The organism is Roseateles sp. 22389 (genome assembly GCF_052044995.1).
GTDB lineage: Bacteria > Pseudomonadota > Gammaproteobacteria > Burkholderiales > Burkholderiaceae_C > Roseateles.
In genome coordinates this window covers 113,622-171,292 of record NZ_JBQEOF010000006.1, presented here as the reverse complement: position 1 = coordinate 171,292, position 57,671 = coordinate 113,622, and the positions used below count along the sequence as shown (strand labels likewise).

Here is a 57,671-nt window from a genome sequence, read left to right as displayed (position 1 = left end):
ATCGAGCGCGGCGAGCGTGTTCTCGAAGGTCGGGGCCGCCGGCTGCGACGCGATCGCGTCGAGCTCGGCGCGGTGCGCGGCCAGCGCCGCGTCGAAAGCCGGTTCGAAATGCCCGGCCTCGATCGCCTCGAACGGCGGCAGCCCGTAGGGGCCGGTCCAGGCGGACAGCAGCGGGTTGGCAGCAGGGGCGGCGCTCATCGTGTCTCCAGGGGCCATCAACAGGGCGCCGATTGTAGGAACGGCGCCGGACCGCGATCGGTGCCGGCGCCGTTCCCGAGGCGTCGAAAGGGGAACGCCTTACTTCTTGTTCATTTCCTTCTTGATGGCGATCTCGTCGGCCTCGTCGTAGGACCGGTTGCCGCACTTGAGCTTCCACTCGTTGCGCTTGTCGTTCAGGTCCTCGACCGCCTCGTTGAAGTCGTCGGCGATCTTCTGGTGGGCATCGACGCGGGTGTTGAAGGCCTTGTTGACCTCGACGCGGTCATTGCGCGCCTTGTTGAAGGCATCGATCTTGGGCTGGAGGGCGTTGGCGCGGGCCTGGTACTCCTCCTGCTTGGCCTTGAGCTGGTCCTTCTCCATCTTGGAGGCACCGGCCTCGATCTCGGCGCCGAAGGCCTTGACCGACTCGATCTCGGCCTTCAGCGCGGCGCCCTGGGCCTGCATGTCCGACTCGAACTTGTCGGACTCGGCCTTGGCCGCCTTGAGCTCGTCGCGCTCCTTCAGGACAACGGCCTTCTTCTTGTCCAGCTCGGCCGCGGCGGCCTCGTTCTGCTGGTTGCTGGCCATGCAGGCGCGCAGCTCGTCGCGGGTCATCAGCTTGCCCTTGCCGCCCTTGGCGGCGGCCGGCGCGGCCGGCGTGGCGGGCTTGGTGCCGCTGGTCTGGGCGACGGCCAGACCGCAGGCCAGCAGCGCGGCGACGGCGAGGGAGGTGCGAAGAGTGTTCATGTCGTCTCTCAGGTCATTGCGCCGGGTGGGCGCTGTCTCGTCGGCACGGGCTCGCCGGTGGCACCGGCCGGCCCGCAGTCTCATGGGGCGGCCGGAGCAGGCCGCCATGCGGGTCGGCATGATGCCACGACCGGGATAATGCGCCGCTTCAGATCGTTTCCGCCCCGCGTGCAGCCCGCACGCCGGGGCATCCACCCCGCACCCCGGCCGCTTCGGGCGGCCCTTCGACCATGGCGCTCAAGGCCACCATCCACAAAGCCCAGCTGCAGCTCTCCGACATGGACCGCCATGTCTACGGCGAGCACTCCCTGACCGTCGCCCGCCACCCGTCGGAGACCGACGAGCGCATGATGCTGCGCATCCTGGCCTACGCGCTGCACGTGCCCGCCGACGACCTGCGCGGCCGGCTCGAGTTCAGCAAGGGCCTGTCCGACGTCGACGAGCCGCCGCTGTGGCAGCTGGACCTGACCGGCGAGGTGGTCCACTGGATCGAGCTGGGCCAGCCCGACGAGCGCCGGTTGCGCCAGGCCCACGGCCGCGCCGAGCGCGTCACCGTCATCAGCTACGCGTCCAGCACGCCGGTATGGTGGAGCGGCATCCAGAACAAGCTGCAGCGCACGCCCCGGCTGGCCGTGTGGCAGATCCCGGCGGACCAGGCGCAGGCGCTGGCCGCCCTGGCCGAACGCGGCATGCAGTGGCAGGTCAGCATCCAGGACGGGACGGCGTACGTCAGCACCGAGAAGGGCGCTGTGGAGATCACGCCGCAATTGCTGAAGGAAGCCGAGCAGTGACTTGTGGGGTAAGGTGACGAGCCGCCCGCGCCCTTGACCAGGAGACCGTTGTGCCGCATTCCGAGCCGTCCGCATCCGTCGACCCCGCCACCGCCGCGGACGATCCGTTCCTGTGGCTCGAGGCGCTGGAAGGCGCCGAGGGCGAGCGCGCGCTGGCCTGGGTGCGCGAGCGCAACGACGCGACGCTGGCCGCGCTGAAGGCCGAGCCCGAGTTCGAGCCGGTCCGGGAGGAGCTGCTGCAGATCCTGAACGCGCGCGACCGCATTCCGCATGTGGCCCGGCGCGGCGACTGGTTCTACAACCTCTGGCAGGACGAAGCCCATCCGCGCGGCCTGTGGCGACGCTGCACGCTGGAGGACTACCAGCTCGCCGAGCCGCCGTGGCGGCTGGTGCTGGACCTGGACGCGCTGGGCCGCGACGAAGGCCGAAGCTGGGTCTTCCACGGCGCGACCGCGCTCGCGCCCGATTACCGGCGCTGCCTGGTGTCGCTGTCCGACGGCGGCGCCGATGCCCACGAGCTGCGCGAGTTCGACCTCGAGGCGCTGCGCTTCATCCCGCCGGCCGAAGGCGGCTTCTTCGTGCCCGAGGCCAAGAGCGACGTCGAATGGCTGGACGCCGACACCTTGCTGGTCGGCAGCGATTTCGGCCCCGACTCGCTGACCGAGTCGGGGTATCCGCGCCAGATCCGGCGCTGGGCGCGCGGCACGCCGCTGGACGCCGCGCCGGTGATCTTCGAGGGCGAGAAGGACGACGTCTCGGTGTCGGTGTCGGTCGACCGCACGCCGGGCTTCGAGCGGGTCGTGTTCAGCCGCGCGCTGGACTTCTACAACGAGTCGCGCTTCCTCTGGAAGCAAGGCGAGTTCGTGCCCATCGACCTGCCCAGCGACATGAGCGTGCACCTGGAAGGCCCGTGGATGCTGCTGCGTCCGCGCACCGACTGGGCCATCCCGCACGGCCCGACCTACCCGGCCGGCTCGCTGCTGCTGATGGAGGAAGCCGCGTTCTGGAAGAACGAGCGCCACGACAGGCACCTGCGCGTGATGTTCTCGCCGACCGCGGGCCGCTCGCTGGAGGACTACACGCTGACGCGCCACCACCTGCTGCTCAACGTCAGCGAGCATGTGGCCAGCCGGCTCGAGGAATGGGACCTGTCGCACCGGCCACCGGTCCTGCGCCAGGTCAAGGCGCCCTTCCCCGGCACGCTCAGCGTGCAGAGCCTGCACGACCCGGAGCTGGCCGAGGACCGGCTCGGCGACCGCTACCTGCTGCACTACTGCGACTTCCTGACGCCCGACATCGTCTGCCTGGCGCAGGCCGGCACCGACGCGCGCGAGACGCTCAAGCAGCGCGGCGCGCAGTTCGACGCGCACGGCATGACGGTGGAGCAGCGCTTCGCCACCAGCGCCGACGGCGAGAGCGTGCCCTACTTCGTCATCGGCAAGGCCGGCCGCGGCGCCGACACGCCGACGCTGCTCTACGGCTACGGCGGCTTCGAGGTCTCGCTGCAGCCGTGGTACTCCGGCGGCAATGGCCGGGCGTGGCTCGCGCGCGGCGGGCGGCTGGTGGTGGCCAACATCCGCGGCGGCGGCGAGTACGGCCCGCGCTGGCACCAGGCCGCGACGCTCGCCCACAAGCAGCGCAGCTTCGACGATTTCATCGCCGTGGCCGAGGACCTGGTCGCGCACGGCCTGACGCGGCCGGCGCGGCTCGGGATCATGGGCGGCAGCAATGGCGGACTGCTGGTGGGCGCCTGCATGGTGCAGCGGCCGGAGCTCTTCGGCGCGGTGGTGTGCCAGGTGCCGCTGCTGGACATGAAGCGCTATCACCTGCTGCTGGCCGGCGCGTCGTGGATGGCCGAGTACGGCGATCCCGACGAGCCCGCGGAGTGGGCGCACATCGCCGCCTACAGCCCGTACCAGCAGCTCAAGGCGGGCGTGCAATATCCGCGGGCGCTGTTCGCCACCTCGACGCGCGACGACCGCGTGCATCCGGGCCATGCGAGGAAAATGGCGGCCCGCATGCTTGCGTTGGGGCAAGCCTGCTTCTATTACGAAAACATCGAGGGCGGCCATGGCGGCGCGGCGGACAACCAGCAGCGCGCGCTGTTGCAAGCCCTCGAGTTCGCCTACTTGTGGCGGCAACTCGGCAGGGAGCCCAGCAGTGGAGACGCAGCGTGAATTTCGTCATCCAGCATCATCCCGACGCGAGATGCTTTCTTGCCCAGCCGCAACCCGGACTGCAATGCCGGCTCGACTATGAGCGCCACGGCGAACAGCTGATCATCACCCACACCGGCGTGCCGGCGCAGTTGCGCGGGCAAGGCCTGGCCTCGCAGCTGGTGGAGACCGCGGCGCGCTGGCTGGCGGAGTTCCCATTGCAGCTGGTCCCCGGCTGCAGCTATGTGCGCCACTGGCTGCTGCGCCATCCGCGCTGGCAGCGGCTGCTGACGCCGGCATCGGCGCAGCGGGTGCTCAACGAATGGTTCGGCCCGCCCGGCTCGGCGCAGGACGGGCAGATCCAGATGAAGTGGTTCAAGAAGGACCCCGCCTTCGACGACACGCTGCGCGAGCGCTTCGGCGCGGTCGTCGCGCAGGCCCTCGACGGCGGCCTGCGCGAGTGGGACTCCACCGCCTGGGGCGCGCTCGCGCGCATCGTCGTGCTGGACCAGTTCACCCGCAACATCCATCGCGATACGCCGGCCACATTCGCCGGCGACGCCCTCGCCTTGGAGGCCGCGATCGCGCTTCGGGCCCGGTCGCAGGAACTCTGCACGCTCGAACGCTGGTTCGCCACCATGCCGATGGAACACGCCGAAGACCTCGCGATGCAGGAACTCAGCGTCACCACCTTCGAAGCCCTCACCCTCGAAGACCCGCGCCTCGCCGACGCGCTCGACTACGCGCGCAAACACCGCGATGTCATCGCGCGTTTCGGGCGCTTCCCGCATCGCAATGACATCCTCGGGCGGGACAGCACGCCGGAGGAGCTGGACTTCCTGAAGCAGCCAGGGTCACGGTTCTGACCTGCGCTCGGGCAGGACCGGGGCAGGCGACTCCCGTCGTGCCTCAGGCGCTCAACTCCCGCCGCTCGCCTGCGGCTCGCTTTGGTCAGACAGAACGCGCCCAGTCAGTCTGGACGGCACGACTTCGTCGCCTGCCCCGGCCCTGCCCTCGAAGAGAAGCACTGCAGCGCGTGCACCGCGAGGCGCCAGCTCAACTCGATTCCTGCTCCTGCAGCAGACGCCACATGACCTTGCCGGAACCCGACTTCGGCAAGACGTCCACGAACTGCACGATGCGCGGCGCCTTGTAGGCCGCCATGTGCTCGTGCGCCCAGTCGATGATGTCCCTGTCCGTGGTCTTGCCCTTGGCCTCCGCGCGCAGCACCACCACCGCCTTGACCGTCTCGCCACGGTACGCATCCTTGGCCGCGATGATGCAGGCCTCCTGCACCGCCGGGTGCCGGTACAGCAGCATCTCGACCTCCGAAGGCCACACCTTGTAGCCGCTCGCGTTGATCATCCGCTTGAGCCGGTCGGTGATGAAGAAGTAGCCCTCCTCGTCCATGCGACCAAGATCCCCCGTGCGGAAGAAACGCTTGCCGTCGAGCTCGACAAAGGCCGCCTCCGTCGCCTCCGGTTGGCGCCAGTAGCCCTGGAACACCATCGGGCCATGCGTGATGATCTCGCCCACCTCGCCGACCGGCAGCTCCTCCAGCGTCGTCGGATCGACGATGCGCGCGTCCACACCGAAGATCGGAATGCCCAGGCACTGCAGCTTGGCGCGCTCGGGCGGGTTGCCGTGACTGGGCGCCGCGGTCTCCGTCAGGCCATAGCCCTCGGCGAAGGTCAGGCCGAACTCCTCCTGCAGGCGCTCGGCCACCGCCTTGGGCATCGCCGCGCCGCCGCCGCTGAGATAACGCAGGCTGCGCAGGTCGAAGGACTTGTAGTTGGGGCTCGCGAAGAGGTCGATGATCATCGTCGGGATGCAGGTCCAGTGCGTGACCTGGTGGCGCGAGATCAGGCGCCCGCACAGCTCGCGGTCCCAGCGCGGCATGATCACCAGCGTCATCCCGGTGAAGACCGGGCCGAGCACGCCATACAAGGTGCCGGTGATGTGGAACATCGGCACCACCGCCAGGCCGACCGATTCGGCACTCGCGTAACCCCATTGGCAACCGCCGCAGCTGTTGGCCATCAAGGTCGCGTTGGTGTGCATGCAGCCCTTGGGCAGGCCGGTGGTGCCCGAGGTGTAGGGCAGCATCGCCAGGTCGTCGGGACCGGCGGTATGCGGCCCCGGCAGCTGGCCGGCGGCCAGCGCGTCGCGCCAGTCGGTCGCGCCGGGCGGCAGCTCATGGACGGCGGTCAGCCAGGCCCGCATCGTCTCGGGCGCGTCGCAGGCCGGATCGGGCCCGGCGGGCGGGAGCATCTGCCAGTACTGGGTCACCAGCACGGCGCGCGGGCGCTGCGCCGGCGGCAGCTTCTCGGCGGCCTTGGCGACGATGCCCGACAGCTCGCCGCTGCAGATGACGACGCGCGTCTCCGGATCGGTCAGGTAATGGCCGAACTCGTCCTCGCGGTTCATCGGGTTGACCGGCACCACCACCGCATCGGCGCGGTTGATCGCGTAGAAGGCGATCAGGTACTGCGGGCAGTTCTGCATGAAGAGCGCGACACGGTCGCCCTTGCCCACGCCCTGCGCGCGCAGCCAGCCGGCGAGCGCCTCGGCCTGCCGTCGCAGCTCGCGGTAGCTCAGCGTCGCGCCGAGGAACTGGGTGGCCGCCTTGTCCGGATACCGCGTCGCGGCGACCTCCAGGTTGAACCACAGCGAGGTCCGTGGGATCGCCAGCCGCCGGGGCAGTCGCGCCGGCCAGTGGCTGTGCTGCACGCCGGCGTTCTCGGGACGGGGGGTGACCACGCGCGTCATCGGGGCTGTCTCCTGTCTGTGTTGTGGCGTCGATCTTCAATCCACCGCCTCGCCGACCTTGTCTCGACAGCGACATCGGGCCCGGCGGTCCACTGTGGCGGAAACCCGACTGGCCCCTGTTATCGGGGTGGTCCCGGACATGCTCCTCCCCGTGCCCCCGCGTAGCATGCGGGCTTTCACCAATGCCCGCGCGGCATCCGCCCTCCCCTCGGGGCGTCGATGCGCGGCCGGGCCGTGCCTGCTCCCGTTCATGCTGATCGCGCGACGTACCGCCCTTCAGGGCCTGCTGACCTGTGCCCTGGCCGTGGGCGCCGCGGCCGCGCCGTCCGTGCGGGCGGCGCCGGCCGAGCCGCCGCTGGCGGCGCCCACCGGACCGGTGGTGCTCACCGTGGGCGGAGCGCTGCGCAATGCCAATCGCGACGGCCGCGCCGCCTTCGACATGGCGATGCTCGAGAAGCTGCCCCAGGTCAGCTTCAGCACGCAGACGCCCTGGTATCCGCAGCCACGCCGGTTCACCGGGCCGCTGCTGCGCGACGTGCTCGCCGCCGCCGGCGCGCAGGGACGCACGATCGAGGCCCGCGCGCTCAATGACTACCGCGTCCAGATCCCGCTGACCGACAGCCATCGCTACGACGTGATCGTCGCCCGGCTGCTCGACGACCGCCCGATGGCGGTGCGCGACAAGGGCCCGCTGTTCCTGATCTATCCCTTCGACCACGCGCCCGAGCTGCGCAACAGCGTCTTCTACGGGCGCTCGGCCTGGCAGCTGACCCACCTGGAGCTGCGCTGACCATGCCGCGCGACGCCTCCCGCACCGTCGCGGCCCGGCAGCGCCGCTGGCGCGTCGGCATCGCCGCGATGGGCCTGCTGCTGGTGCTGACGCTCGCCGGCGTGGGCTGGCTGCAGGCGCGGCAATACGAGGCGCTCAACGGCACGCGGCGCTACCAGGACGACTACCTCGTCTGGAGCCTGTTCCAGTTCGAGACCGAATACCTGAAGCTGCGCCTGGCCCTGGAGCAGGCGGCCGGACCGAGCGTGGGCGTCGACCCCGACCAGGTGGCGCAGCGCTACGAGATCTTCGTCAGCCGGCTTAACCTCGTGGAGAGCGAGCATGCCGCGCTGGTGCTGGCGCACCACCCCGACTACCAGCGCACGGTCGCGCGCGCGCAGGACTTCGTGCGCTGGGCCGATGCGCTGCCGCTCAACGGCGCCCTGATCCGCGAGCATCCGCAGCGCATCGCCGAGATCGTCGCCCGCCTGGAACCGCTGGCCGACCCGATCCGGGACCTGTCGCTGACCTCGACCCACCACGTCGCCCAGGACGTGACGCGCCGCAACGAGATCATCCGCAACCAGAGTCGCGTCAGCCTGGGGCTGACGGCGGCGCTGTCGGCGATGACGCTGCTGTTCGCGGCCGTGATCTACCGGCAGTTCCGCGGCCTGGAGCGTTATGGCGACAAGCAGAAGGCGCTGGCCGCGCGGCTCAACGAAGCGCAGCGCGAGGCCGACACCGCCAACCGCGCCAAGACGGTCTTCCTCGCCAACATGAGCCACGAGCTGCGCACGCCGCTGCAGGGGCTGCTGGGCATGCTGGGCCTGATCAAGGAGGCGCCGCTGACGCCCGCGCAGCAGGACCAGCTCAAGGCCGCCAACGACTGCGCGCGCCATCTGCTGGCGGTGCTGGGCGACATCCTGGACGTGACGCGCATGGAGGCCGGCGGGCTGTCGATCGCGCCGGAGCCGCTGCAGCTCGGCGCGCTGGTCAGGGAACTGGAGGCGCTAAGCCGGCCGCAGGCGGCGGCCAAGCGGCTCGCGCTGCACTTCGGCATCGACGACGACGTCCCCGGCTGGGTGCTGGCCGATCCGACGCGGCTGCGCCAGATCCTGCTGAACCTGCTGAGCAACGCGCTCAAGTTCTGCGACCGCGGCCAGGTGGGCTGCCAGCTGAGACGCGGCGTCGGGCCGCTGGGCGAGGACCTGCTGATGTTCGAGGTCAGCGACACCGGCCCGGGCATCGACGCGCAGACGCAGGCCAGACTCTTCCAGCGCTTCAGCCAGGGCGACGCGAGCACCTCGCGGCGCCACGGCGGCGCGGGCCTGGGGCTGGAGATCTCGCGCCGGCTGGCCCGCGCGATGGGCGGCGACATCCACGTGCAGAGCGCGCCCGGCCAGGGGGCGCGCTTCACGCTGGCGCTGCCGCTGCGCGCCGGCGCCGACCTGCCGCCCGGCCGCATGGTGCCGGCGGAGGCGGCAACCGCCCCCCCGACGCCGCTCAAGGGGCCTTCGGCGACCTCGGCGACCTCGGCGGCCTCGACGACTTCGGCGGCCTCGGCGGCCTCGGCGGAGGATGCGCCGGTCACCGGCCTGCGTGTCCTGGTCAGCGAGGACAACCCGACCAACCGCATCGTCATCGAGGCGATGCTCGAACGGCTGGGCCATCGGCCGACGCTGTGCGAGAACGGCCTGCAGGCGCTGCACGCGCTGCGGCAGCAGGCCTTCGACGTCGTGCTGATGGACCTGCACACGCCGCAGATGGACGGCTTCGAGGCCACGCGGCGGATGCGGGAGCTGCCGCCGCCGCGCGGGCGGCTGCCGATCATCGCGTTCTCGGCCGACGCGTTCGAGGAGTCTCGCCAGAAGGCCGACGACGCCGGCATCAGCGCCTTCCTGGCCAAGCCGGTGGAGCTCGAGACGCTGCGCGCCTGCCTGCAGTCGCTGGCGTCCTCGCCCGCCCGGCCCGAAGCGGCCTGAAGCGGCTTGAACCGGGCCGGCCGGCTGAGCCGGTTCGATCCCGCTCGCCTCAGCGGACCTCAAAGGCCATTAAAGTCCCTCTCCGCAACGGAGAGCCCCGTCCCATGTACCTGTCCCGCATCGCGCTGACCAATGTGCGCTCGATGGAGTCGCTGGCGATCGACTTCGGCATCAGCCCGGAGGCAGCCGCCGGCACGAACCGGCGCTGGACGCTGTTGCTCGGCGAGAACGGCTGCGGCAAGAGCACGGTGCTGCGCGCGATCGGCCTGCTGCTGGCGGGCAGCGACGCGCTGCCGGAGCTGCTCGGCGACGCCGATGCCTGGATCCGCAACGGCACGCGGCAATGCCGCATCGCCGGCACGCTGGTGACGGCCAAGGGCGAGCCGCGCGAGATCGCGCTGGAGCTGCACCGCGGCGACGGCCTGCGCGACATCTTCGAGCGCAACGCGCGGACGCTGGACGCGCTGGATGCGGCGATCCGGCATGCCGACCGCAACTACTTCGTGCTGGGATATGGCGTGTCGCGCCGGCCGCCCGAAGGCGGCAAGCGCCTGAGCGCGCCGCTGGACGACAGCGCCCGCTCGCCGCGCGCGCGGGCGCTGGCCTCGATGTTCTCGCCCGACGCCTCACTGGTCTCGCTGCAGCGCTGGGCGATGGACCTCGACTACCGGCGCGGCGCCGGCGCGCTGGCGCCGATCCGCGCGGCGCTCAACCAGCTGATGCGGGGCATGAACTTCTCGCGCATCGACAAGGCCTCGGGCCAGCTGATGTTCCACACCGTCGACGGCGAGGTGCCCCTGGGCCAGCTGTCCGACGGCTACCAGAACATGGCCGCCTGGTGCGGCGACCTGCTCTACCGCATCACCGAGGCCTTCCCCGATCGCAAGGACCCGCTCGCCACGCGCGGCGTGCTGCTGATCGACGAACTCGACCTGCATCTGCACCCGGTCTGGCGCCGGCAGCTGGTCGACTTCCTGTCGGCGCTGCTGCCGCATTTCCAGTTCATCGCGACGACGCATTCGGCGCTGACCGCGCAGCAGAGTGGCGAGGGCGAGCTCTTCGTCATCCGTCGCGAAGGGGCCAAGCAGCGGCCGACGCTGGTGCCCTTCGTCGGCGAGCCGCGCCTGATGGGCGTGCACCAGCTGCTGATGAGCCCGATGTTCGGCCTGGCGTCGATGGATTCGGTGGTGGTCGAGCAGGCGCGCGACACGGCCCGCAAGCTGCAGGCGAAGTCGACGGCCAAGGGCAAGGCCCTGACCGCGCGCGAGCGCACCCAATTGCAGCGCAGCACGGAGGTCCTGCGGGCCGCGCCGGAGTGGGACGCGGTGCCCGGCTACGCGCGCCAGCAGGCGGCGTTGCTGAGGGAACTCAAGGCAACCATCGCGAAGCAGGCGGCCCAGTCCGCGAAGCCCGCGGCGCCGGAGCCGGCCGCGAAGTCGCGGCCATCGACGGCGAAGGCGACAAAGGTCGCCAGGGCGACGAAGACGGCGGAAGCCTCGAAGGCCGCGGCGCCGGCGTCGAAGCCGTCGACCACGGCGGCAAAGCCCGCGTCCACGCCGACGCTGTCGCCGGGCAAGCTCAAGGCCGCGGTGAAGCGCGTGGAGCGGTCCAAGTGATCCGGCTGCGGCGGCGACGCGATGCCGCGAGCCTGGGCGCCTTCACCGGCGCGAAGCTGCAGCAGCGGCTGCTCCGGCTCGAAGGCTATTTCTACGACGACGGCCGCAGGGTCGACTTCAAGCCCAAGTCACGCCAGATCTGGTCGGCCGCGAAGGCGACGCTGCGGCGCGAGACCGCTGGCAAATGCGCCTACTGCGAGGCCGACACGGCGGTGGTCGCGCACGGCGACGTCGAGCACTTCCGTCCCAAGGACCCGTACTGGTGGCTGGCCTACTGCGTCGACAACTACACCTTCAGCTGTCAGGTCTGCAACCAAGTCCACAAGGGCAACCGCTTTCCGGTCACCGGCGCGCGGCTGAAGCCGCCACGCATGCCGGCCACGCGCCCGGCCGACGCGGCGAAGGCAGCGGCGCTTGCCGAGCGCTTCTGCCCCGATCCCGCGTCCACGACGGACGCCGCGCTGAAGCGCTTCTTCGCCGGCGAGCATGCGCACCTGCCCGACCCTTACCTCGACGATCCGGAGCGATTGTTTTCCTGGAACGCGATCGAGGCGACGCAGGAGGTATGGCTCATCGCCCGTGGCCGCTCCGCGAGGGCGAAGGCCGCGGTGAAGGCGGCCGAGGAAGTGCTGGGCCTCAATCGCAGCGAGCTGCTGCGCCTGCGCTATCAGCGCTACGAGTTCCTCTACACCGCGGCGCTGGCGTTCCAGGAGATGGATCACGACTCGCCGAGCGCGCCGAAGGTGCTCGCGCAGCTGCGCCGCCAGGCCGACGACAACCAGCCGTTCGCGGCGATGTCGCGGCACTTCCTGCGCAGCTGGGGGTTGCTGGAGACTTGACCGGCGCCCCCTGAAAGGGCGTTGCGCCGCCCCCCTTCGGAAGGCCGGCTTCCGACTCGCGGCTGCTGATCTTGCGGCGCAAACTCTGCAGGTCCCAGCAGATCCGTCGCGAGCCCTCTCATGCGCAGTTCATCATCGAGCAGGAAGAAGGGGCCAGGCCTTGCCCAGCTGCCGCCCATGGCCACCCCGCACAAGCACGCCCCTCATGTCGAGGTCATTGACCGCCATGGCGCCTCGGCCCAGCATTCGAACCTTCCAATCAAGGTGGCTGTACTGGAGACCAACGTGGACCGACTGCAGATCGAGATGAATGAACTCAAGACCGAGTTCAGGGAATTCCGGAAGGAGATGCGCGCCGAGATCATGGCCATCCGCACGCATGACTTCCGCCTTCTGTTCGGCGCCATCATCACGGTGGCCATCGGCGTGGCGGCGTTGATGGCGAAAGGATTCCACTGGATCTGACCGAGCCCGCGAGACCCTCGAGCGGGCCGGCTCAGACCACCACCGGCTCCGGCTCCAGCCGGATGCCGAAGCGGCCGTAGACGCTCTCCTGGATCGCCCGCGCCAGCGTGACGACCTCGGCGCCGCGGGCTTCGCCGCGATTCACCAGCACCAGCGCCTGCTTCTCGTAGACCGCCGCGCCGCCGACGCTCTTGCCCTTCCACCCGCAGGCGTCGATCAGCCAGCCGGCGGCCAGCTTGAAGCTGCCGTCGGGCATCGGGTAATGCACGATGTGCGGATCGCGCGTGATGATGTCGCGGCACTGCTCCGCGCTCACCACCGGGTTCTTGAAGAAGCTGCCCGCATTGCCGATGCGCGCCGGATCCGGCAGCTTGGCGCGGCGGATCTCGCAGATCCAGTCGAACACCTGCCGGGCATCGGGCACGGAGATGCCGGTCTCGGCCATCTTGCGTTCGATGTCCAGGTAGCCCAGCTGCGGCTGCCACGGCTTGGGACAGCGCAGCCGCACCTTGGTGATCACGCTCTTGCCGGCCAGGCCGCCGTAACCGGTCTGCTTGAACACGCTGTCCCGGTAGCCGAAGCGGCACACCTCGGCCGGCAGCGTGACCCGCCGGCCGGTGGTCAGGTCCACGACGTCCACGTTCTCGAGCCGATCCTTCAGCTCGACGCCATAGGCGCCGATGTTCTGGACCGGCGCGGCGCCGACGGTGCCGGGAATCAGCGCGAGGTTCTCCAGGCCCGGCACGCCCAGCGCCAGCGAGCCCGCGACCGCCTCATGCCAGGCCACGCCGGCGCCGGCCTCGACGATCCAGCAGTCGTCGCGTTCCTCGACGCGCAGGCCCGGGATCTCTATCTTCAGCACGACCGCGTCGACATCGCGCGTCAGCACCAGGTTGGAGCCACCGCCGAGCACGAACTTCGGCGCGCGGCCCAGTTCGGGGTGGTCGACGACGCGGCGCACATCCAGTTCCTCGCGAATGCGCACCAGCCGGCGCGCCGTCGCCGGCAGGCCGAAGGTGTTGTAGGGCTTGAGGTTGACGTCGGTCTCGATGACGACGCCCTCGCGTCGCTCGGTCGAGGGGGGGATGGCGGGAGACTGCATGGCTAGAATTCTCGCCCATATCCCCCGAAGGCCCGATCCGGGCCTTCGCTCCTTTGAAAGAGATGTACGCACATGCCCAGCTTTGACACCGTCCTCGAACCCGACATGGTGAAGGTCCGCAACAGCGTGGACGCCAGCGCCAAGGAGATCGCCACCCGCTTCGACTTCAAGGGCACCAGCGCCGCCATCGAGTGGAAGGACAAGGAGAAGGAAGTCCACGCCACCGGCGACGCCGAGTTCCAGCTCGAGCAGATCGAGGCGGTGCTGTATTCGAAGCTGACCAAGCAGGGCGTGGTGCTCGGTTTCGTCGACAAGCAGGACAAGATCGAGAAGCTCGGCGGCGACCGCGTCAAGCAGGTCTACAAGATCAAGAACGGCCTGGAAGCCGCCGAGGCCAAGAAGGTCGTGGCCGCGATCAAGGAGAGCAAGCTCAAGGTGCAGGCGCAGATCGAAGGCGACATCGTGCGCATCACCGGCAAGTCGCTCGACGACCTGCAGGCCGCGCAGGGCGCGCTGCGCAAGGCGCTGCCCGACCTGCCGCTGAGCTTCGACAACTACCGCAAATGAGCCGGGCCGGGTTCGACCCGGCCTGAGCCTCGCGCCGGAGCGCGACCAGGCACCCTGCCCGCTCCCGCGCACCGACGGCCCCAGGCCGCGGCCGCATGACCACACATCGGGGGGGACGAGATGAGCACTGTTGGCAGGTCTGGCAGGTCCGGCGGGCCCCGCTGGCGCGGCCCCGCGGCGGCAGCCTTGCTGGCGCTGTGCGCGGCATCGGCGCAGGCGGACAGCGTCAAGGCCGCGCGCTTCTACGAGGACGCGCTCAAGCGCTTCGAACGCCAGGACATCGACGGCGCCGTCATCCAGCTGAAGAACGCGCTGCAGCAGGACGCGCGCATGCTCAGCGTCCACGTGCTGCTGGGCAAGGCGCTGCTGATGCGCAGCGAGGCCGCGGCCGCCGAGGTCGAGTTCAACGAGGCCCTCTCGCTGGGCATCAACCGCGCCGAGGTCGCCGTGCCGCTGGCCCAGGCGCTGGTCGCCCAGGGCAAGCAGCCCGAGGTCTTCAAGCTGCCGGCGCTGGTGCCCGAGGGCCTGCCCGACGCCATCCGCAAGGCGCTGCTGCTGGTGCGCGCCGCGGCGGCCTCGGACCTCGGCGAGCCCTCGCGCGCGCAGGCGCAGATTGACCTGGCCCGCGCGATCCCGCCCGACAACGCCGACACCTGGCTGGCCGAGGTGCCCCTGCGCCTGCGCGCACGGCAGTTCGACCTGGCCAACGCCGCGGCGGAGCAGGCGCTGCGCCTGGCGCCGGGCAACGGGGAGGCGCTGTACCAGAAGGCCACCGTGCCGCACGTGCAGGGCCGTCTGGACGAGGCGCTCAAGGGCTACGAGCGCGCGATCGCCGCCGACCCCCGCCACCTGGAGGCGCAACTGGCCCGCGCCGGCCTGCTGATCGACCTGGGCCGCGACGCGGACGCGCTGGCGCAGGCGCAGTCCGCGCTGAAGCTGGCGCCGAGCGAGCCGCGCGCGCTCTACCTGACCGCCGTGCTGGCGGAGCGCCGCGGCGACGCCGCCAGCGCCCGCAGCGCGCTCAAGGCCGTCACCGCGGAACTGGACCCGGTGCCCATCGAATTCATCCGCTACCGCCCGCAGGCGCTGATGCTCAACGGGCTCGCGCACTTCGGCCTGGGCGAAATGGAAAAGGCCAAGCCCTACCTGGAATACGCCCAGCGCCAGACGCCCAACAGCCCGCTGTCCAAGCTGCTGGCGCAGGTCTACGTGGCGGAGCCCAACCTCGACCGCGCCGCGGAGGTGCTGGACGCCTACCTGCGCGCCTATCCCGGCGACGGCCAGGCGCTGGTGATGATGGCCACGCTGCAGATGGCGCAGGGCCGGCATGCCCGCGCCACCGCGCTGATGCAGGAGGCGCTCAAGGCCAAGGACGCGCCGGAGTTCCGCACCGCGCTGGGCCTGTCGCTGCTGCGCGGCGGCCAGTCCGGCGACGCGATCGGGGAGCTCGAGAAAGCCTTCCAGCGCGACCCGCGCCAGACCTACGCCGGCATGGCGCTGGTGTCGCTGTACCTGCGCGCCGGGCAGACGGCCAAGGCCGTCGCGATCGCGGACCGGCTGGTCAAGCAGGAGGCCGCCAACCCGACCGCCTGGGTGCAGCTCGGCGTGGCGCGCCGCTCGGCCGGCAACCTGCCGGGCGCGCGCGAGGCCTACCAGAAGGCCCTCCAGCTCGATCCGCAGCTGGCCGAGGCGCAACTGGGCCTGACGCGCATCGACATCGCCGAGCGCAAGTTCGATGCGGCCCAGGCGCGCCTGGCGGCGATGCTGAAGGCTGACGAGAAGAACGCCGACGCGCTCTACGAGATGGCGCTGCTCAGCGAGGCCCGGGGCCAGGCCGCCGAGGTGCAGCGCTGGCTGACCAAGGCGACCGACGTCAGCACCTCGCGCAACACGCGGGCGGACCAGGCGCTGATCGCCTGGCTGCTCAAGCAGGACCAGGCCGGCGCCGCGCTCGAGGCCGCCAAGCGGCTGCTCGGCAAGGCGCCGGACGATCCGCAGACGCTGATCGCCTACGCCCAGGCACAGCTCGCCAACCGCGACGCCAACGGCGCCCGCGCGACGCTGACCAGCGCGGCGCGGCGCTCCGGCTTCGGTGCCGATCCGCTGGCCCAGATCGCCGCGCTGCAACTGGATGCGCGCGATCCGGCGGGCGCCGCCTACAGCCTGGACAAGGCGCTGCAGACCGCGCCCCAGCATGTGGGCGCGCTGGCGCTGTCCTCGACGGTGGCCCTGCAGCAGGGCAACCCGACCCTGGCGGAGAAGCAGGCGCGGCAGGTGATCCAGCTGCGTCCGCAACTGGCGCTGGGCTACACGCTGCTGGCCGACGTCGCGCTGGCGCGGCGCCAGCCGGCCCAGGCGCTGGACGCGCTGCGCAAGGCCCACGAGCTGCAGCCCACCAGCGGCAGCCTGCTCGCCCTGATGCGGGCGCTGGGACGGCAGGACGGCAGCGGCAAGGCGGCGCAGGACCTGGCCGAGCGCTGGCTGAAGACCCACCCGTCCGACCTGGCGGCCTGGAAGGCGCTCGGCGACGCGCAGGCGCGCGCCGGGAGCTTCCCCGCCGCGCGCCGCAGCTACGAGACGGCGCTGAAGCTCCGGCCGAACGAGGTCGAGACGCTCAACAACCTGGCCAACGTGATGATCCGGCAAGGCGAGGCGGCCACGGCCGCAGCGACGGCCGAGAAGGCGCTGGGGCTCGATCCCCGCAACGTGGCGGTCATCGACACCGCGGGCTGGGCCTACCACCTGGCCGGCAACGGCGACCGCGCCCTTCAACTGCTGCGCGACGCGCGCCTGCGCGAACCCGACAGTCCGGAGATCCGCTACCACCTGGCCGCCGCCCTGGCCAAGGCCGGCCGGAAGGCGGAGGCGAAGGAGGAACTCGATGTCGCGCTGCGCAGCACCGCGTTCGAAAGTCACAAGGAAGCGCTGGCCTTGAGCCAGACGCTGCGTTGAGCCGCCGGGGCCCCGCTGGTGAGGGGTGCCGGCGCTTGTCAGAAAAACTTACAGTCCCGCTCCAAGGACCGACATCTTCACGCTCAAGTGCTTGTGTCGTAAGGGAAACATCACCTTGGCCCGGAGCTTGCTCATAGCAGCTCGAACGAATCAGACGCTCCGACCGGGTCGGGGAGACCGAGGGGAAACCATGCGAAAAGTTCAACAACGCCTGATGGGGCTGGCCGCGGCGGCGCTGGCGTCACTGCTGCCGCTCAGCGCGCATGCGCTCTCCACCTGGACGGCCGGCAGCTGCACGACCAACTGCAGCGAGACCGGTGATGCGGCGCCCAACGTCAGCTATTCGGCCTACTCGGCGTCGATCAACACCTCCGGCGGTGCGTACTCCAGCACCAACGGCTTCGCGCAGAGCACGCTGGCCTACTACAGCGGTAGCGGCTTCGGCGTCGTGGCCCCGAGCGGCGACAGCCAGTCGCCCAATCACTCGCTGGACAACTACGGCTACCAGGACCTGATCCTGCTGAAGTTCGATGCCGCGGTGAACCTGACCCAGGTGAAGCTGGGCTGGTGGCAGTACGACAGCGACATCACCGTGCTGGCCTACACCGGCCTGACGTCGGGCGTGAACGTCGGCAACACGATCGCGGGCAAGACGGCGGCGACGCTGAAGTCGGCCAACGGCTGGTCGCTGGTCAACAGCTACGCGGACGTCGGCAAGGCCGCCAACACGACTGTCAACCTCAACACCAACGTCAGCTCGAGCTGGTGGATCATCACCGCCTACAACTCGCAGCTGGGCGGCGCCCCCACTGGTGCCGACGGCTCCACCAGCGGCCTGACGCGCGGCACCGGCACGAGCTACTCCGGCTATGACTTCGTCAAGCTGTTCTCGGTCACCGGCAACAAGTCCGGCGGCGGTGGCGGCACCGGAGGCAACGTGCCTGAGCCGGCCTCGCTGGCACTGGCCTCGGTGGCCCTGCTCGGCCTCGTCGGCCTGCGCCGCCGCAAGCAATCCCAACGCTGAGCCTCCCTGCTCCGCCAAAGGCGACCCGATGGGTCGCCTTTTTTCATTGCTAGCCGACGACCAGATAGTCGCCATCCTTCTTCACCACGTAATGGCTGGATATGCCAACGACGGGCGTCGCGACACAAAGGACGCTGAGGCTCGCCCAGCTTGGGTCAGGCTCGTTCCTGTCCAGGAATTCTCCGATCATCCCCTTGGTCGCCAACTCGTCTGCAATCTCCAGGTTCTCCGAGCGTTTCATGCTGGTCCAGCGCTCCTTGCTCGGGGCTTCGCCGGTACTGGGTTCAGCGGTGTCGACATGGCAGACGCGCGCTTCTCCTGAATGGTTGTAGACCGCCATGGTGCATCCCGTGAATGGCCCACTGATGGTTTGGAGACCGTTCATCGGCGCGTAGCTGATCGCGCCCGCAACATACGGCAGCACGTTCACCGGCTGCTTGCCGCGATCGTCAGAGAAGAACGTGACTGTGCTGCCATGCGCCGTGTAGCTGCCTTCAATGCCCTTCCTGACCTGCCCGTCGTCGTTGCCGATGACGCCACCGCCATCCAGGAAGCGCGCGAGCCCTTTGATGGTTGTTCCTCTTCTGAGCGCCAACCCGGCCACAGCCTCGTCCATGTCTGGTGGCGTAGCATCCGGCGCCTTGGATGAGCGCGACTGCAGGCTTGCGTTGCTATTCGGCGGCGGTTGTCTCATGGGTCCCGTCGAGGCTTCGGCATCTTCGGTGCAATGAATCGATGCACGCCGCCAACATGACAGACCAGTAAGCTTCACGGCGGACTCCGTCGATGTGAGTCGGCGAGTGTGCGGTTGACGCCTGTGGGGTCCTCCCGCGAGAGGCGAACCCATGCATGGCCAACCGCAAGGCAGCGGAGCCGCGACCGTGCTGGCTTGGCTACGCTTCAGTCAGGTACAGCGTTCACTATCTTTTTGGCTCGACCCAGAAACAAAAACGCCCGATGCAAGCATCAGGCGTTTCATCTCCCCAGCACCCCTCGGTCGCAAAACCGTGGCAGTACGACGGTGGTTGGGGACGGTGATGCGTGGGGTTCCGGCGCTTGCCGCCGGGGCCCCATGCATCGGCGGCCAACGCCCGGACCTCCGCAGCCCAGGCGCCTGCGCCCCGCGCAATCAGCCGCGCGACGCCCGCTTGCGATCGTTCTCCGACAGGTGGCGCTTGCGCAGCCGCACCGACTTCGGCGTGATCTCGACCAGCTCGTCGTCCTCGATGAACTCAACGCCGTACTCCAGCGTCAGCTCGATCGGCGGCGTGATCTTGATCGCGTCTTCCTTGCCGCTGACACGGAAGTTGGTCAGCTGCTTGGTGCGGGTCGCGTTGACGACCAGGTCGTTGTCGCGGCTGTGGATGCCGACGATCATGCCTTCGTAGACCGGATCGTTCGGCTTGACGAACATGCGGCCGCGATCGTCCAGCTTGCCCAGCGCGTAGGTGAAGATCTCACCCGCGTCCATCGAGATCAGCACGCCGTTCTTGCGGCCGGCGATGTCGCCCTTGTGCGGCTCGTAGCCGTCGAAGATGTTGGAGATCAGGCCCGAACCGCGGGTCAGGTTCAGGAACTCGTTCGAGAAACCGATCAGGCCGCGGGCCGGGATGCGGTACTCGAGGCGGACGCGGCCGCGGCCGTCCGGCTCCATGTTGACCAGCTCGCCCTTGCGCTCGCCCAGGGCCTGCATCACGCCGCCCTGGTGGGTTTCCTCGACGTCGGCGGTGACCAGCTCGATCGGCTCGCACTTCTCGCCGTTGATCTCCTGGAAGACCACGCGCGGCTTGGACACGGCCAGTTCGTAGCCTTCGCGGCGCATGTTCTCCAGCAGGATGGTCAGGTGCAGTTCACCGCGGCCCGACACCTCGAAGATGCCGTCCTCATCGGTTTCCTTCACGCGCAGCGCGACGTTGTGCTGCAGTTCCTTCTGCAGGCGATCCCAGATCTGGCGGCTGGTGACGAACTTGCCTTCACGGCCGGCCAGCGGCGAGGTGTTGACGCAGAAGTTCATCGTCAGCGTCGGCTCGTCGACCTTGAGCATCGGCAGCGGGGCCGGGTTGGTCGGGCTGGTGACGGTCACGCCGATGCCGATCTCCTCGATGCCGTTGATCAGCACGATGTCGCCGGGGCCGGCTTCGTTCGTCTGCATGCGGTCCAGGCCCTGGAAGGTCAGCACCTGGTTGATGCGGCCCTTGGTGACCTTGCCGTCCGGGCCTTCCATCACGACCACGTCCATGGCCGGCTTGAGCGTGCCCTGGCTGATGCGGCCCACGCCGATGCGGCCGACGAAGGTCGAGAAGTCCAGCGCCGAGATCTGCAGCTGCAGCGGCGCGGCCGGGTCGCCGCTCTGCGGCGGCACATGCTTGAGGATGGTGTCGAACAGCGCGGACATGTCCTCGCCCCACTTGCCGCCGGGCTCGCCCTCTTCCAGCGAGGACCAGCCGTTGATGCCCGAGGCGTACACGACCGGGAAGTCCAGCTGCTCGTCGGTGGCGCCGAGCTTGTCGAACAGGTCGAAGGCGGCGTTGATGACGGCGTCCGGCTTGGCGCCCGGCTTGTCGACCTTGTTGACGACGACGATGGGCTTGAGGCCCAGCGCCAGCGCCTTCTTGGTCACGAAGCGGGTCTGCGGCATCGGGCCTTCCTGGGCGTCGATCAGCAGCACCACGCCGTCGACCATCGACAGCGCGCGTTCCACTTCACCGCCGAAGTCCGCGTGCCCCGGGGTGTCCACGATGTTGATGTGGGTGCCCTTCCAGCTCACCGCGCAGTTCTTGGCCAGGATGGTGATGCCGCGCTCGCGTTCGATGGCGTTGTTGTCCATCACCGTGTCGACGACCTTCTCGTGCTCGGCGAAGGTGCCGCTCTGGCGAAGGAGCTGGTCCACCATGGTGGTCTTGCCATGGTCGACGTGGGCGATGATGGCGATGTTGCGGATTTGCTTGCTCATGGGGCGGCTTTCGCTTGGAGGGCTTTCTCGGATTTGGAGGAAGTCGGGAACTCGGGGATGTCTCGGGTCTTGTCGGGCGATGCCGGCTCAGGCGGCCTGCATCAGCATGGAAGCGATCTCGGTGGGGCTCAGCAGCCGGTCGGCGATCAGCTCGCCGCCGGCCACGTGGGCGCTGCCCAGGAAGGCGCGCGGCATCTGGCCGTACACCCGCACCTGCGGCAGGTCGCCGAGCGCCACCCGCCGGCGCATGCCGGACAGGAAGCGGCCGGCTTCGTCGTTGCTGAGCTCGACCTCGGGCCATTCGCCCAGCAGGCTGTCGGGGGCCGTCAGCTGCGCGAGACGGCCGGCGTCGTCCATCGCCTCGAGCTGCTCCAGCGTCACCGCCTGGCTGATCGACACCGGACCGCTGGCGGTGCGGCGCAGGCCGGCCAGATGGGCGCCACAGCCCAGCTTCGCGCCGATGTCCTCGCCCAGCGTGCGGATGTAGGTGCCCTTGGTGCAGCGCACGTCGATCACCAGCAGCAGTTCCTCAGGCTGCCAGTCGACGATGTCCAGCGCGTGAATCGTCACGTTGCGCGGCTGGCGCTCGACGGTCACGCCCTCTCGGGCCAGCTCGTACAGCGCGCGGCCCTGGTGCTTGAGCGCGGAATACATCGGCGGCAGCTGCGAGATCGCGCCCTTGAAGGCCTCGCAGGCGGCGCGGATCGCGTCCAGGTCCAGCGCCTTCGCGACGGCGTCGCGCTGCTCGAGGATCTCGCCCTCGCCATCGCCGGTGGTCGTGGTGATGCCCAGCCGCAGCGTCGCGCGGTAGCCCTTGTCGGCCTCCAGCGAGACCTGGCTGAACTTGGTCGCCGCGCCGAAGGTCAGCGGCAGCAGCCCGGTCGCCAGCGGATCCAGCGTGCCGGTGTGGCCGGCCTTCTCGGCGCGCAGCAGGCGCTTGACCTTCTGCAATGCGTCATTGCTGGTCAGGCCGAGGGGCTTGTCCAGCATCAGCACGCCATGCACGGCGCGCTTCACGATCTTGGGGCGGGGGGCTACTGCGCTCATCACGGTGCGGCGCCCCTCGCGGGGCGTCGTCTGTCAGTCTCGGAGGACGCTCAGTCCTCGGTGGTCTCGTCGTCCTTGGCTCGGTCGGAATTCGCCTTGGCGATCAGGGCGCTCATCTCGGCGGCGCGTTCGGTCGTGCGGTCGAAGTGGAAATGCAGGCTCGGCACGGTATGGATCTGCAGGCGCTTGAACAGGCCGTTGCGGAGGAACCCCGCCGCCTCGTTCAAGGCCTCGCCGGTGGCCTTCTGATCGCCGACCAGCAGCGAATAGAACACCTTGGCATGCGCGTAGTCGGGCGTGACCTCGACCGCGCTGATCGTCACCATGCCGATGCGCGGGTCCTTCAACTCGCGGATCAGCTCGGCCAGGTCGCGCTGGATCTGGTCCGCCACGCGCAGACCGCGGTTGGGGATCGATCGCTTGTGACGCATGGCTCTTTCCTCACTCTCTCAAACAACAAAGCCCGGCGGGGGTGACCCGCCGGGCGTGGAGCGGCGGCAGGCTGGGTTACAGCGTGCGCGCCACTTCCTTGATTTCGAAGACTTCCAGCTGGTCGCCTTCCTTGATGTCGCTGTAGTTCTTCAGCTTGATACCGCACTCGAAGCCCTCGCGGACTTCCTTGACGTCGTCCTTCAGGCGCTTGAGCGACTCGATCTCGCCGGTGTAGACCACCACGTTGTCGCGCAGCAGGCGGAAGCGCGCGTTGCGCGTCACATGGCCGCTGGTGATCATCGAGCCGGCAATGGTGCCGATCTTGGTCGCCACGAACACGGTGCGGATCTCGGCGGTGCCGATGATCTCCTCGCGCTGCTCCGGAGCCAGCATGCCGGCCATCGCCGCCTTCACCTCATCCACGGCGTCGTAGATGATGTTGTAGTAGCGCAGGTCGACGTCGTTGTGCTCGGCCACCTTGCGCGCGCCGGCATCGGCACGCACGTTGAAGCCGATCACGACGGCCTTGGAGGCGATCGCCAGGTTGATGTCGGACTCGCTGATCGCGCCGACCGCCGCATGGACGATCTGCACCTTGACCTCGTCGGTCGACAGCTTGAGCAGCGAGGACGCCAGCGCTTCCTGCGAACCCTGCACGTCGGCCTTGATGATCAGCGGCAGCGTCTGCACGTCGCCGGCGGTCATGTCGGCGAACATGTTCTCCAGCTTCGCGGCCTGCTGGCGAGCCAGCTTGACGTCGCGGTACTTGCCGGCGCGGAAGGTCGCGATTTCACGGGCGCGGCGTTCGTCGGCCAGCACCATGAACTCGTCGCCCGCCTGCGGGACTTCCGTCAGGCCCTGGATCTCGACCGGGATCGACGGACCGGCTTCGGTCGCCGGCTTGCCGTCCTCGTCCAGCATGGCGCGGACGCGGCCGTAGGTCGAGCCGGCCAGCACCACGTCGCCGCGCTTGAGCGTGCCGGACTGCACCAGCACCGTCGCGACCGGGCCGCGGCCCTTGTCCAGCTTGGCTTCGATGACCAGGCCCTTGGCCAGCGAGTCCTTCGCGGCCTTGAGTTCCAGCACTTCGGCCTGCAGCAGCACCTGCTCCAGCAGGTCGTCGATGCCCTGGCCGGTCTTGGCCGACACCGGGACGAACGGCGACTCGCCGCCGAATTCCTCGGGCACGACCTCTTCCGCCACCAGCTCGCTCTTGACGCGTTCCGGGTTGGCATCGGGCTTGTCGATCTTGTTCATCGCGACCACGATCGGCACGCCAGCGGCCTTCGCGTGGTGGATGGCTTCCTTGGTCTGCGGCATCACGCCGTCATCGGCGGCCACCACCAGGATGACGATGTCCGTCGCCTTGGCGCCGCGGGCACGCATGGCCGTGAAGGCCTCGTGACCCGGGGTGTCCAGGAAGGTGACCATGCCGCGCGGCGTGTCGACGTGATAGGCGCCGATGTGCTGCGTGATGCCGCCGGCTTCGCCAGCCGCCACGCGGGCGCGGCGGATGCTGTCCAGCAGCGAGGTCTTGCCGTGGTCGACGTGACCCATGACGGTGACCACCGGCGCGCGGGGCAGCAGCTCGTGCTGGCCCTCGGCGGCGGCGCCCTCTTCCTCGAGGAAGGCATCGGGATCGTCCAGCTTGGCGGCGAACGCCTTGTGGCCCATTTCCTCGACCACGATCATGGCCGTTTCCTGGTCCAGCTGCTGGTTGATGGTGACCATCTGGCCCAGCTTCATCAGCTGCTTGATGACCTCGGACGCCTTCACCGACATCTTGTGCGCCAGGTCGGCGACCGAGATGGTCTCGGGGATGTGGACTTCCTGGATGACCGGCTCGTTCGGCGCCTGGAAGTTGGACATCGACGCGCCGCGATCGTCGCGGCCGCCACGGCGACCCGCCGGACCGCGGCCCGGCGCACGCCAGCCGGCGCCGCCCGGACGCGCACCGGGGCCCGCGTCGCGGCCGCCCGGCTTGCCCGGCGTGCCGCGCTTCTTGTCGTCGGCCCAGCTGGAGGACAGCTTCTCGGACTTGACGGACTTCTTGTCGCCCGGCTTCGCGCCGGCGCCCGCGGCAGCGGTCGTGCCGGTGGCGCCCGGGGCACCGCCCGGCTTCTTGTGGATCGTGCCCTTGATGCCGGCCGGCGCGGCCTCGGGCTTGGGCTCTTCCTTCTTCGCGACCAGCACCTTCTTGGGCGCGTTCATCATCGCGCGGATGGCGGCGGCCTCGGCCTCGGCGGCCTTGCGGCGGCGCTCGAGCTCGGCCTGGCGGGCCTTCTCGTCGGCGGCGACGTCGGCGGCCTTCACCACGCGCAGCACGGGCTTGGCGGGCTCGACCGGGGCGGGCGCGGCGGCGGCCACCGGGGCCGGCGCGGGAGCGACGGGCGCCGGAGCCGGCGCGGCGGTCTTCGCCGCGGCCTTGTCGGCGGCCTTCTCGGCCTTGGACTTGGCGGCCTCGGCGGCCTTGCGCGCTTCTTCCTCGGCGGCGGCCTTGGCGGCGGCTTCCGCGGCAGCGGCCTCGGCGGCCTCGCGGGCGGCGCGCTCTTCATCGCGGCGCTTTTCCTCGGCTTCACGCGCGGCGCGTTCGGCTTCCTCGCGCTCGCGCATCTTGCGCGCCAGCTCTTCTTCCTGCTGGCGCAGCGCCTCGGCCTGCGCCTGCGCTTCTTCCTCGCGGCGCTTCAGTTCGGCTTCCTCGGCGGCAGCGGCGGCGGCGTCATCAACGCCGTCCTCGCGCTTGACGAAGACGCGCTTCTTGCGCACCTCGACCTGGATGGTGCGCGCCTTGCCCGAGGCATCGGCCTGCTTGATCTCGCTGGTCGACTTGCGGGTCAGGGTGATCTTCTTGCGCTCGGCGCCGCCGGTGCCATGCGCGGTGCGCAAATGGTCCAGCAGGCGTTCCTTGTCGCTTTCGTTCAGGGTGTCCTCGGCGGACGCCTTCTTGACGCCCGCAGCTTGGAGCTGCTCCAGCAAGGTGCTCGCAGGCCTGTTCAGCTCTGCGGCCAGCTGGGCGACGGTGGTCACGGCCATTGTTGAAATCCTTAAATCTTGTGTGGTGCGGAGCGGTCTGGTTTCGCTTGAAGTCGCTTCAGAGCGTGGCTGCTCGGGCGTTATGCGTTGAACCAGTGCTCGCGCGCCTTCATGATCAAAGCGCGTGCCGCTGCCTCGTCCAGGGACGAAATCTCGACCAACTCGTCGACGGCCAGGTCGGCCAAGTCGTCACGGGTGTGGATGTCGCCGGCCGCCAGCTTGGCGATCAGCTCCGGGGTCATGCCTTCCAGGTCGCGCAGGTCCTGGGAGACCTCCTCGACCTTCTCCTCGCGGGCGATTTCCATCGTCAGCAGCGCATCCTTGGCACGGGTGCGCAGCTCGTTGACGGTTTCCTCGTCGAAGGCCTCGATCTCGAGCATTTCCTGCATCGGGACGTAGGCGACTTCTTCCAGCGAGGCGAAGCCTTCGGCGATCAAGATGTCGGCGACTTCCTCGTCCACGTCCAGCTTCTCGACGAACAGCTTGCGCACCACGTCGGATTCCTCGGCCTGCTTGGCGGCGGATTCCTCGGCGGTCATGATGTTGATCTTCCAGCCGGTCAGCTCCGAGGCCAGGCGCACGTTCTGGCCGCCACGGCCGATCGCGATCGCCAGGTTCTCCTCGTCGACGACCACGTCCATCGCGTGGCGCTCCTCATCGACGACGATGGACTGCACATTGGCCGGCGCCAGCGCGCCGATCACGAACTGCGCCGGATCCTCGGACCAGAGCACGATGTCCACGCGCTCGCCGGCCAGCTCGTTGGTCACGCCGTTGACGCGCGAGCCGCGCACGCCGACGCAGGTGCCGATCGGGTCGACGCGCTTGTCGTGCGAGACCACGGCGATCTTGGCGCGGCTGCCGGCGTCGCGGGCGCAGCTCTTGATCTCGAGCAGTCCCTGCTCGATCTCGGGCACTTCCTGCGCGAAGAGTTCCTTCATGAACTCGCCGGAGGAGCGCGACAGCATGATCTGCGGACCGCGCTGCGTCGGATCGACGCCCAGGATCACCGCGCGGACGCGGTCGCCGGTGCGCAGGTTCTCCTTGGGGATCATTTCATTGCGCTTGAGGCGGCCTTCGACACGGCCCGACTCGGCAATGATGTCGCCCTTGTCCAGGCGCTTGACGGTGCCGACGAAGATGCGCTCGCCACGCGACATGAAGTCGTTGAGCAGCTGCTCGCGCTCGGCATCGCGGATCTTCTGCAGGATGACCTGCTTGGCGGCCTGGGCGCCGATGCGGCCGATGGGCACCGACTCCACGCCTTCTTCGATGTGGTCGTCGACCTCGATGTCGGCGATCTGCTCCTGCGCTTCGAACAGCAGGATCTCGGAATCCGGGTTCTGCAGGCCGGCCTCGTTGGGCACCACGTGCCAGCGGCGGAAGGTCTCGTACTCGCCGGTGTCGCGGTCGATGGCCACACGGATGTCGACCTCGCCGCCATACAACTTCTTGGTGGCCGAAGCCAGCGCCGCCTCAACGGCGCCGAACACCACATCGCGCTCCACGCTCTTTTCGCGCGAGATGGCGTCCACCAGCATCAACAGTTCGCGGTTCATTGATCGAGACCTCCGTCAACCTTGTCATCCGTCTGCCGGGACTTGGCATTGCTCTTCTTCTTCGACGCCTTGGGCTTCGCAGCCACGCCGTCAGCAGATTCGGATCCCTGGGGCGCCAAGCCCGTGTTTTTCTTCGCCGCGGACTTGCCCGCGGCCGCGCCGCCCGCCTTGCCCGGCGTGCGACCCTTGAAATTGATCTCCGGCACCAGCTTGGCCGAGCGCACTTCATCCAGCGCGAAGTCCAGCGCCTGCTCGGTCTTGCCGTCGGAGAAGATCACCCGCCAGTCGGTGCGCTGCGCCAGCGTGGCCGGGTCTTCCTCCGCGGCGACGCCTTCGGCCGCGACCAGCACGCCGCGGTACTTCTTGCGGCCCTGGAAAGCCTCGCGCAGGGTGATTTCCACTTCGTGACCGAGGAACCGGGCGTAGTCGCCGGCATTGTTCAGCGGTCGATCGAGGCCGGGGGTCGACACTTCCAGGCGCGTGTAGTCGATTTCCTCGACTTCCATCACGTAGCGCAACTGGCGCGTGACGCGCTCGCAGTCCTCGACGTTCACCGGCTGTTCCGGCTCCTGGCCGCCGACGAGCGGCTTGTCGATGAACACGCGTAGCAAGCCCCCGGCGCTGCGTTCGCAGCCCACCACCTCGTAACCCAGACCGGTCACGGTTTTTTCAACAACGGCTTGCCAGCTCAAATTCATCGACGACGGTATCTATCCTGTAGGGACACGTAGGGACAGCCAAAAAAAATGGGCTGGATGAATCCGCCCACCGTTCACTTTTTCAGCGAAGCTCGAAGTGTACTATGCAAACAGCGTGCCGACAAGGCGGTGACTTCGTTCACGGCATGGCGTGCGAGAATCCCGGCCTCCCTCGAATCTATGAATACCAGGAGCAGACATGGGATTTCTCGCCGGCAAGCGACTGCTGATCACGGGCGTGCTGTCCAACCGTTCGATTGCCTACGGCATTGCCAAGGCCTGCCACCGCGAAGGGGCTGAGCTGGCCTTCAGCTACGTGGGCGAGCGCTTCAAGGACCGCATCACCGAGTTCGCTGCCGAATTCGGCTCCAGCCTGGTGTTCGACTGCGACGTGGGCGACGACGCCCAGATCGAGCGCCTCTTCGAGGACCTGGGCCAGCACTGGCCGGAATTCGACGGGTTTGTCCACTCGATAGGTTTCGCCCCGCGCGAGGCGATCGCCGGTGAATTCCTGGATGGAATGACCCGCCAGAACTTCCGTATCGCGCACGATATTTCGGCCTACAGCTTCCCGGCGATGGCCAAGGCGGCGCAAAGCCGACTGCGTCCTGGCGCGGCGCTGCTGACGCTGTCCTACCTGGGCGCCGAGCGTTTCGTGCCGAACTACAACACGATGGGCCTGGCCAAGGCCTCGCTGGAAGCCAGCGTGCGTTACCTGGCCTACGGCCTGGGCGCCAAGGGCATCCGGGTGAACGGCATCTCGGCGGGCCCGATCAAGACGCTGGCCGCTTCCGGCATCAAGGACTTCGGCAAGTTGCTGAAGCAGTTTGCCGACAGCGCCGCCATCAAGCGCAACGTCACGATCGAGGATGTCGGCAACACGGCCGCCTTCCTGCTGTCGGACCTGGCCGCCGGCGTGAGCTCGGAAATCATCTACGTCGACGGCGGCTTCAGCCACGGCGCGATGGCCGGCACGGAGTAACGCCTCTCACGCACCCTCACGCACACCCCGGTCCCCAGCCGCCGATCACCTCGGTGGATCAGGGACGGTGGTGCTTGGGGTTCTGGCGCTTGCCGCCAGGGCCCCATGCTCCAGCGGCCAAGCGCGCCGGACGTGAAAGTAGAAACGGGACCCGAGGGTCCCGTTCTTCATTTCTCGTCAACCACGCAATCCACGTAATACCGGGTCACCCCATCGGCGCCCTTCTCCGCGACCAGTCCATGGACGTCAGTCGCGAAGCCCGGGAACTTCGCATTGAAGTCTCTGGTGAACTTCAGGTAGTCCACGATCCGCTTGTTGAAGCGCTCACCCGGAATCAGCAGCGGGATGCCGGGCGGATAAGGCGTCAGCAGTGCGGTGGTGACGCGGCCTTCCAGCTTGTCGATCTCGACGCGTTCCGTCTTGCGATGCGCGATGTGCGCATAGGCGTCGGACGGCTTCATCGCCGGCTCCAGGTCGGACAGGTAGACCTCGGTCGTCAGGCGCGCGATGTCGCCGGACGCATAGGCCTCATGCACGCTCTGGCACAGGTCGCGCAGTCCCATGCGCTCATAGCGCGGGAAGGCGGCCACGAAGTCCGGCAGGATGCGCCAGATCGGCGCGTTCCGGTCGTAGTCGTCCTTGAACTGCTGCAGCGCGGTCAGCAGCGTGTTCCAGCGGCCCTTGGTGATGCCGATGGTGAACATGATGAAGAACGAGTACAGACCCGTCTTCTCAACCACCACGCCGTGCTCGGCCAGGAACTTGGTGACGATGCTGGCCGGGATGCCGGTCTTGGCGAACTTGCCGCTCATGTCCAGTCCCGGCGTGATCACCGTGGACTTGATCGGATCCAGCATGTTGAAGCCGGCTTCGATCGGACCGAAACCGTGCCACTTCTCGTTGGCCTTGAGCATCCAGTCCGCGGCCTTGCCGATGCCGTCGGCGGCGAGCTTGTCCGGCCCCCAGACCTTGAACCACCAGTCCTTGCCGTAGTCCTTCTCGACCTTGCGCATCGCGCGGCGGAAGTCCAGGGCCTCGAGGATGGATTCTTCCACCAGCGCCGTGCCGCCCGGGGGCTCCATCATCGCGGCCGCGACGTCGCAGCTGGCGATGATCGAGTACTGCGGGCTGGTGGAGGTGTGCATCAGATACGCCTCGTTGAACAGATGCTTGTCCAGCTTCACGTTCTGCGAATCTTGCACCAGCACCTGCGACGCCTGCGAGATGCCGGCCAGCAGTTTGTGCGTCGACTGCGTGGCGTAGACCATCGCGGTCTTCGGGCGCGGGCGATGCTTGCCCATCGCGTGGTACGAGCCGTAGAAGTTGTGGAAGGCCGCGTGCGGCAGCCAAGCCTCGTCGAAGTGCAGCGTGTCGATCCAGCCGTCCAGTTTGGACTTGATGGTCTCGGTGTTGTAGAGCACGCCGTCATAGGTGCTCTGCGTCAGCGTCATGATCCGCGGCTTCACCTTCTTCGGATCCACGCCCTTTAGCAGCGGATTCTTCGCGATCTTCTTGCGGATGGTCTCGGGCGAGAACTCGCTCTCCGGGATGGGGCCGATGATGCCGTAGTGGTTGCGCGTGGGCGTCATGAAGACCGGCACCGCGCCGGTCATGATAATGCTGTGCAGGATGGACTTGTGGCAGTTGCGGTCCACCACGACCACGTCGCCCGGCGCCACCGTGTGGTGCCACACCATCTTGTTGGAGGTCGAGGTGCCGTTGGTGACGAAGAAGCAGTGGTCCGCATTGAAGATGCGGGCGGCGTTCTTCTCGCTCTCGGCGACCGGGCCGGTGTGGTCCAGCAGCTGGCCGAGTTCCTCGACCGCGTTGCAGACGTCGGCGCGCAGCATGTTCTCGCCGAAGAACTGGTGGAACATCTGGCCGACCGGGCTCTTCAGGAAAGCCACGCCGCCGGAGTGTCCCGGGCAGTGCCACGAGTAGGAGCCGTCCTGCGCGTAGTCCATCAGCGCCTTGAAGAATGGCGGCGCCAGGCCGTCGAGGTAGCTCTTGGCCTCGCGGATGATGTGACGCGCCACGAACTCGGGCGTGTCCTCGAACATGTGGATGAAGCCGTGCAGCTCGCGCAGCACGTCGTTGGGCAGGTGCTGCGACGTCCGGGTCTCGCCATAGACGTAGATGGGAATGTCCGCATTCTTGAAGCGGATCTCCTGGATGAACTTGCGCAGGTTCAGGACCGCCGGATCGAGCTCGCCGCCGTCGCCGTTGCCGGAGAACTCCTCGTCGTCGATCGACAGGATGAAGGCGCTGGCGCGGCTCTGCTGCTGCGCGAACTGGCTGAGGTCACCGTAGCTGGTGGCGCCCAGCACCTCGAAGCCTTCCTTCTGAATGGCTTCCGCCAGGGCGCGGATGCCCAAACCCGAGGTGTTCTCGGAGCGATAGTCCTCGTCGATGATGACGATGGGAAAGCGGAAACGCGGCGTCATGAGGCCTCCGGATCGGGGCAGGTCAAACAAGAAAGGCGCGAAGTGTAGGGCGTCAGCCGTGTCACGCAAGTGTTGATCCCGGGTTGTCGCAGAAACAGAACGGCCAGGTTGTCAATGGCCGCCAACTGCCGGCTTCAGGCCCCCGAAAGGACGTGAAGCGCCAGGAGGACCGAGGCGTACACTGCCCCGTCACACAAGGACCGGGCGAACCATGGATCGCCCGGACAACGAGGAGGATGGGATGGATTGGAGTGTCGCCACCTGGTGGTGGGTGATCTGCGGCGGACTGGTGGCGGCGGAGCTCGCCAGCGGAACGACCTTCTACTTATTGATGCTGGCCTTGGGCGCGGCGGCCGCGGCGCTGATGGCACACGTCGGCGGACCGTTCTGGCTGCAGCTGGTGGTGGCCGCCGGTGTGGGCGGCGGCGCGGTGACCTGGTGGCACCTGCGCCTGAGACGCCATCCGCGCGCGCCTGCCGGCGAGAACCCCAATGTGAACCTCGACATCGGCCAGAGCCTGGACGTCGCGCTCTGGCGCGCGGACGGCACGGCCGAAGTCCGCTACCGCGGCGCGGCCTGGCAGGCGCGCTTCGTCGGCGCCGGCGCGCCGCACAGCGGGCGCCATGTGATCCGCGCGGTCGAGGGCAGTTGCCTGCTCGTCGACGCCGCCTGATCGCCCCTTTTCTCTTTCTGTTTCCCGTTCCACATCTCCGGAGGAGGAGTCCCGCTCATGGAAATCGTCGCATTGGTCGTGCTGGTCGTCGCCATCGTCTTCGTCGTGCAGTCGGTGAAGGTCGTCCCGCAACAGAACGCCTGGGTGGTCGAGCGCCTGGGCAAGTACCACGGCACACTGACGCCCGGCCTGAACATCCTGGTGCCCTTCATCGACCGCCTGGCCTACAAGCATTCGCTCAAGGAGATCCCGCTGGACGTCCCCAGCCAGGTCTGCATCACCAAGGACAACACCCAGCTGACGGTGGACGGCATCCTGTACTTCCAGGTCACCGACCCGATGCGCGCGAGCTACGGCTCCAGCAACTACATCATCGCGATCACGCAGCTGGCGCAGACGACGCTGCGCTCGGTGATCGGCCGCATGGAACTGGACCGGACCTTCGAGGAGCGCGACGCCATCAACGCCGCCGTCGTGCAGGCGCTGGACGAAGCAGCGCTGAACTGGGGCGTGAAGGTGCTGCGCTACGAGATCAAGGACCTGACGCCGCCGGCGGAGATCCTGCGCTCGATGCAGGCCCAGATCACCGCGGAGCGCGAGAAGCGCGCGCTGATCGCCGCGTCGGAAGGTCGCCGCCAGGAGCAGATCAACATCGCCACCGGCGAGCGCGAGGCGGCGATCGCGCGGTCCGAAGGCGAGAAGCAGGCCGAGATCAACAAGGCGCAGGGCGAGGCCGCGGCCATCACGGCGGTGGCGGAAGCCAGCGCCGACGCGATCCGCAAGATCGCCGCGGCGATCCAGCAGCCGGGCGGCGGCGACGCGGTGCAGCTGAAGGTGGCCGAGAAGGCGGTCGAGGCCTTCTCGCAGCTCGCGCAGAAGAACAACACGATGATCGTGCCGGCCAACATGAGCGAGGTGTCCGGCCTGATCGGCACCGCGATGGCGCTGATCAAGAGCGACAAGGTGATCCAACCGGGCCGCTGAGCGCCCTGCCCGCCTCGCTGGCGTCGCGGGGACCGACAACTTTGCTTTACCCCCTGAAATCTGCGCTATGATCGCGGGCTTCGGAGAGATGGATGAGTGGTTTAAGTCGCACGCCTGGAAAGCGTGTGTAGGTTAATCGCCTACCGAGGGTTCGAATCCCTCTCTCTCCGCCAGACACGGACACGGGCCCTGAGCAATCAGGGCCCGTTTTCATTGGGCCGTCGAAGTTGGGGAGTCGAAGGCTGCGCCTATCATCCGCCCCCATGCTGACCTTCGAACAACTCTTCGGTTTCCTGCTGGCCGCGATGCTGATCACGGCGTCCCCCGGCCCGGACAACCTGATGGTGCTGGGCATGGGCATCTCGAAGGGACGCCGGCACGGCATGGCCTTCGGCCTGGGCTGCGCGCTGGGCTGCCTGAGTCACACCGTGCTCGCGGCGATCGGCGTCAGCGCGCTGATCGCCGCCTCGCCGATGGCGTTCACCGCGCTGAAGGTCTGCGGCGGCCTCTACCTGATCTGGCTGGGCATCAAGGCGCTGCGCAGCCGCGGCGGCGCCAGCGTCGGCGACGCCTCCCAGGTCGAGGACTCGCTCACCCGCCTGTTCTTCAAGGGCGTCTTCGCCAACGCGATCAACCCCAAGGTCGTGCTCTTCTTCCTGTCCTTCCTGCCGCAGTTCGTCGTGCCCTCGCAGGGCCATGTGGCCGCCCAGACGGCCTTGCTCGGCGTCACCTTCACCCTGCAGGCCGCCCTCCTGTTCGGGCTGCTGGGCTACTTCGCCGGCGCGATCGGCCAATGGCTGCAGCGCAAGCCGCGCGCGGGGCTGTGGCTGGACCGCGTCGCCGGCGCGGTCTTCGTCGCGCTGGGCCTGCGCCTGATCGTGTCGCGCTGAGCCCGGCATTTCCCGTCGGCACGCGGCTTGCCCGCGCGCCGGCCGTCCGCGTCGAGCACCGCTTCGATCGGCCCGTTCCGCCGCACTGCCGGCGTCATTGAGGCGGCCGGGGTCTCCTCGCCTATTTGCTTGCCTGCGCAGGCATGGGGTTTGCCAGTTGAAACGTCCGGTTGCAGACCGGATCAACCACTTGCAGGGAGACTCCGTCATGAATAGCCCCGCTGGCCCGCTCAGCCCGATCGCCCCGCTTCTCCAGGACCCGGCGCTCCAGCGCCATCTCGTCCAGTGCGCCAAGGCGCGCGGCCGATGGTTCGGGCTGGCGCTGCTGGCCGAGCGCGTCCAGGGCGTGGTCCTGCCCCGCCTGGCCACCACCGCGGCCCTGAGCGCCGTCACCCTGGGTCTGTTCACCCATTGGCTATGAACGCCGGCCGCAGCGCGGACGCCGCCGCCCGATCGACGGACGCCGCGCCGGAGCCCTCCCCCGATGACGACCGGCGCACCTCCGCCGATCCCACGCCGGATCCCCCGGAAATTGCGGAAGAACTTGCGCTGCTGAATCCGGCGCTGGGCCCCATCGAGCCCCCGGTGCGGGCGGTGCTGTTCGGGCAGGCGCGCTTCGAGCAGCACGGCCGCAGCCTCGCGCAGGCCCAGGCGATCCAGGGCACCGCCGGCGCCGGGCAGTTCTTCCCGCGGCTCGACGACAACGTCGCGATGCTGCAGCAGACGCGGCGGCTGCTCGAGAAGCGCCATCGCGACTTCCGCCACCTCGGCGCCGCCGGGAAGTGGCTGCTGGACAACGCCGCGCTGATCGACGAGCAGACGCACCAGGTCCGCCGCGGCCTGCCGCGCAATTTCTTCCGCCTGCTGCCGCGGCTGCGCGACGAGCCGCTCGCCGGCCTGCCCCGCATCTACGGCGTGGCCTGGGCCTGGGTCGCGCACACCGACGGCGGCTTCGACACCGGGCTGCTGGCCGCCTACCTGCGCGCCTACCAGGAGGAGCGCCCGCTGTCCCTGGCCGAGCTGTGGGCGCTGCCGACGACGCTGCGGGTGGTGCTGGTCGAGAACCTGCGCCGGCTGGCCGAGCGCTTCGCGACGCTGCAGGCGGCCCGCGACGTGGTGCACCACTGGTACGACGGCCACCCGGCCGCGTCCGGCATCGAGGCGATCACGGCCCTGGAGCCGCGCATGGCCGAGCGCGGCGTCGCCGAGGCCTTCTGGCTGCAGCTCGACCACCGCCTGGAGGAATTGCCCCAGCCGCTGATGGGCGAGCTGGCCGCCTGGCTGAGCACCCGGCTGCCCGCGCCGGCGCAGGCGCTGGCGCGGCAGCAGGACGAATCGATCAAGGACCTGCAGAGCATCCGCAACGCGATCACCGCGCTGCGGCGCATCGACCAGACCCACTGGCGGCAGCTGATCCAGTCGGTCAGCCCGGTGATGCGGACGCTGGGCGGGTCGCCGGTCTTCGCGGCCGAGGCGCCGGACACCCAGGACCTGACCCTGCACGAGATCGAGCGCCTGGCCCGCAAGTCCGGTCGCCCGGAACTCGAGGTCGCGCGCCAGTTGCTGGCGCTGACGCAGAACGCCGGTCCACCCCAGGACGGCGAACCCGACCGGCGCAGCGCGCCGATCTACTGGTGGCGCGGGGCCGGACGTCCGACGCTGCTCGCGGCGCTGGGCCTGCACGAGCACGCCTGGCCGCCGCACGACACCGCCCCGGGCCAGCGCTGGGCGGCGGTGGCCTACCTGGCCGGCCTGGCGCTGCTGGGCCTGCTGGGCCTCTCCTGGCTGATGAACCAGGCGCGTCCCGATGCCGCGCCCTGGCTGCTGGTGCTGACCGCGCTGCTGGCCGCCGGGCCGATCGGCGAGGCCGTGATCGCGCTCACCAACCGCTGGATCAGCGAGCTGGCCCGGCCGGCGCGCCTGCCCCGCCTGGATTTCTCCCAAGGCCTGCCTGATGCGGAACGCACGCTGGTCGTCATGCCGGTGCTGTTGACGCGCGAGGAGGCCGTCGCCCCGCTGGTCGCCCAGCTGGAGCAGCACCACCTGGCCAATCCCGAGCGGCTGGTGCAGTTCGCGCTGCTCAGCGACCTGGCCGATGCCTACGAGGAACACCATCCCGGCGACACGATGATCGTGGTCACCGCGGCCGACGCCATCGCCGCGCTCAACGAGCGCCACGGCCCGCTGGCCGACGGCCGTCCGCGCTTCCTGCTGCTGCACCGGGCGCGCGAATGGTCCTCGACCGAGCGCCGCTGGATCGGCTGGGAGCGCAAGCGCGGCAAGCTCGAGCGCCTGCTGCGGCTGCTGGCCGCGCCGGCGGGCGCGTCGCCGTTCGCCGACTTCGGCGCGATGTCGCAACCCGCGCCCGGCGTGCGCCACCTGATCACCCTGGACGCCGACACCGACATGCCGCCGGGCCGGCTGCGCGCGCTGGTGGGCACCGCCGCGCATCCGATGAACCGGCCGCGTGTGGACGCGGTCACCCGCCGCGTCGTCGAGGGCTACGCGATCCTGCAGCCGCGGGTGCTCGCACCCATGCCCGACGACGCCGCCAGCACGCCCTATCACCGGCTCTTCGTCGGCCAGTTCGGCATCGACCCCTACAGCGCGGTCAGCTCGGAGATCTTCCAGGACCTGTTCGGCGAAGGCAGCTTCACCGGCAAGGGCCTGCTGGACGTGCGCGCCTGCCATGCGGTGCTGGACGCGCGCCTGCCCGAGGGCCAGGTGCTGAGCCACGACCTGCTGGAGGGCAGCATCGCGCGCTGCGCCGGCGTGTCCGACATCACGCTGGTCGAGGACTCGCCGATGCATGCCGACGTGGCCCACGCCCGGCTGCATCGCTGGACGCGCGGCGACTGGCAGCTGCTGCCCTTCATCGCCGGGGCGGGGCGCTACGGCATCGCGCCGATCAACCGCTGGAAGCTGATCGACAACCTGCGGCGCTCGCTGGTCGCGCCGATGGCGCTGGGCCTGATGCTGCTGGTGCTGGGCACCGCGGTCCTGCCGCTGGGGCTGACGCTGGTGGTCGTGGCGGGCGCCTTCGCCATCGGGCCGCTGGTGGGCGCGCTGGCCGGGCTGGTGCCCAGCCGGGACGGCCTGGCGCGCCGCCACTTCTACCGCGAGACCGGCCACGACCTGCGGCGCGCCCTGGGCCTGGCCGCCTGGCAGGTCGCGCTGCTGCTGCACCTGTCGCTGCTGTACCTGGACGCGATCGGGCGGGCGCTGTGGCGGCAGACGGTGTCGCGACGCCGCCTGCTCGAATGGACCACGGCCGCCGCCGCCCAGGCCGCCGCGCGGCGGGAACTGCCGGCGCTGGTCGCGCAGCACCTGCGCGTGCCGGTCGCGGCAGCGGTGCTGGGCGGACTGCTGGCGGTCGCGGCCTTGTCCGGCGCGCCGGTGAACGGCGCGGCGGCCGTCGTGCTGCTGGCGCTCTGGGCGCTGTCGCCGCTGTGGATCTGGTGGGCGAGCGCACCGCGCGCGCCGCTGCTGCGCCGCGAGGCCGCGCTGGATCCGCAGGGACGCGATTACCTCTGGGGCCTGGCGCGCGACACCTGGCGCTTCTACGACACCCATGTCGGCGCCGACGACAACCACCTGCCGCCCGACAACGTGCAGCTGACGCCCCACCTGCTGGTGGCGCATCGCACCTCGCCGACCAACATCGGCCTGTACCTGCTGGCCGTGGCCTGCGCGCGCGAACTGGGCTTCATCGGGCTGGTCACGATGACCCGGCGCCTGTCCGCGACGCTGGACACGCTCGAGCGCCTGCCGCGCTGGCAGGGCCATTTCTACAACTGGTACGACACCCAATCGCTGGTCGTACTGGCGCCGGGCTACGTGTCGGCGGTGGACAGCGGCAACTGCTCGGCCCACCTGCTGACCGTGGCCCGCGCCTGCGAGCTGGCCGCGGAGATGACGCCGGACCAACTGGCCGCCGCGCCGCGGCAGGCGCTGGACCGGACGCTGCATCGCCTGCGGGTCCTGCAGCCGCCGCTGGCCAGCGACCCGGCGCTGCCGGCCGGCGCCGCGCTGGTCGCGGCGCTGCTGGCGGCGGAGAACCTCACCGCCTCGGCGGAAGAGCAGCAGGCCCTGCTGCAGGGCCTGGTGGCCGCGGCGCAGGCGGAGCTCGATGCCCTGGCCGCCCTCGCCCCGGCCGACGCGTCCGTCGACGACACGCCGCCGGCCCAGCAGCTGCTGCGCGACCTGATCGCCCAGTTGAGGTCCTGGTGGCAGGACCAGGGCGCGCCGCTGGCCGAAGCCCGCCTGGCGCTGCGCGCGCTCGCGGGCCGGGCGCGCCGCCTCGGGCTGGAAGCGGACTACCGCCCGCTCTTCGATCCCGAGCGTCGCCTGCTGCGCATCGGCTGGCGCGGCGACGCGCAGCAGCTCGACGACAACCATTACGACCTGCTCGCCAGCGAGGCCCGCCTCACCAGCCTGGTCGCGATCGCCAAGGGCGACCTGCCGCCGGAACACTGGCAGGCGCTCGGGCGGCCCTTCTTCGCGCGCGATGGCGCCGGCGACTCGCTCGGGCTGAAGTCGTGGTCGGGCTCGATGTTCGAGTACCTGATGCCGTCGCTGGTGCTGCGCGAGCCCGCGGCCAGCGCGCTGGGCCGGGCCGTGCGCACGGCGGTGAAGGAGCAGCGTCTGGAGGCCCGCGGCAAGGGCACGCCGTGGGGCATCTCGGAATCGGCGATCGCCGGCCAGGACCACACGCTGGCCTACCAGTACGGCCCGCAGGGCGTGCAGACCCTGGCGCTGGCGCGGCTGGCCGTCGACGAACGGGTGCTCGCGCCCTATGCGGCGGTGATGGCGGCGGTGGTGGCGCCGGTGCGGGTGGTGTCCAACCTGCAGGCCTTCGAGCGCCTGGGCGCGCGCGGCGCCTTCGGCTTCATCGAGGCGGTGGACTACACACCGCAGCGCCAGACCGCCGGTGCCGGCTTCACGCTGGTGCGGACCTACATGGCGCATCACCAGGCGATGGGCTTCGTCGCGCTGACCGCCCTGCTGGCCGACGACGCGCCGCGGCGCTGGCTGATGAGCGACCCGCACGTCAAGGCGGTGGCGACGCTGCTGCATGAGCGCGCGCCGCGCGAGGTCGCGCCGCTGCAGGCGCCGCCGGCCGACCTGCTGCCGCGCAAGCGCGCGGTCCGCAAGGCGCGCATGGTGCGCGAGAGCGAGCCGCTGGCCGAGACCCTGCCGCTGACCCACATGCTGACCAACGGCCGCTACTCGGTGGTGCTGCGCAGCCACGGCGGCGGCTACAGCAACTGGGACGGCGTGGCGATCACGCGCTGGCGCGACGACCTGCTGCGCGACCAGCACGGCAGCTTCACCATGCTGCGCCGCGCCGGCGAGGCCGACTGGTTCAGCAACACCGCCCGCCCCGCGCCCGATCCCCGCGCGCGCTACGCGGCGCGCATGCAGGCCGAGCGCGCGCTGTTCGAGGCGACCTGGCCGGACCTGCACAGCTGCACCACGGTGTGGGTCAGCCCGGAGGACGATTGCGAATTGCGTCAGGTCGAGCTGACCAACCGCGGCGATCAGCCGCTGGCGCTGGACCTGGTGTCCTGCTTCGAGGCCACGCTGGCGCCGCAGCGCGGCGACGAGGCGCACCCGGCCTTCTCCAACCTCTTCATCCAGGCCCGCTGGGACGAGGCGCAGCATGCGCTGCATTTGCGTCGACGTCCGCGGCTCTTCGACGAAGCCGCGATGCGCGCGGTCTTCTTCCTGGCTGGCGTGGATGCCGGCGCGGGCTGCGCCAAGCCGGCCCGTCCCGCCGGCGGCGCCCCGGGCGCCGAGGACTGCCGGCCGGAGGGCCATGCGGTCCGCGAGGTCCTGCCCATCGCCGATCGCGCGCGCTGGCTGGGCCGCTACGGCAGTTCGACGCGGCCGGTCGGCGACGCGCGCCCGCGCTTCGTCGACGACGAGGCCGACATGAGCGCCGACATGAGCGCCGACGGCGAGCCCGGGCGGCTGCTGGACACCGGCCTGGATCCGGTCGCCGGGCTGCGGGTCGGCCTGGACCTGGCCCCCGGCGCGACGGTGCGGCTGACCTTCTGCACCGCGGCCGCGCGCGACGCCGACCTGCTGGCGGCGCTGGTCGACAAGTACCGGCAGCCGGCGCACGTCGAGCGCTCCGCGTCGATGTCGCACACGATGGGCGGCATCCGCCTGCGCGAACTCCAGTTCGACACCACCACCTGGGGCGCCCTGCTGCAGCTCAACACGCTGGTCACCGGCCAGGCGGTGCGCGAGCCCGCCCATGTCCGCGAGCCGCGCGGCCGCTGCGACCGCCGCGCGCTGTGGCGCTTCGGCATCTCGGGCGACCGGCCCATCCTGATGGTGACGGTCAGCGGCGAGGAAGGCATCGACCTGATCCGCGCACTGAAGAAGGCGCTGCGGATGTGGACCACCCACGCGATCGGCGTGGACCTGGTGGTGCTCAACGAGGAGCCGCCGTCCTACCTCGCCCCGGTGCAGCAGGCGCTGCAGGCGCTGCAATCGCGGCTGCAGGGCCAGGCGCAGGGACGGCCGGCGCACCTGTGCTCGGCGCTGCATGTGCTGCGCGACAGCGACCTGCAACCCGACGAGCGCTTCACGCTGCAGACGCTGACCCGCATCCGGCTGCAGGCCGACGGCCGCGGCCTGGCGCAGCAGGTCGAGCGCTGGATCGAGGACACCGCGCCCAGCAACGAGGCCGCGCGGCTGCCGGTGGCCCATGCGCTGGTCGAGCGCCCGCTGCCGGAAGCCGTGCCGCGGCCACCCGAAGGCCGCTTCGATCCCGACCATGGCGGCTTCGCCTTCGAGGTCTCGCCGGACCGGCATCCGTCGCGGCCCTGGGTCAATGTGCTGGCGAACCGCGACTTCGGCTGCCAGGTCACCGAACTGGGCGCCGGCTACACCTGGGCCGGCAACAGCCGCATGCACCAGGTCACGCCCTGGTCCAACGACCCGCTGCTGGACCCGCCCGGCGAGTGGCTGCTGCTGCACGACCTGGACAACGACCGCGTCTGGCCGCTGGGCCGCCAGTTGCGCCACGACGCGCCGCTGGCGATCGAGCATGGCATCGGCTATTCGCGCAGCCGCCAGCAGTTGGGCGACCTGAGCGTCGAGCTGTGCTGGTGCGTCGATCCCGAGGCGGCGGTGAAGCAGGTGCAGGTGCGCCTCGGTGTCGTGGGGCGCAGCGGGGGCGGACCTCGGCGACTGCGGCTCGTGGCCCTGGCCGAATGGCAACTGGGCAGCGCGCGCGGCGAACGCCTGTCCGTGGCGACGCGCAGCGACTGGCTGACCGTGGGCGAGCTCGGCGCCGGGCTGCCGCAACCCGAGCGCGCGTTGACGCTGCAGGCGACGCAGCTGGACCACCTGGGCGGCTTCGGCGACGCGACGGCCGCGCTGTGCATCCGGCCCCGCCAGCGGGGCGACGGACGGGGCGAGGATCCGCGCGGCGACGAGCTCGACGCGGCGCGCAGGACCGGCGCCTCCGCCGGACCGGCGCGCGTGCGTCTCGACGCGCAGGACTGGACCTGCGACCGGCGCGAGTTCTTCGACAGCGCGGGCCGCATGGTCCTGCCCAAGGCGCTGTCCCGGCGCTGCGGTGGCGGGCTCGACGCCTGCGCGGCATTGGCGGCGCGGATCGAGCTCGAGGCCTCGCAGCCGGCCGAGCTCACCGTGCTGCTGGGCCACGGCCCCTCCCCCGAGGCGACGCAGGCGCTGATGGCGGCCGCGTGGGCGCTCGATCCGGCGGAGCGGCTGGCGCGGCAGCGGCGGCAATGGCCGGCGCTGCTGGGCGGCCTGCAGGTGTCGACACCGGATCCGCGCTTCGACGCGCTGACGAATCACTGGCTGCCGTACCAGACGCTGGTGTGCCGGATGTGGGCCCGCGCCGGCTTCTACCAGGCCGGTGGCGCCTTCGGTTATCGCGACCAGCTGCAGGACGCGATGGCGCTGACCGACGTCGCGCCGCAGCTGCTGGCCGACCAGATCCGGCGCAGCGCCGCGCGGCAGTTCCCGGAGGGCGACGTGCAGCACTGGTGGCACGAGCCCGGCGGCGCCGGCGTGCGCACGCATTTCTCCGACGACCGGCTCTGGCTGCCCTATGCGCTGGCGCATTACCTGGCGCGCACCGGCGACCTGACGCTGCTCGACGACACGGTGCCCTTCCTCGTCGGCCAGCCGGTGCCCGAGGGCGCCGAGGACATCTACGAGAGCCCGCGCACCGACGGGCCGATGGCCTCGGTCTACGAGCATGCCGCGCGTGCGATCGACCGCAGCCTGGACAGCGGGCCGCACGGGCTGCCGCTGTTCGGCACCGGCGACTGGAACGACGGGATGAACCGCGTCGGCCACGAGGGCCGCGGCGAATCGGTCTGGATGGCCTGGTTCCTGGCGCAGGTGATCGAGGACTTCGCGCCGATCGCGACCGCGCGCGGCGAGCAGGAGCGCGCCGCCCGCNGGCGGCGCGCGACGGCTGGGTGGCGGCGCTCGACGGGCCCGGCTGGGACGGCCGCTGGTACCGGCGCGGCTTCTTCGACGACGGCTCGCCGCTGGGCTCGGCCGAGAACGCCGAGTGCAGGATCGACCTGATCGCGCAGAGCTGGGCGGTGCTGACCGCGGCGGCCGATCCGGCGCATGCGCGGCAGGCGATGGCCAGCGCCTGCGCGCAGTTGCTCGACCCGGTGGCGAAGCTGGCGCGGCTGCTGCATCCGCCGCTGGCGCAGGCGCAGCCCAGCGCCGGCTACATCCAGTCCTACGCGCCGGGCGTGCGCGAGAACGGCGGCCAGTACAACCACGCGGCGGTCTGGGCGCTGATGGCGCTGGCGCGGCTGGGGCAGCGCGACACGATGTGGCAGGTCTACACCGGGCTGAGCCCCGCGCACCGCTGGGCCGATCCGCGACTGGGGCCGACCTACGCGATCGAGCCCTACGTGATGGCCGGCGACATCTACTCGCAGCCGCCCTGGGTCGGGCGCGGCGGGTGGAGCTGGTACAGCGGCTCGGCGGGCTGGCTGCTGCGGGCCTCGCTGGAGTCGATCTGCGGCGTCGTCATCGAGCAGGGCCGGCTGCGGGTGCGGGCCTGCCTGCCGGTGCACTGGGACCAGGCCGAGGTGCGCATCCGTCACCAGGACCGCTGGCTGCGGGTGATCGTCTGCGCCAACGAGACCGCCTGCCGCGCCGCGCTCACCCGCGAGGCCGGCGCGCGCCGGGAACACGCGGGCGAGTCGATCGACCTGGCGACCCTGTCGCCGGAGCAGGCGCTGGTGGTGGTCAGCGTGCCCGGCGCCAATCCGGACTTCGATCGAGCCCGGCAAGATCTTGATCAAGCGACCAAACCCTGACACGGCTCATCGAAAACTGTTCGCATTGGGTCTGCCACTCCTTGCGGATCGACAGGTCGCCCATGCCGTGTCCCCGCATCGCAGCCTCCGGAAAATCGTTCAACCAGGTGCGCACGAGCTCGACATCCGGCATGCGCATCGGCTTCCATGGCGCTTGATCGTCGATCGCTGCCTGGATGGCGGAAACGAATCGCTCAGCGCAATGCCGACGAAGTCGCCCGTCGGTGAGCTGGGCGATGTGGTTGCCGGTTTCGAATACGGCCGCCATGGGAATGAACAGATGAGCCTCACGGTCGATCAACTGCTCGAACTCTGCAATGACTGCCTCGCGGGTTTCGTTGAACCCAGGGATGTCCAGGACGTTGAGCAACACGGAGGTGTCGAGCAGCACGATCTCACTCATCCGCGACCTCCCGCGCCCCTCCGGAACGGAGGGAAGCCAGCCACTCCTTCGCCTTCGCCTTGCGCGCGGCGGGGCCAGGGTGGTGCTTCACGAACCGATCAATGGCGCCAGTGGTCAACAGGTGTCCGAGGCTCCCTTTGACCAGCAGTTCTGGAATATCCGGCACCTTGCCCAGTTGGGCCAGGCGACTGTCGCCGTGTTCCGGGTCCCGATAGCAGAACACGACATCCTTGAGCGCGTCCGCGGGCAGTGCATCCAGCAGCGCCGGGTTGTGCGTGGACAGCAAGACCTTCAGCTGGCGCCGCTCGGCGATGGCCTTCAGGCGCTCGAGCAGGTGATGGGCGCGGCTGGGATGGACGCCGTTGTCGATCTCCTCGATGACCACCAGGCTGCCCTCTTGCGCCGACAGCATGGCAGCGGCGATCGCCAGCACCCGCAGGGTGCCATCGGAGAGCAAGGGCGCATCACAAGCCTTCGGTACGCCTCCAAACGTCTCCACCAGTTGGACCATCACTTCGCCACGCGGGGCGGTCAGGAAGCTCAGCCGGTCAATGTCCTGCTCGGGCAGGCTCCGAATGAACGAGAGAATGTCCGCCCTGTTGGCGGCATGGCGCTCGTCAACCTGTTCTTCGCGCCCCCACAGGTCGTAGAGCACGCTCGAGAGGTTGGCGCCATCGCCCTGAAGCTGCTTTTCCGATGCAAAGCTGTAATCGCGCATGCGGGCCGGCACCGGGTCCAGGAAAAGCACGCCGGCCAGCAGGCGCTGATAGTGCCTGACCGCCTTGGGGATCTCCTCTTGCGCCCGGTCGTGGTTCGGCTGGAAGCTGGCCGGCGAGTCAAGCTGGGTGAAGACCGCCATCTGGTCGCTGACCGTGATGTGGGGCTTCTTTCCGCCTCGGGCGAAGTTGTTGTACGCGACCACCGCGTCGGTGCTGGCTCCGCTGGAAGGCTGAACAAGCTCATACAGCGGATTAACCCCGGCAACGGTCGATGAGATTCGCTCTTCGATGACGTGCAGCTCGCCAGCCCGCAGGCCGATGCCGATGGACAAGTGCGGCCACTCCCCTTCGTTGATCGAGCACCCCAGCGCGAAGGCGGACGCATCCGCCCGACAAAGGTCTTCAACACGGCCGCGCACCACCTTGTCCGCGCTGTTCACGGCGTACTTGATCGACCCCAACTTCTGCCCCTGGGCCAACCAGGAGAGGAGTCGGAGCGCTTCGATGACGTTGCTCTTGCCTGCCGCGCTGGCACCGATCAGCACCGTGAGAGCGCCCAACGGAAGCTCGGCCTTCTCATAGCTCTTGAATCTGGTCAGCGTGAATGTGGTCAGCATGGATGCTCCCGTCGAGCGGCGTGCCGCGCGCTTGCGACTACAAGGGACGGCATCGTACTGGACTCCACACTGTGCGCCATGCGACTGGCAGGTTTCCGATGGCTCCATCGCTCTTCCAATTCCATGTCCGGAAACGGCGCGACCGCCGGGGCGCCCCTGCCTATCGTGGGCGCCTCAACCACTCCGACGGCCCACGCGCCGCGCTCACATGGACTTCCGCATCCTGGGTCTCGACCCTGCCCCATTCCGCCCGATGTTCACGATGACCGACGAGCACCTGCGTGAGCTCGGCGCGCTGCGCGTGCGCATCGACAGCCCGCGCTCCGCGCCGGACCGCATCACGCTCGACGACGCCGCGCCGGGCGAGACGGTGCTGCTGCTCAACCACGTCTACCTGGAGGTCGACTCGCCGTACCGCGGCACGCATGCGATCTACGTGCGCGAGAACGGCGGCGAGCGCTTCGACCGCGTCAACGAGGTGCCGAGCGCCTTGCGCGGCCGCATGCTCTCGGTCCGCGCCTTCGACGCCGCCGGGATGATGGTCGATGCCGACCTCGTCGAGGGCGACCAGATCGAGGCGCTCATCGAACGGCTCTTCGCGCCTCCGTCGGTGACCTACCTGCAAGTGCACTTCGCCAGGCGCGGCTGCTATGCGGCGCGCGTGGAGCGCGCCGCCGGGTCGTCGATGACGAGGTCCTGATCCGGCGCGTCACTCCGGGCGCTTGAGCGCGACGGCCAGCGCCTCGAAACCGGCCCTGCGCACGCGCTCGTCGATCGCCGGCGCGATCCGGCGCGCGGCCTCGAAGTCCTGGCGGGCCTTGTCCGGCTCGTTGAGCCGGGTCAGCGCCACGCCGCGCCCGTAGTGCGCCCAGGCCAGCGGCTTGAGCGCGATCGCACGATCGAAGGCCTTGCGCGCGGCCGCGGCCTCGCCCTGGCGCAGCCGCGCCCAGCCGAGGAAGGAGCGGTAGGTGGCCTCGTCGCCATCCAGGTCCACCGCCTCCTTGCAGTCGTCGACCGCCTGCTCGATCTCCAGGTTCATCCGCGTGCGCATCCAGCAGCGCTCGCCATGCATCGAGGCCAGCTGCAGGTCGCGCGGGTGGGTCCGGATCCAGAGGTCGAACTGCTTGAGCGCCTGCGGCGCCTCGTCGCGTCGCGCATGCATCTGCGCCATCGCCGCCCGCAGGTTCGCGCCCGGCGGCAGCGCCGCGTCCAGCGTCGCCAGGTCCTCGGCGGCGCCGGCGCGGTCGCCGGCGGCCGCGCGCAACTGGGCGCGGCGCAGTCGCGCGTCCGTCATCGCCGGGTCCAGCCGCAAGGCCTCGTCCAGGTCGGCCAGCGCCTCCTTGGGCTGCCTGAGCGCCTGTCTCACCCGCGAGCGCGACTCGTGATGCAGGGCCACCGTCGGCGCCAGGGCGATCGCCCGGTCCAGGTCCTCCAGCGCCCGCGCGGGATCGCCGGCCACCAGCGCGGCGTTGCCGCGGCGCGCGAAACCGTCCGCATCGTCCACCGCGATCGCCTCCGCCTTGGCGGCGTAGCGCTGGTCGTAGTCGCCGGCCTTCGCCGCGTCCTTGGCGAAGACCGGCCCGCCGTTCCAGGTCGCGTAGACCTTGCCCTGCAGCCGCGACACGTAGACGCGGTGGGACAGGAAGTAGTCCAGGCCGAGCAGCATGCCGTACTCGTTGTCGCTGACGTCGGTCACCCGCATCTGGTTGTTGCTCACCTTCTCGCCGCCGAGCTCGAAGCGGTCGACGCGCGCCGTCCATTCGCGCGCGAACTCGGCGCCCGCGCCGCCGGTGCGTCCCGCAGGTTTCAAGTCGGCCTCGGCGATGCCGGCCTTGCGCGCCGCGCCGATCATCAGCGTGGTCGTCGGCGCGCCGGTGTCCATCACCGCCCGCACCTTCTCGCCGTTGATCAGCACCGGCACGCGCACCGCGCGGTCGTTGCGTGCGTACGAGATCAAGGGCGCCTCGATCACCGGCGCGTCGCCGGCCCAGTAGGCCAGCGAGGTCTTCTCGCAGTCGCCCTTGGGGAACACCAGCCGCACCACGCCATGGGCCAGGTCGTACTCGGTGTCCGCCACCGACAGGAAGTTGCGGCCCAGCACGCCCATGATCCCGGCGTTGATCTCGTTGCCGCCGACCAGGAACTCCACGCCCTTGAGCTCCGCCTGCTCCAGCACGACGCTCTGGACCGTCGTGATCTTCAGCGCCTGCACCGCGCCGGTGATGCCGTAGACGCGCAGGCCGTCGGGCGCCGGCTTCAGCCTCAGGTTGAGCTGGCGGGCACTGGCCTCGCTGAGGAAGCTGAAGAACGCGCCGCTGTCGACCAGCAGGGGCACCGGCACGCCGTTGAGCTTGACCGTGGCCACCGGCCGCGATTCAACCAGCCGCACCGGGATGGTCATCATCTCGATCTGGCACTTTTCCGGCGCAGCGTCGGCGGCGGTGCCCAGGACCAGCGCCAGCAACGGCGCCAGCAGCGGCGCGACATGACGAGCGTTCAATCGTTCCTCCCCAAGGAAGTTCCCGCGGGCGGTCGGCCGCCCGTCGAAGGCGCGACGATACGCGCAATCCGGGCACCGCCGCGCCCCTCCGAGGGGGGACCGTCCTCGAGGAGAACCGCCGTCGTGAAGCGGACTTCAGGCCGCCGTCATCGACCCGTCAAGGCGCGGTCCGGGCGGCTGGCGCCAGCACCTCGGCCCACATCGCCGCCGCGCGCGCCGCGCCGTCGACGGTGAAGTGACAGCCGTTGCGCAGCGACGGGCCCAGCGTGTCGGTGTCCGGGCCCGCGCGGAAACCGCTGCCGGGGATCGCGAGCAGTTCCCGCACCGCCTCGCGCACCTGGCCGCCCTCCTGCGGCGGGCAGTAGGTCGAGCGCGCGATCCACCACGGCGCGTCCACGCCGCGCGCGGCCACGCCGGCGCGCAGCGCCGCGAGCGCGTCGCGGTAGTCGGCCATCGCCGTGCGCGCGCGCACATCGGCCTCGCCCTGCTGCCACAGCACCGCCGCCACCGGCCAGCGCGTGCCCTTGATCCGGTCCATCTGCGTCTGCCAGTAGGCGCGCAGCGCGCTGTCCGGGGCGGTCCACTCGGCGATCGAGCTGCCCTCCACCGCCACCACCGCCCACACGATGGGCCGCCCCTGCCAGCGTCCGCCCAGCGCCTGGTGCACCGCCGGCCAGAGGCTGCCGCCGGTGCCGGTGCCGCCGGGCACCGGCGCGGTGGACATGCCGCAGCCGCCCAGGTGCAGCACCGGCATCGGCGGCACCGGGGCGGCCGCGGGCGGGATCGGGTCGGCGTGGTTGGCCGCGTTCGACTGGCCCATCACCACGATCACCACCGGCTGCTCGCCCTTGAACACCGCACCGCAGTCGGGCGCCGTCACCGGCATGTCGTGGATCGCGGCCAGCCGCCGCGCCAGGTCGTCGGCGGGCGTCGCGCCCTTGGACTGCCGCAGCATCGCCACCCCCGCGGCGATCATGCCGGCGCAGGACAGCAGCGCCACCGCGCCGATCGCCAGCGGGATCAGGGGGTTCTTCCGTTCTTCGGTCATCGGGATCCGGCGCGCGCCGCGCTTCGCGTCTTGAGGAAACATCGGCGCGTCCACGCGCCGGCGAGCGCGCATTGTCCTCGTACCGGCGCGGACCCGGNNNGGGCCGCGCCCGGCCGCGGCGAGCGGGCGCGGTAGCGGTCGCGGATCCAGCGCATCGCGGGCAGCTCGACCAGCCGCGTCAAGCCGTGCGCCAGGCCGGCCGAGACCGCCATCGCCAGCGCGATGGCCAGCTGCGTCGGCACGCCCCAGCCCTCCAGCCGGTGCAGCAGCGCCCAGCCGATGTTCTCGTGCAGCAGGTAGAGCGTGTAGGAGATCGTGCCCAGCCACAGCAGCAGCGGATGCTCCAGCCAGGTCCAGCGCCCGCGCGCGGCGCCCTGCAGCACGACCAGGAACACCGCGGCCAGCGCCGCCAGCGTCCAGCCGTCGGCCAGGCCGATCGCCAGCAGCGCCGTCGCCACGAGCACGCGATCGGCGGACCCGCCGGCGCGGCTCAGCCGGTAGACCGCCACACCGAGCGCGAACCAGGCGATGTAGGGCAGCAGCAGCCAGCGCTGCCCGATCCACGGCAGGTCCACGCCCCACGCGACCAGCACCGCGGCGTAGACCAGCCGCAGGGCCAGGCAGGCGAAAAGGAAGTTCCGCAGCCCGACGCCGCCGCCAAGCCGGAAGCTGGCCAGCGCCCAGCAGTAGAAGAGCAGTTCCACCTCCAGCGTCCAGTACACGTTGTCCACGTGCGGGACGCCGAAGAAGCCCTGCACCATCGTCAGGTTGGCCAGCAGCACCTCCCAGCCCACGGTCATGCCGGGCAGGCCCAGCAGGTGCGTCAGCGCGAAGCTCAGCAGCAGCGCGCCCCAGTAGGCGGGATAGAGCCGGCTGAAGCGCGACACGACGAAGTCCATCGGCCGCGCGGTGCGCTCCAGCGTCATGAAGATGACGAAGCCGCTGATCATGAAGAACAGGTTCACGCCCAGGTGCCCGAACGGGACGGCGATGCGCAGCGGCTGCGCATGGCCGAAGAGCTGGTCGTAGCGGGTCGTGTAGTGGAACAGCACCACCGCCAGCGCCGCGATGCCACGCAGGGCATCGACTTGCGCCAGGCGGGGCGCGGCGTTCACACCAGGACCTCGGCCGCGCCCGGGTGGCTCAGGAAGCCTTGCGGGCTGGCGGTGATGCCGTAGGCGCCGGACTGGAACACGACCACCAGGTCGCCGGGCTCCGCCCGCGCCAGGCTCATGCGCTCGCCCAGCAGGTCCAGCGGCGTGCACAGCGGGCCGACCACGGACACGCCGGCCTCGGGTTCGGCGCCGATCCGGTTGCCGATCGCCACCGGATAGTTCTTGCGGATGACCTGGCCGAAGTTGCCCGAGGCCGCCAGGTGGTGGTGCAGGCCGCCGTCGGTGACCAGGAAGACCTGGCCGCGCGACACCTTGCGGTCCACGACCCGGCACACATAGATGCCGGCCTCGCCGACCAGGTAGCGACCGAGTTCGACCACCAGCTTCGCCTGCGGCAGCTCGACGGCGGCGCGCTCGATCAGGGCCGCCAGGTTCTCGGCGATCGGGCCCAGGTCCAGCCGCTGCTCGCCGGGGAAGTAGGGGATGCCGAAGCCGCCGCCCAGGTTCAGCACCTTCACCGGCGCGGGCGCGTGCCGCGCCAGTCGCAGCGCGAGCTCGAAGCTCTTGATCTGGGCCTCGACGATAGCCTCGGGCTTCAGGTTCTGGGAGCCGGCGAACAGGTGGAAGCCCTCGAAGCCCAGGCCCGCCTCGCCGACGCGGGCCAGCAGCTCGGGCACCTGCTCGGCATCGACGCCGAACTGCTTGGGGCCGCCGCCCATCTTCATGCCGGAGGACTTGAGCTCGAAGTCCGGATTGACGCGCACCGCCACCCGCGCGGCGTAGCCGGTCTCCGCGCAGAGCGCGCGCAGCAGCTCGACCTCGCGGAAGGATTCGAGGTTGATCAGAATGCCGGCTGCCAGCGCCTGGCGCAGCTCCAGCGCGCTCTTGCCGGGGCCGGCGAAGCTGATCTCGCGCGGGTCGGCGCCGGCGTCCAGCGCGACCTGCAACTCACCGGCGGAGGCGACGTCGATGCCGTCGACCAGGCCCGCCAGATGCGCCACCAGCGCCGGCATCGGGTTGGCCTTCATCGCGAAGTGCAGCTCCAGCTTCGGCGGCATCGCGGCGCGCAGAGTCTCGACCCGGCGCGTCAGCAGCGCGCGGTCGTAGGCATAGAACGGCGTGCGGCCGATGCGGTCCGCGAGCCGCGTCAGCGGCTGGCCGCCGACCAGCAGCACGCCGTCGCGGGACTCGAACTGGTCCATAGCCGCGTGCCGCGGCGCGGCCTTGGCGGACGCCGCGGGGGCGAGGGATTGGGGCTGGTCGTCGATGCTCACGGTGCGGGGGGCCGGCGCGGGTCGCGCGGCGCTGTCATTGGGCTTCCTGCCGGGCCACCCAGTCGGTGCTCAGCAGCTTGCGGTCGATCTTCCCGTTCGGGTTGCGGGGCAGCGGCCCGGCCTGCGACTCGATGCCGGACGGGATCATGTAGGCCGGCATGCGCGCCTTGCAGGCCGCCAGCAGCGCGGCCGCGTCGAGCGCCTCGCCGCCGGCCGGCGGCGTCGCGATCACCTGGATCGCCTGCCCCAGCGTCGGATGGTCGACGCCGAAGGCGACGCACTCCCCCACCAGCTGGGTCGCGTACAGGATCTCCTCGACCTCGGTCGGGCTGACCCGGTAGCCGGAGGTCTTGATCATCTCGTCGCGCCGGCCGATGAAGTACAGGAAACCCTCGGCATCCTGGCGCACGTTGTCGCCGGAGAAGACCGCGAACTCGGGCAGCTGCAGGCCGGCCTCGCGGCCGCCGACGCCCGGCGGCAGCAGCTTGTAGCGCTCGGCCGTCTTCTCGGCATCGTTCCAGTAGCCCAGGCCGACCAGCGCGCCGCGATGCACCAGCTCGCCGGGCTCGTCGGGCGCGCAGGGCGTGCCGTCCTCGCGCAGCACCAGGATCTCGGCATTGGGGATGGCCTTGCCGATCGAGTCGGGCCGGCGGTCCACCTCCTCCGGCGGCAGGTAGGTCGAGCGGAAGGCCTCGGTCAGGCCGTACATCAGGAAGGGACGCGCCGACGGCACCCGCTGGCGCAGCAGGCCCAGCGTCTCGCGCGGCATGCGGCCGCCGGTGTTGGCGAAGTAGCGCAGCTGCTGGTCGATGGCCGCCGGCCATTCGAGCTGCGCCAGCTGGATGTACAGCGGCGGCACGGCCGTCAGGCCGGTGATCCGGTCGCGTTCGAGCGCCTTGAGCACGTCGCGCGGCATCAGGTAGTTCAGCAGCGACACCGACGCGCCGGCGTGGAAGGCCGTCGTCAGCTGGCTGAAGCCGGCATCGAAGGACAGCGGCAGCGCGGCCAGCAGGCGGTCCGACGGGCGGTTCTCCAGGTAGCTGGCGACGCTCTTCGCGCCGGCGACCATGTTGCGATGCGACAGCACCACGCCCTTGGGCCGTCCGGTGGAGCCGGAGGTGTAGAGGATGGCCACCATGTCGGTGTCGATGACGCGGTGTGCGGCGCGGGCCGGGGCGTCCAGCAGCTCGCTGTAGCGGACCCAGCCCTGCGGCTCGGTGCCGGGCGCGGGGTCGACCAGCACGACATGGCGCACCGAGGGGCATTGCGCCAGCACCGGCTGCAGCGCCGCGTAACGGTCGCGCGAGGTGATCAGCACGCGGACCTCGCAGTCGCGCACGATGAAGCCGACCTGCTCGGGCTTGAGGATGGGATTGACCGGGACGAACACGCCGCCGGCCGCCGGCGCCGCGAAGCTGGCGACCACGGTCTCCAGCCGCTTGTCCAGGTAGATGCCGACGCGCTCGGCCCGTTCCAGGCCCAGCGACAGCAGGCCGCTGGCCAGCGCCCGGACCTGCGCCGCGAGCTCGCCATAGTTCAGCGCGCGGCCGCCGTCGCGCAGCGCCGGCGCCGCCGGATCGCGCTCGGCGCTGTGCCAGATCAGGTGCGGGAGCAGGTGGCTGTCGGTGGCGGAAGCGGTCACGGCGAGGTCACGTGGCGGTGAATGGGCGGCAAATGGGCGGTGGGCGGAGCGGTCACCGGGCGGAGGGCGGAACGGGGAGTCCGGGGCCGATCCTCGCCGATCGAGGCCAAACAAGGGACCCATGATCGCGGCGAAAAAAAGTATCTCACGCGGTCCCGCGGCAGGACCTCACGAACGGGGGGAGATCCCCTTGGGATGGGGGGGCGCCCCGGGGGTTCCCAGAGGGGGCCACAGTTAAGATCCGCCCCGATCATGAACACCCAACACCACCTGCTCGCCATCCTCGACGACGTCCTGAGCCTGGAAGGCCGCGCCAAGGACTTCACCGTCGACACCGCGCTGCTGGGCGCGATCCCGGAGCTGGACTCCATGGCGGTCGTCAGCCTGATCACCGCGCTCGAGGAACAGTTCGGCATCGTCGTCGACGACGACGAGATCGACGGCGCCACCTTCGCCACGGTGGGCGCCCTGCTGGACTTCGTGAACGGCAAGCTCGCCGCCTGAGCGGCCGTCCGCCGCCGCCCGGATCCCATGGCCGCCGCCGACACGCCGTTCTTCCTGGATGCCGGCGCGCGCGGCCAGCGGCTGTGCGTGCACCATGCCGCCGCGGCGCCCTTCGCCGCCGCGCCGCGCGGCCAGATCCTGCTCCTGCCGCCGTTCGCGGAGGAGATGAACAAGTCCCGCCGCATGACCGCGCTGGCGGCGCGCGCCTTCGCCGCCGCCGGCTTCGAGGTCCTGACGCTGGACCTGCTGGGCTGCGGTGACAGCAGCGGCGACTTCGGCGATGCGAACTGGGCGCACTGGCAGGACGATGTCCGCCTGGCCGCCGCCTGGCTCGACATCCGCGCCCTGCCCCGCCCCGATGGCGGCCGGCCGCCACTGTGGCTGTGGGGCCTGCGCGCCGGCGCCCTGCTGGCGCCGGCCGTGTTCGACGCGGTGGCCGACCGGCCGCTGCACCTGCTGCTGTGGCAACCGGTGACCGCGGGCAAGCTCCAGCTCCAGCAGTTCATGCGGCTGCGCGTGGCGGCCGACCTGATCGGCGGCCAGGCCAAGGGCGCCGTGCAGGCGATGCGCGACCAGCTCGCGCGCGGCGAGCCGGTGGAGATCGCCGGCTACCTGCTGGCGCCGGCCCTGGCGGAGGGGCTGGACGCCGCGCAGCTCAAGCCCTCGCCGCGCGTGGCGCGGGTCGCGTGGCTGGAGCTCTCGCCGCGCGAGGACGCCACGCTCACCCCGGCCGCGTCGATGGCCCTGCAGGCCTGGCAGGCCCAGGGCGCCGAGGTGCGCGCGGCGGTCTGCCAGGGACCGTCCTTCTGGGCCGCGACCGAGATCGAGGAAGCCCCCCGCCTGATCGAGGCCAGCCTCGCCGCGCTGCGGGCCGAGGCCGACTTCGCCGCGGCGCCCGCCGAGGCCATCGCCGCATGAGCGCGCTCGCCGCCACCACGCACCGCGACAGCCTGCTGCGCATCGACTGCGAGGGCGCGTCGCTGGTCGGCCTGCTGAGCGAGCCGGCCGAGGCCACCGCGGCGACAGCGCCCTCGGACACCGGCGTGCTGCTGATCGTCGGCGGGCCGCAATACCGCGTCGGCAGCCACCGCCAATTCACGCTGCTGGGCCGCGCGCTGGCCGCCGCCGGCGTGCCCTGCCTGCGCCTGGACCACCGCGGCATGGGCGATGCCCAGGGCGACCAGCGCGGCTTCGACCAGCTCGACGCCGACATCGCCGCCGCCCTCGACGCCTGGCAGCGCGAGCGCCCGGCGCTGCGACGCGTGGTGCTCTGGGGCCTGTGCGACGCCGCCTCGGCCGCACTGCTCTACGTGCACCGCCGCCGCGACGCGCGCATCGCCGGCCTGTGCCTGGCCAACCCCTGGGTCCGCACCGAGGCCAGCCTGGCCCGCACGCAGGTCAGGCACTACTACCTGGACCGGCTGCGCCAGCCGTCGTTCTGGCGCAAGCTGCTGAGCGGCCGGGTCGGCCTGGGCGCCGTCCGCGAGTTGCTGGGCAAGCTGGCGCAGGGCCGCGCCGCGCCGGCGGGCGCCGCCACGCCGGCCGACGCGTCCTCGGGAACCTCGGCGGGAACGTCGACCGGAAGGTCGGCCGGACCAGCGACCGCGGACCCCCGCCACTACACCGAGCAGATGGCCGACGGCCTGCGCGCCTTCGGCGGTCCGGTGCTGCTGATCCTGTCCGGCGACGACTACGTCGCCAAGGAATTCCTGGACCGCTGCCGCGACGGCGGCCCGGCCTGGCGCGGCCTGCTCGGCCGCCCCGGGCTGCGCCGCGAGGACCTGCCCGACGCGGACCACACCTTCTCCACCGCCGCCTGGCGCGCGCAGGTCGAGCGGCTCACCGCCGCCTTCGTCCGCGACGTGCCGGCCGCCTCCTGACCGGAACCCCGGCCCACCCGGAGCACCGCCATGTCCGCCCTTCCGTTCCCCCGCGCCGGCTGGCGCACCCTCGCGCTGGCGCTGGCCGGCGCCGTCGTCACCCAGGCCGCCGTCGCGCAGGGCGTGGGCTGCGGCGGGCTGGCCAACAACTACGGGCCCTACGACTACCGCCAGTACAAGGACGCGCCGGAGATCGACCCGGTAACCAAGCAGATGTCGCCGCTGCTGATGGTCGAAGGCGCCCACTTCATCGACACCTGCGAGGCGCTGGTCAAGTGCAAGCGCGGCACGATCGGCAGCGACATCGACTACACGCTGCGCGCCTTCCCCAACCACCATCGCGCGCTGGTGGCGATGATGCTCTACGGCGAGCGCACCAAGCGCGACCAGCCGCCCGACGCGCTGTTCACCGTCGACTGCTACTTCAAGCGCGCGCTGGCCTGGAAGGCGGACGACGTCATCGTGCGCCTGATCTACGCGGGCTACCTGAACGGCAAGGGCAAGCCGGGGCCGGCCAAGGAACAGCTGGAGGCCGCGTCCAAGCTGACCGGCGACAACGCGTTCTCGGTCTACAACGTGGGCATGGTCGCGCTGGACCTCAACCAGGTCGACATGGCGGTGGACGCGGCCCGCCGCGCCTACGGCGCCGGCATGACGCACCCGGTGCTGCGCCAGCGCCTGATCGCGATCAACCGCTGGCCATCGGACATCCAGCTGCCGGGCGAGGCCGCCTCGGCGCCCGCCCCCTCGGCCTCCGAGCCCGCGCCGGCCGCCTCCGCGCCGGCGCCGGCGTCATCGCCGGCATCGGCATCGGCGCCGGCATCAGGCCCGGCCCCGGCGTCCGGCGCCGCCACGCCGCCCGCCTCCCGCTGACCGGCAGGCCCTCCGACTTGAGCCCGCCGCCTCCCATGCTCGCGCCCCGGCTGCCCGTCATCGGCTGGCGCACCTTCGCCGGTGCCGCCCGGGTCGACCAGCACAGCCTGCTCGACCACCCGCGCCACCTGCTCACCACCAGCGGGCGCGCGGCGATCCTGCTCGCGCTCGAGTGCCTGGACGTCGGTCCGGGCGACCTGGTGCTGCTGCCGTCCTACCACTGCCCGACCATGGTCTCGCCGGTGAAGACGCTGGGCGCCGACGCGGCCTTCTATCCCATCGACGAGCACGGCGTGCCGCGCCTGGACTGGCTCTCGGCCCACGGGCCGGCGCATCCGAAGGCGCTGCTGGTGCCGCACTACTTCGGACTGCCGCAGCCGATGGACGCGGTGCGCGCCTGGTGCGACGCGCGCGGCATCGCGCTGATCGAGGACTGCGCGCACGCGATGTTCGGCCGCGCCGGCGCCCGGCCGATCGGCTCCTGGGGCGACGTCGCGATCGCCAGCCTGACCAAGTTCTTCCCGACCCCCGAGGGCGGCATCCTGGCGCTCAACCGCGCCGACCTGGCCCTGCCGCCGCTGACGCCGGCCGGTCGCATCGAGCAGGTCAAGGCGGCGTCCGACATCCTGCACATGGGGGCCACGCACGACCGCCTGACGGGGTTGAACGGGCTGATCCGCGGCGCCTTCGCGCTCAAGAGCGCGCTGCGCCGCGTGGTGAGCGGCGGCGGCGGCGCGCCGGCCGCGCCCAGCCATTACGGCGAACTCGACGAGAGCGGTGAGATCGACGCCAACATGGCGCTGATCGACCTGCCGCTGTCGCACCGCGCGCTCACGCGGGCCAGCGGCTGGATCTCGCGGCGCGTGCCGCGCCATCGCATCGTCGAGGCCCGCCGCCGCAACTACGCGCTGTTCACCGAGGCCTTCAGCGACCGCGACGGCGTACACCCTCTGCTGCCGGCCCTGCCGCCGGACTGCGCGCCCTACGTCTTCCCGCTGTGGGTGCGCACGCCCGACCCGGGCTACCTGGAGATGCGCCGCCTGGGCGTGCCGGTGTCGCGCTGGGACCGGCTCTGGCCCGGCGTGCCGGCGCTGCCAGGCGATGCCGGCAAGGCCTGGTCGCACCATGTGCTGCAGCTGGCCTGCCACCAGGACCTCACCGACGCCGACCTGCGCCGCATCGTCGAGCAGGTCGAGCGCCTCTTCATCGCGCCCGCGCGCTGAGGCTCCGGTCATGCGGCGCGTGCTCATGGTGTCCTTCCAGTTCCCGCCGATGGCGGGCAGCAGCGGCGTGCAGCGCGCCTTGCGCTTCGCGCAGCAGCTGCCGGTGCTGGGCTGGTCGCCGAGCGTGCTGACCGCGCATCCGCGCGCGCACGCGCACACCGGCGACGACCTGCTCGAAGAGATCCCGCCGGAGCTGCCGGTGCGCCGGGCTTTCGCGCTGGACGCCGCGCGGCACCTGTCGATCGGCGGCCGCTACCCGGGCTTCCTGGCGCGACCGGACCGCTGGCACAGCTGGCTGCTGGGCGCCGTGCCGGCCGGCCTGCGGCTGATCCGCCAGACGCGCCCCGACGCGATCTGGAGCACCTATCCGATCCCGACGGCGCACCTGGTCGGCTACTGGCTGTCGCGGCTGAGCGGCCTGCCCTGGGTCGCCGACTTCCGCGACCCGATGGCCCACGACGGCTACCCGGCCGATCCGGTGCTGTGGCGCAGCTTCGCCGCGGTCGAGCGCAAGGTCTTCGCGCGCGCGGCGCGCTGCACCTTCACCACGCCCGGCGCGGCGCGGCTGTATGCGCAGCGCTTCCCGGCCGCCGCCGACCGCCTGCGCGTGATCGAGAACGGCTACAGCGAGGCCGCCTTCCAGCAGGCCGAGCGCGCCGTGCGGATGGAGGGCGCGAACGCCTCGTCGTCGGCGACTGCATCGACCGCCGCGGGCCCGCGCGTGCTGCTGCACAGCGGCGTCGTCTATCCCGACTGGCGCAGCCCGGCGCGCCTGTTCGAGGCGCTGGCCGCCGCCAAGGCCGCGGGCCGGGTCGACGCGGCGCGACTGCGGCTGCGGCTGCGCGCGACCGCGCACGACGACTTCG

The 57,671-nt window shown here is 70.5% G+C and carries 41 protein-coding genes, 1 tRNA gene and 2 pseudogenes (2 of these 44 cut by a window edge); 25 read left to right on the top strand and 19 right to left on the bottom strand.

The features are described 5' to 3' along the window. Both ACTJKJ_RS10830 and ACTJKJ_RS10825 read right to left on the bottom strand, forming a co-directional pair. Positions 1-198 carry the 5' portion of a M3 family metallopeptidase gene (locus ACTJKJ_RS10830; protein WP_440820432.1) on the bottom strand. It extends 1,866 nt beyond the left edge of the window, so the window shows 198 of its 2,064 coding nt (coding positions 1-198); its start codon is at positions 196-198; its stop codon lies beyond the left edge, outside the window. Positions 199-297: 99 nt separating this feature from the next. Next, positions 298-945, bottom strand: a complete 648-nt coding sequence (locus ACTJKJ_RS10825) for a hypothetical protein (protein ID WP_297381972.1) — start codon at positions 943-945, stop codon at positions 298-300. Between the two features lie 230 nt (positions 946-1,175). On the opposite strand from ACTJKJ_RS10825, the gene ACTJKJ_RS10820 reads away from it, so the two are divergent. From ACTJKJ_RS10820 to ACTJKJ_RS10810, 3 genes are read left to right on the top strand one after another with little or no spacing between them, the layout of a single operon-like run. Continuing rightward, positions 1,176-1,736: a YaeQ family protein gene (locus ACTJKJ_RS10820; RefSeq protein ID WP_091733012.1), complete on the top strand. Its 561-nt coding sequence runs from the start codon at positions 1,176-1,178 to the stop codon at positions 1,734-1,736. A 50-nt stretch (positions 1,737-1,786) separates the two neighbouring features. After that, a complete protein-coding gene (locus tag ACTJKJ_RS10815) occupies positions 1,787-3,913 on the top strand; it encodes a prolyl oligopeptidase family serine peptidase (protein ID WP_343607586.1) in 2,127 nt (708 codons plus the stop codon). Then, positions 3,910-4,758 carry a DUF924 family protein gene (locus ACTJKJ_RS10810; protein ID WP_440820430.1) on the top strand — a complete coding sequence of 283 codons (849 nt, stop codon included), beginning with the start codon at positions 3,910-3,912 and terminating at the stop codon, positions 4,756-4,758. Before ACTJKJ_RS10815 ends, ACTJKJ_RS10810 begins: the two co-directional genes overlap by 4 nt. A gap of 190 nt (positions 4,759-4,948) precedes the next feature. Here the strand turns inward: ACTJKJ_RS10810 and ACTJKJ_RS10805 are convergent, their stop codons facing one another. Continuing rightward, positions 4,949-6,661: a long-chain fatty acid--CoA ligase gene (locus tag ACTJKJ_RS10805; RefSeq protein ID WP_440820428.1), complete on the bottom strand. Its 1,713-nt coding sequence runs from the start codon at positions 6,659-6,661 to the stop codon at positions 4,949-4,951. A 250-nt stretch (positions 6,662-6,911) separates the two neighbouring features. On the opposite strand from ACTJKJ_RS10805, the gene ACTJKJ_RS10800 reads away from it, so the two are divergent. The 5 genes from ACTJKJ_RS10800 (at position 6,912) to ACTJKJ_RS10780 (ending at position 12,332) form a co-directional block, all read left to right on the top strand. After that, complete coding sequence (locus ACTJKJ_RS10800) at positions 6,912-7,451, top strand: hypothetical protein (RefSeq protein WP_255488684.1); 540 nt, start codon at positions 6,912-6,914, stop codon at positions 7,449-7,451. Between the two features lie 2 nt (positions 7,452-7,453). Beyond that, entirely contained in the window at positions 7,454-9,412 is a 1,959-nt protein-coding gene (locus ACTJKJ_RS10795; protein WP_440820427.1) for an ATP-binding protein, read from the top strand. Positions 9,413-9,516: 104 nt separating this feature from the next. Continuing rightward, positions 9,517-11,028 carry an AAA family ATPase gene (locus ACTJKJ_RS10790; RefSeq protein WP_440820426.1) on the top strand — a complete coding sequence of 504 codons (1,512 nt, stop codon included), beginning with the start codon at positions 9,517-9,519 and terminating at the stop codon, positions 11,026-11,028. Continuing rightward, entirely contained in the window at positions 11,025-11,867 is an 843-nt protein-coding gene (locus ACTJKJ_RS10785; protein WP_091732990.1) for a hypothetical protein, read from the top strand. The genes ACTJKJ_RS10790 and ACTJKJ_RS10785 overlap by 4 nt, the downstream gene beginning before the upstream one ends. 177 nt (positions 11,868-12,044) lie before the next feature. Continuing rightward, positions 12,045-12,332 carry a hypothetical protein gene (locus ACTJKJ_RS10780; protein WP_091732986.1) on the top strand — a complete coding sequence of 96 codons (288 nt, stop codon included), beginning with the start codon at positions 12,045-12,047 and terminating at the stop codon, positions 12,330-12,332. A gap of 31 nt (positions 12,333-12,363) precedes the next feature. On the opposite strand, the gene murB is transcribed toward ACTJKJ_RS10780, so the two are convergent. Beyond that, positions 12,364-13,434: a UDP-N-acetylmuramate dehydrogenase gene (gene murB, locus ACTJKJ_RS10775; protein WP_440820425.1), complete on the bottom strand. Its 1,071-nt coding sequence runs from the start codon at positions 13,432-13,434 to the stop codon at positions 12,364-12,366. Between the two features lie 72 nt (positions 13,435-13,506). On the opposite strand from murB, the gene ACTJKJ_RS10770 reads away from it, so the two are divergent. The 3 genes from ACTJKJ_RS10770 (at position 13,507) to xdp1 (ending at position 17,977) form a co-directional block, all read left to right on the top strand. Next, positions 13,507-14,001: a YajQ family cyclic di-GMP-binding protein gene (locus ACTJKJ_RS10770; RefSeq protein ID WP_091732977.1), complete on the top strand. Its 495-nt coding sequence runs from the start codon at positions 13,507-13,509 to the stop codon at positions 13,999-14,001. Between the two features lie 186 nt (positions 14,002-14,187). Continuing rightward, on the top strand, positions 14,188-16,953 hold the full coding sequence (gene prsT / locus ACTJKJ_RS10765; RefSeq protein WP_440820424.1) for an XrtA/PEP-CTERM system TPR-repeat protein PrsT: 2,766 nt from the start codon (positions 14,188-14,190) through the stop codon (positions 16,951-16,953). 190 nt (positions 16,954-17,143) lie between these two features. After that, positions 17,144-17,977, top strand: coding sequence for an exosortase-dependent surface protein XDP1 (gene xdp1 / locus ACTJKJ_RS10760; protein WP_297381992.1), 834 nt, complete (start codon positions 17,144-17,146; stop codon positions 17,975-17,977). A gap of 49 nt (positions 17,978-18,026) precedes the next feature. Here the strand turns inward: xdp1 and ACTJKJ_RS10755 are convergent, their stop codons facing one another. The 7 genes and pseudogenes from ACTJKJ_RS10755 to rimP form a co-directional block, all read right to left on the bottom strand. Beyond that, positions 18,027-18,593, bottom strand: coding sequence for a hypothetical protein (locus ACTJKJ_RS10755; protein ID WP_297381994.1), 567 nt, complete (start codon positions 18,591-18,593; stop codon positions 18,027-18,029). Between the two features lie 513 nt (positions 18,594-19,106). Further along, a complete protein-coding gene (typA, locus tag ACTJKJ_RS10750) occupies positions 19,107-20,930 on the bottom strand; it encodes a translational GTPase TypA (RefSeq protein ID WP_297381996.1) in 1,824 nt (607 codons plus the stop codon). 87 nt (positions 20,931-21,017) lie between these two features. Next, entirely contained in the window at positions 21,018-21,977 is a 960-nt protein-coding gene (truB, locus tag ACTJKJ_RS10745; RefSeq protein ID WP_183492086.1) for a tRNA pseudouridine(55) synthase TruB, read from the bottom strand. Between the two features lie 50 nt (positions 21,978-22,027). Then, positions 22,028-22,408 carry a 30S ribosome-binding factor RbfA gene (rbfA, locus tag ACTJKJ_RS10740; protein ID WP_091732959.1) on the bottom strand — a complete coding sequence of 127 codons (381 nt, stop codon included), beginning with the start codon at positions 22,406-22,408 and terminating at the stop codon, positions 22,028-22,030. A 76-nt stretch (positions 22,409-22,484) separates the two neighbouring features. Next, positions 22,485-25,442, bottom strand: a complete 2,958-nt coding sequence (infB, locus tag ACTJKJ_RS10735) for a translation initiation factor IF-2 (RefSeq protein WP_297382000.1) — start codon at positions 25,440-25,442, stop codon at positions 22,485-22,487. Between the two features lie 80 nt (positions 25,443-25,522). Continuing rightward, entirely contained in the window at positions 25,523-27,001 is a 1,479-nt protein-coding gene (nusA, locus tag ACTJKJ_RS10730) for a transcription termination factor NusA (RefSeq protein WP_091732952.1), read from the bottom strand. Positions 27,002-27,177: 176 nt separating this feature from the next. Then, positions 27,178-27,693, bottom strand: a pseudogene (gene rimP / locus ACTJKJ_RS10725) (ribosome maturation factor RimP); the annotation flags it as partial. Positions 27,694-27,898: 205 nt separating this feature from the next. Here rimP and fabI point away from each other — a divergent pair. Then, positions 27,899-28,681 (top strand): enoyl-ACP reductase FabI, encoded by a 783-nt coding sequence (fabI, locus tag ACTJKJ_RS10720; protein ID WP_440820422.1) that lies wholly within the window; start codon positions 27,899-27,901, stop codon positions 28,679-28,681. A gap of 167 nt (positions 28,682-28,848) precedes the next feature. On the opposite strand, the gene ACTJKJ_RS10715 is transcribed toward fabI, so the two are convergent. Further along, a complete protein-coding gene (locus tag ACTJKJ_RS10715) occupies positions 28,849-31,125 on the bottom strand; it encodes an arginine/lysine/ornithine decarboxylase (RefSeq protein ID WP_297382002.1) in 2,277 nt (758 codons plus the stop codon). 241 nt (positions 31,126-31,366) lie between these two features. On the opposite strand from ACTJKJ_RS10715, the gene ACTJKJ_RS10710 reads away from it, so the two are divergent. From ACTJKJ_RS10710 to ACTJKJ_RS10685, 6 genes and pseudogenes are all read left to right on the top strand, one after another. Continuing rightward, a complete protein-coding gene (locus ACTJKJ_RS10710; RefSeq protein ID WP_091733833.1) occupies positions 31,367-31,798 on the top strand; it encodes an NfeD family protein in 432 nt (143 codons plus the stop codon). 57 nt (positions 31,799-31,855) lie between these two features. Next, a complete protein-coding gene (locus ACTJKJ_RS10705; protein ID WP_091732941.1) occupies positions 31,856-32,782 on the top strand; it encodes an SPFH domain-containing protein in 927 nt (308 codons plus the stop codon). Positions 32,783-32,864: 82 nt separating this feature from the next. Next, a tRNA-Ser gene (locus tag ACTJKJ_RS10700) sits at positions 32,865-32,955 on the top strand. A 90-nt stretch (positions 32,956-33,045) separates the two neighbouring features. Then, complete coding sequence (locus tag ACTJKJ_RS10695; RefSeq protein WP_147242393.1) at positions 33,046-33,672, top strand: LysE family translocator; 627 nt, start codon at positions 33,046-33,048, stop codon at positions 33,670-33,672. Between the two features lie 208 nt (positions 33,673-33,880). After that, on the top strand, positions 33,881-34,093 hold the full coding sequence (locus tag ACTJKJ_RS10690; protein WP_147242394.1) for a hypothetical protein: 213 nt from the start codon (positions 33,881-33,883) through the stop codon (positions 34,091-34,093). Next, positions 34,090-43,007, top strand: a pseudogene (locus ACTJKJ_RS10685) (GH36-type glycosyl hydrolase domain-containing protein). Before ACTJKJ_RS10690 ends, ACTJKJ_RS10685 begins: the two are co-directional and overlap by 4 nt. On the opposite strand, the gene ACTJKJ_RS10680 reads toward ACTJKJ_RS10685, so the two are convergent. Beyond that, positions 42,937-43,410 (bottom strand): hypothetical protein, encoded by a 474-nt coding sequence (locus ACTJKJ_RS10680; protein WP_297382009.1) that lies wholly within the window; start codon positions 43,408-43,410, stop codon positions 42,937-42,939. The pseudogene ACTJKJ_RS10685 and the gene ACTJKJ_RS10680 sit on opposite strands and share 71 nt — an antisense overlap. Next, complete coding sequence (locus ACTJKJ_RS10675; RefSeq protein WP_440820421.1) at positions 43,403-44,746, bottom strand: AAA family ATPase; 1,344 nt, start codon at positions 44,744-44,746, stop codon at positions 43,403-43,405. The genes ACTJKJ_RS10680 and ACTJKJ_RS10675 overlap by 8 nt, the downstream gene beginning before the upstream one ends. 253 nt (positions 44,747-44,999) lie before the next feature. On the opposite strand from ACTJKJ_RS10675, the gene ACTJKJ_RS10670 reads away from it, so the two are divergent. Beyond that, complete coding sequence (locus ACTJKJ_RS10670; protein WP_297382011.1) at positions 45,000-45,446, top strand: DUF1203 domain-containing protein; 447 nt, start codon at positions 45,000-45,002, stop codon at positions 45,444-45,446. Between the two features lie 9 nt (positions 45,447-45,455). Here ACTJKJ_RS10670 and ACTJKJ_RS10665 read toward each other — a convergent pair whose 3' ends face one another. The 5 genes from ACTJKJ_RS10665 to ACTJKJ_RS10645 all read right to left on the bottom strand — a co-directional run bounded on the left by ACTJKJ_RS10665 (position 45,456) and on the right by ACTJKJ_RS10645 (position 52,325). Then, positions 45,456-47,246: a retroviral-like aspartic protease family protein gene (locus tag ACTJKJ_RS10665; RefSeq protein WP_297382012.1), complete on the bottom strand. Its 1,791-nt coding sequence runs from the start codon at positions 47,244-47,246 to the stop codon at positions 45,456-45,458. Between the two features lie 157 nt (positions 47,247-47,403). After that, complete coding sequence (locus tag ACTJKJ_RS10660) at positions 47,404-48,294, bottom strand: sialate O-acetylesterase (RefSeq protein ID WP_440820420.1); 891 nt, start codon at positions 48,292-48,294, stop codon at positions 47,404-47,406. Beyond that, the gene (locus ACTJKJ_RS10655; RefSeq protein ID WP_440820419.1) at positions 48,291-49,409 is read right to left on the bottom strand and encodes an acyltransferase family protein; all 1,119 of its coding nucleotides are present in this window, start codon (positions 49,407-49,409) and stop codon (positions 48,291-48,293) included. Before ACTJKJ_RS10655 ends, ACTJKJ_RS10660 begins: the two co-directional genes overlap by 4 nt. Further along, entirely contained in the window at positions 49,406-50,611 is a 1,206-nt protein-coding gene (locus ACTJKJ_RS10650) for a pyridoxal-dependent decarboxylase, exosortase A system-associated (protein ID WP_440820522.1), read from the bottom strand. Before ACTJKJ_RS10650 ends, ACTJKJ_RS10655 begins: the two co-directional genes overlap by 4 nt. A gap of 106 nt (positions 50,612-50,717) precedes the next feature. Then, positions 50,718-52,325, bottom strand: a complete 1,608-nt coding sequence (locus tag ACTJKJ_RS10645) for an acyl-CoA ligase (AMP-forming), exosortase A system-associated (protein ID WP_440820418.1) — start codon at positions 52,323-52,325, stop codon at positions 50,718-50,720. Positions 52,326-52,577: 252 nt separating this feature from the next. Between ACTJKJ_RS10645 and ACTJKJ_RS10640 the strand changes: the two genes are divergently transcribed. The 6 genes in view from ACTJKJ_RS10640 to ACTJKJ_RS10615 are tightly spaced (at most 35 nt apart) and all read left to right on the top strand, a layout consistent with a single transcriptional unit that may run on beyond the window. Next, the gene (locus ACTJKJ_RS10640) at positions 52,578-52,829 is read left to right on the top strand and encodes an acyl carrier protein (RefSeq protein ID WP_091732902.1); all 252 of its coding nucleotides are present in this window, start codon (positions 52,578-52,580) and stop codon (positions 52,827-52,829) included. Between the two features lie 27 nt (positions 52,830-52,856). After that, positions 52,857-53,747 (top strand): hydrolase 2, exosortase A system-associated, encoded by an 891-nt coding sequence (locus ACTJKJ_RS10635; RefSeq protein WP_440820417.1) that lies wholly within the window; start codon positions 52,857-52,859, stop codon positions 53,745-53,747. Then, complete coding sequence (locus tag ACTJKJ_RS10630; RefSeq protein ID WP_440820416.1) at positions 53,744-54,709, top strand: hydrolase 1, exosortase A system-associated; 966 nt, start codon at positions 53,744-53,746, stop codon at positions 54,707-54,709. The genes ACTJKJ_RS10635 and ACTJKJ_RS10630 overlap by 4 nt, the downstream gene beginning before the upstream one ends. A 30-nt stretch (positions 54,710-54,739) precedes the next feature. After that, positions 54,740-55,582 (top strand): hypothetical protein, encoded by an 843-nt coding sequence (locus tag ACTJKJ_RS10625; protein WP_297382022.1) that lies wholly within the window; start codon positions 54,740-54,742, stop codon positions 55,580-55,582. 35 nt (positions 55,583-55,617) lie between these two features. Continuing rightward, positions 55,618-56,805 carry a DegT/DnrJ/EryC1/StrS family aminotransferase gene (locus tag ACTJKJ_RS10620; RefSeq protein ID WP_297382024.1) on the top strand — a complete coding sequence of 396 codons (1,188 nt, stop codon included), beginning with the start codon at positions 55,618-55,620 and terminating at the stop codon, positions 56,803-56,805. Positions 56,806-56,815: 10 nt separating this feature from the next. Next, positions 56,816-57,671: the 5' portion of a glycosyltransferase gene (locus tag ACTJKJ_RS10615; RefSeq protein ID WP_297382026.1), read on the top strand. Its footprint extends 443 nt past the window's final position; the window shows 856 of its 1,299 coding nt (coding positions 1-856); its start codon is at positions 56,816-56,818; its stop codon lies off the right edge, out of view.

Coding starts and splice junctions, on each gene's coding strand:
- ACTJKJ_RS10805 (WP_440820428.1), bottom strand. CDS start 6,661: ATGACGCGCGTGGTCACCCCCCGTCCCGAGAACGCCGGCGTGCAGCAC.
- ACTJKJ_RS10710 (WP_091733833.1), top strand. CDS start 31,367: ATGGATTGGAGTGTCGCCACCTGGTGGTGGGTGATCTGCGGCGGACTG.
- ACTJKJ_RS10800 (WP_255488684.1), top strand. CDS start 6,912: ATGCTGATCGCGCGACGTACCGCCCTTCAGGGCCTGCTGACCTGTGCC.
- infB (WP_297382000.1), bottom strand. CDS start 25,442: ATGGCCGTGACCACCGTCGCCCAGCTGGCCGCAGAGCTGAACAGGCCT.
- ACTJKJ_RS10705 (WP_091732941.1), top strand. CDS start 31,856: ATGGAAATCGTCGCATTGGTCGTGCTGGTCGTCGCCATCGTCTTCGTC.
- typA (WP_297381996.1), bottom strand. CDS start 20,930: ATGAGCAAGCAAATCCGCAACATCGCCATCATCGCCCACGTCGACCAT.
- ACTJKJ_RS10715 (WP_297382002.1), bottom strand. CDS start 31,125: ATGACGCCGCGTTTCCGCTTTCCCATCGTCATCATCGACGAGGACTAT.
- ACTJKJ_RS10690 (WP_147242394.1), top strand. CDS start 33,881: ATGAATAGCCCCGCTGGCCCGCTCAGCCCGATCGCCCCGCTTCTCCAG.
- ACTJKJ_RS10820 (WP_091733012.1), top strand. CDS start 1,176: ATGGCGCTCAAGGCCACCATCCACAAAGCCCAGCTGCAGCTCTCCGAC.
- ACTJKJ_RS10755 (WP_297381994.1), bottom strand. CDS start 18,593: ATGGACGAGGCTGTGGCCGGGTTGGCGCTCAGAAGAGGAACAACCATC.
- truB (WP_183492086.1), bottom strand. CDS start 21,977: ATGAGCGCAGTAGCCCCCCGCCCCAAGATCGTGAAGCGCGCCGTGCAT.
- ACTJKJ_RS10790 (WP_440820426.1), top strand. CDS start 9,517: ATGTACCTGTCCCGCATCGCGCTGACCAATGTGCGCTCGATGGAGTCG.
- ACTJKJ_RS10650 (WP_440820522.1), bottom strand. CDS start 50,611: ATGGACCAGTTCGAGTCCCGCGACGGCGTGCTGCTGGTCGGCGGCCAG.
- murB (WP_440820425.1), bottom strand. CDS start 13,434: ATGCAGTCTCCCGCCATCCCCCCCTCGACCGAGCGACGCGAGGGCGTC.
- ACTJKJ_RS10640 (WP_091732902.1), top strand. CDS start 52,578: ATGAACACCCAACACCACCTGCTCGCCATCCTCGACGACGTCCTGAGC.
- ACTJKJ_RS10825 (WP_297381972.1), bottom strand. CDS start 945: ATGAACACTCTTCGCACCTCCCTCGCCGTCGCCGCGCTGCTGGCCTGC.
- ACTJKJ_RS10675 (WP_440820421.1), bottom strand. CDS start 44,746: ATGCTGACCACATTCACGCTGACCAGATTCAAGAGCTATGAGAAGGCC.
- fabI (WP_440820422.1), top strand. CDS start 27,899: ATGGGATTTCTCGCCGGCAAGCGACTGCTGATCACGGGCGTGCTGTCC.
- ACTJKJ_RS10780 (WP_091732986.1), top strand. CDS start 12,045: ATGGCCACCCCGCACAAGCACGCCCCTCATGTCGAGGTCATTGACCGC.
- ACTJKJ_RS10630 (WP_440820416.1), top strand. CDS start 53,744: ATGAGCGCGCTCGCCGCCACCACGCACCGCGACAGCCTGCTGCGCATC.
- ACTJKJ_RS10695 (WP_147242393.1), top strand. CDS start 33,046: ATGCTGACCTTCGAACAACTCTTCGGTTTCCTGCTGGCCGCGATGCTG.
- nusA (WP_091732952.1), bottom strand. CDS start 27,001: ATGAACCGCGAACTGTTGATGCTGGTGGACGCCATCTCGCGCGAAAAG.
- ACTJKJ_RS10795 (WP_440820427.1), top strand. CDS start 7,454: ATGCCGCGCGACGCCTCCCGCACCGTCGCGGCCCGGCAGCGCCGCTGG.
- rbfA (WP_091732959.1), bottom strand. CDS start 22,408: ATGCGTCACAAGCGATCGATCCCCAACCGCGGTCTGCGCGTGGCGGAC.
- ACTJKJ_RS10660 (WP_440820420.1), bottom strand. CDS start 48,294: ATGACCGAAGAACGGAAGAACCCCCTGATCCCGCTGGCGATCGGCGCG.
- ACTJKJ_RS10625 (WP_297382022.1), top strand. CDS start 54,740: ATGTCCGCCCTTCCGTTCCCCCGCGCCGGCTGGCGCACCCTCGCGCTG.
- ACTJKJ_RS10635 (WP_440820417.1), top strand. CDS start 52,857: ATGGCCGCCGCCGACACGCCGTTCTTCCTGGATGCCGGCGCGCGCGGC.
- ACTJKJ_RS10670 (WP_297382011.1), top strand. CDS start 45,000: ATGTTCACGATGACCGACGAGCACCTGCGTGAGCTCGGCGCGCTGCGC.
- xdp1 (WP_297381992.1), top strand. CDS start 17,144: ATGCGAAAAGTTCAACAACGCCTGATGGGGCTGGCCGCGGCGGCGCTG.
- ACTJKJ_RS10620 (WP_297382024.1), top strand. CDS start 55,618: ATGCTCGCGCCCCGGCTGCCCGTCATCGGCTGGCGCACCTTCGCCGGT.
- ACTJKJ_RS10770 (WP_091732977.1), top strand. CDS start 13,507: ATGCCCAGCTTTGACACCGTCCTCGAACCCGACATGGTGAAGGTCCGC.
- ACTJKJ_RS10680 (WP_297382009.1), bottom strand. CDS start 43,410: ATGAGTGAGATCGTGCTGCTCGACACCTCCGTGTTGCTCAACGTCCTG.